Source organism: Nostoc sp., assembly GCF_036917135.1.
In the GTDB taxonomy this organism is placed as follows: Bacteria; Cyanobacteriota; Cyanobacteriia; order Cyanobacteriales; family Nostocaceae; genus Nostoc.
Genome location: NZ_JBALEA010000023.1, coordinates 57,672 through 115,342 on the forward strand (window position 1 = coordinate 57,672; position 57,671 = coordinate 115,342).

Consider the following 57,671-nt stretch of genomic DNA (forward strand, 5'->3'; position numbering starts at 1 on the left):
GTTGATGCGATCATCCATGTAGTACGTTGTTTTGAGAATGATGATATTATCCACGTTGCTGGTTCTGTTGACCCAGCGCGAGATATTGAAATCATTAATATAGAACTGGGTTTATCAGATTTATCACAAATTGAGCGGCGAATTGACCGCACTCGCAAACAAGCTCGTACCAGCAAAGATGCACAGTTTGAAGTCTCAGTTCTGGAAAAATTAGCTGCGGCTTTAAATGAAGGTAAATCGGTGCGTCAGGTAAGCTTGAATGAAGAAGAAGCGGAGATTATTAAGGGACTGGAACTGCTCACTTATAAGCCGATTATCTACGCCGCCAATGTATCTGAGGATGAGTTGGCAACTGGTAATCATTTTGTGGAAACAGTACGGCAAATTGCATCGACAGAAAATGCCCAAGTTGTGATAGTTTCGGCTCAAGTTGAAGCTGAGTTAGTAGAGTTACCAGAGTCAGATAAAGCTGATTTTCTCGAATCTTTAGGTGTGGAAGAAGGCGGTTTGAAATCGTTAATTCGGGCAACTTACTTTCTTTTAGGCTTGCGGACATATTTCACCTGTGGCCCTAAAGAAACCCGCGCTTGGACAATTAATGCTGGAATGTCTGCACCTCAAGCTGCTGGTGTCATTCACAGTGATTTTGAGCGGGGATTTATTCGCGCTGAAACTGTCGCTTATAAAGATTTGGTAACAACTGGCTCGATGAATGCTGCGAAAGAAAAAGGGTTGGTTCGCAGTGAAGGGAAAGAGTATGTTGTGCAGGAAGGGGATGTAATGTTGTTCCGATTTAATGTGTAGGGGTAATTAATGGGTTGCTGTTATCGATAAGATAATGGTCAACCTACACCAAGTTGCGTAGGCTTTGCCCAACCTAGGCATCGCCAGAAATAATTTGACAAAATTCTTGATGTGTGTTAATTGCTAGGCGATCGCAAATAAACCAGCAATTCTCAAAATTATCATGTCTCCTCTTGCTCTAGCCAAGTTGTGAGGTTTGCCATTGATGAAAAGTCCAGTAGTGCTTGGGCTAATGCTTCCAAGCGTTCCAAACTGATTGACTTGCTGTGCTACCTCTCGCAATAACTGTGGACATACCGTTCAGCTACTTCCACCCAAAATGTATACATAAGAACCCAAATTCTCGTCATCTGTACCAACAACCACACCACCTTCCGCACCGGGAACAAGTTCTATACCTTCAATTTTGTGGTAATTAGAGCGATAGAGGGGAACAAGTTGAGGGTTTTGTCGCCATACAATTTTGTTACCATGCAATCCCAAGTAACCAGCGACATACACAGCTGACTGAAATGGTCCATCATCCCCGGCATCACTTGCTGAGGTGATGTACACAATTCCTACGGGATCTAGTTTTAAATCAGAAATATGGCGAACATTGCCAGATGGAAACGGTACTTTCAGATTGGTAGAACCTGTGAGAGAAATTTGATATTTAGCTAAGTCAAATACTCCCCAAAAAATAGTTGCTGGTTTTTCTGCTTCACCTCGATGTGCCCAAATAGCAACTAATTCGCCATCTATATTTTGTAATCCAAATGCTTCAAAATTATTTCCTGGAATAATTCCTGGTAGATTGAATTCCTTCAAAACCAATATGGTTTTGTTGGCAGGATTTAACCTGATGTAATAAGCTTTTCCAGAACTGCTTAAAGCGATAAAAGATAATTTTGTTTTCTCTGGGACTGATGTTATACTTTCTAAGTCAATGGGCAATTCTATGTTATTTGGCCAGTTTAAGGGGAAATATTCAGGTTGGTTTTGACCCTTAATGCTGATGATTGCTAAACGACCTTGGTTTGGTTTTTTGTTGTCATGAACAATCAGAAAATCGAGGGTATTTTTTTGCTCCTCTATGAGAGCCATACCACTGATACCGAAAGGGATACCACCCCGAACCGGACGCCAATCTTGCGCCCAAACTTGCTGGGATATGAGTAATAATGCACCCAAGACTATTACATTTATGATTAACCTGAGAAACCGAGGCATAGTATAAGGGATTGGGCATGGGGCATGGGGGATTGGGCATGGGTATGGGGTTAGGAAAACTCTTCACAGTCTCCAGTACCTAGTTTCCCAGTATCGGTAAGAGAAGTGTCTTAGACGATGCTCAATAATATCAAATCTAGGCAATTTGCACCCACGTCAATCAAGCAGCTTTTTGCCCTCAAAGTCATCAGTATATTTAGGTAATTATTTGACTGACGATAGTACTTTCTGTAAGGAAAGCAATAATTCGTTGACAGTATAGGGCTTCGACAAAAACGTACTTACACCTGTGGCTGCTATTACACTAAGTTTATTGTCAGACATCAGTCCACTGCTGGCGATAATTCTGACTTCGGGGTTGATTTTTTGTAGGGTACGGATGGCAGTTAAACCATCCAGCAAGGGCAGCATAATATCCATGAGGACGGCACTAATTTTGTCTCTATTTTGAGCGTATACCGCGATCGCCTCAATACCATCACTGGCAACTAAGATTTTGTAGTTGTGAGCTTCCAGTGATGTTCTCGTAATCTCAAGAATTGCAACTTCATCATCCACAACCAAAATCAATTCTCCATGTCCTCTCTGTGGTGGCAAATCTTCTGGGCTGAGTGGTTCCATTCCCTCCACAGCTGGTAAGTAAACCTGAAAACTAGTGCCATTTCCCACTTCGCTATACACATTTACAAAACCTCCGTGACTTTTAATGATTCCAAGTACAGTGGAAAGTCCCAAACCAGTGCCTTGTCCGACATCTTTTGTGGTGAAGAATGGCTCAAAAATTCGATCTAATATTTCCCCAGGAATGCCAATTCCGGTATCGGAGACATTAATCACTGTGTAAGGTCCCTCCTTGGCTTCCAGGTTCATGCGGGCATAATTTTCGTCAATCAACACATTCTCGGCAGAGATACTCAAAGTACCGCCATTGGCCATAGCATCGCGGGCGTTAACGCAGAGGTTCATCAATACTTGATGCAGTTGGGTACTATCTCCAGAAACCATCCACAAATCCTGTAGTATATCAGTGCTGATTTCGATGGATTTGGGAAATGTCTCTTTCAGAATCTTGGCAATTTCGACAATTATATGTCTGAGTTGTAATGTGATGTGCTTACCTTCTACACCCCGTGCAAAGGACAGCACTTGTTTGACTAAATCAGCACCGCGTCTAGCGTTGATTTCCAAAATTTCTAGTAGATGGCGAGTTCGCTCATCGGCATCGGGAAATTTGAGTGGTAGCAGTTGCGCTCCTGCCAAAATCGGTGTCAGAATATTGTTGAGATCGTGAGCAATGCCACTAGCTAAGGTGCCAATACTTTCCAGGCGTTGAGCGCGAAACAATTGGGCTTCTAGATGTTTTTTCTCGGTAATATCTGTATCAACAGTCAGAATTGATTTGGGTTTCCCTTGTTCATCGCACACTAGACTCCAGCGACTCGCAACGAGGATTTCTTTGCCACTTTTAGTAAGTTTAGTTAATTCGCCCTGCCACTTCCCTTGACTAATAACTTGCAATAGAGCCGCTTCGATTTCTGGTGAAGGTTCGTCAAACAAAAGCTCACTAGCATTTTTGCCCCAAGCCTCTGTAGCTTGCCAACCGTAAAGTGTTTCTGCGCCTTTGTTCCAAAAGAGAATTTGATTGTTTAAATCTCGGACGCAAATGGCATCTGTAGTAACATCTAGTAATGCTGCTTGTTCGCGGATTTTTTCTTCAGCTAGCTTGCGATCGCGCAATGCCCGTTGACGTTCAATAGCATAACGCATAGAGCGCACCAGCAAGTCACCAGTTACTTGCCCCTTGACTAAATAATCTTGCGCTCCTTCTTGCATCGCCCTAGTTGCCAGGGTTTCATCATTTATACCCGTCAGCACAATGATTGGGGTTGCTTTTGCCTGATTGTGAGCCATGACAAAGCTTTGCAATCCCTGGCTATCTGGCAGCGAAAGGTCTAACAAAATCACATCAAAAATTTCGTTTTTTAGGTAGTTTAGTGCTTTATCAAGCCGCTCAACGGGCATCAACTCAACTACAACTGTGGTAACTTCCTTAAATAACTCTTGTAACAATAAGACATCACCAGGGTTGTCTTCTACCAACAAAACTTTAATATTTTCACCTGCCATTTCCACTACTCCGGCGGCAGTTTTACGATCGCAAACCAAAAATTTTCTATTGATTGGACAATTTTAACGAATTGATCAAAATCTACTGGCTTAGTTATGTAACAGTTCGCATAGAGGTTATAGGCTTTGAGGATGTCCTCTTCAGCTTGAGAAGTCGTCAAAACTACTACAGGAATTCGTTTGAGGTTTTCATCTCCTTTAATTTCTGCTAATACCTCCCGTCCATCTTTTTTAGGGAGGTTCAAATCGAGTAGTATAATATCTGGATGACGTACTTTAGCATATTTTTCCTTTTTTCGCAAGAATGCCATTGCTTCTACACCATCTTCTACCACGTTCAAGTGAATCGAGATTTTGCTATCTTCTAGGGCGATGCGTGTGAGTTGGGCATCACCAGGATTATCCTCTACCAACAAAACCTCAATAGGCATAATCGCTGTTATGGTGCTAGCCATTGCTTACCTGTTCTCTCTGGAATTGTGAAGTAGAAAGTCGAGCCTTGACCCGGTTTCGACTCAACCCAGATCCGGCCACCGTGGCGTTCTATAATTTTCTTACAAATTGCCAGACCAATTCCAGTACCTGGATACTTGTCTCTACTGTGCAAGCGCTGAAAAATTATAAAAATGCGTTCAGCATATTGGGATTCCAAACCAATTCCATTATCACGTACCCAGAACAAATATTCGTTTTGATTGGGGACTGGGGATTGGGGATTGGGGACTGGGGACTGGGGACTGGGAAGTGAGGGGGATGAGGTAGTATTTTCTTCCTCTGCTCCCCTACTCCCTACTCCCCACTCCCTACTCAACCCAATGTGAATTCGTGGCTGTTGATGACGGCAAAATTTGATCGCGTTGGCGATCAAATTTTGAAATACTTGTGTCAATTGGGTAGCATCAGCCATCACTTCCGGTAGAGTATCATAAGTGACAACTGCTCTATGGTCTGCGATCGCAACCTGAAGATTAATCAGCACCTGCTCTAATACAGCACTACAATCGACTGGCACAAAAGGCTGTCCACGACTGCTGAGGCGCGAGTAGTTCAACAAATCGTTGATGAGGATCTGCATCCGCCGTGCCCCATCTACTGCATAGGTGATAAACTGATCGGCATTGGCATCGAGTTTATTTTTGTATCTCCGCTCTAACAGTTGTAAATAACTAGTTACCATCCGCAACGGTTCTTGCAAGTCATGGGAAGCGACGTAGGCAAACTGTTCTAATTCCGCGTTGGAACGTGCAAGTTCATGACTTTGCTGGGTTTCTTTTTCTAATAGTTGCGCTTGAGATAAAGCAATGCCAATTTGGTTAGCTAATTGCTGTAACAAATCCGTCTCAAACTCATTCCATTCTCGAGGTGCGGCACACTGATGAGCCAGCAACAAACCCCAAATGCCATCCCTGACCAGAATCGGCACTACGAGGTTAGCCCTAACAGCAAACTGCTGAAGAAATTTTCGATGGCATGGTTGAATATGAGCAGCTTCAATGTCTTCAATGGCACTTACTCTTCCCTGGCGATATCTTTCTATATATTCTTCTTTAAAACAGGGGTCAAAAATATTTTCTCCTAAAATTATCGGCCAACCAGGTAGCACCGCCTCTTGTACCACTGTTCCTGAACCGTCAGTTTCCAGTCGAAAAATTAACACCCGGTCAGCTTGTAGTAGTTTTTGTACCTCTGTCACCGTGGTTTTAAGAATTTCGTCTATTTGTAAAGATTCTCGAATTTTCAGAGTGATTTCTGCAAATAATTGCGATCGCAGATGTTGCCTTTTTAATTCTTCATCCGCCAGCTTGCGATCTGTGATATCTGTATAAGAACCCACCATCCGCACTATATCACCCAATGCGTCCCAAAGTGCCTGTCCCCGATCTAGAATCCATTTATAGCTGCCGTCTTGACACTGGACTCGATATTCACAGACGTAAAACGGTGTTTTCTTGGCAAAGTGGTCTTGGAAAGCTTGAAGTACCAAATCTTGCTCATCGGGATGGATTCGTTTTGTCCATTCATCCCAACAGTTGGAAACTTCGTGGTCTTTATAGCCGAGCATTTCCTGCCATTGCGTTGAGAAGAACACTTCATTAGTCTTGAGGTTCCAATCCCAAATACCATCATTATTACCATGTAATGCTAATTGCCAACGTTCTTCACTTTCTCGTAATGCAACTGATGTTTTCCGTCGTTCAGTAATGTCTTGGAAATAAACACACAAGCCATCTTTTGCTGGATAAGCGTGGACTTGAAGCCAGCAGTTTAGTAACGGATAAAACTCCTCAAATTCGACACTCACCTGTTCTAAGATTGCTCTGTGATACTCACAATAGAATGTTGTGCCGATAATTTCTGGAAACACCTCCCAGATGTTTTTACCCAAAAGCCCATTCTGGGTTGTTTGCAACAGCCGTTCTGCTTGACTATTAATATAAGTAAATTGCCACTCTTTATCCAAGGCAAAAAAACCATCACTGATGCTTTCGAGTAAATTAGCAATGTGGATTCTGGCGGCTTCAGATTGAGCGTGGGCTACTTGCTCTTGCGCCATCAGTTTCTCGGTAATTTGAGAAATCTTAGTTACATGAAGTCTGAGTTCTAATTGGTCGATTACCAGGCGACTGAGAGCCACAAGCGCCTCCACTTGTTTTTCGCTCAATTCCCGTGGAACTTGGTCAATTACACACAGAGTTCCCAGCACATCTCCCTTTGGGGTAATTAATGGTACACCTGCATAAAACCGTATATGTGGATAGCCAGTAACTACTGGATTATTTGCCAACTTTTCATCAGCTAGGGTATCATGAATCACCACAACCTTAAGCTGTTCTTGGCAAAGATAAGATAACCCAACATTCCGGGGCATTTCTGATACATCTAAACCTACCTTTGCCTTAAACCATTGACGATTTTCATCAATGAAATTTACCAAGGATATAGGGGTGTCACAAATAAATGCCGCTAACTGAGCAAGATTGTTGTATGCTTCTTCGGGTTCCGTGTCAAGAATTTGATACTGGCGGAGGGCTTCTAACCTCATCGCTTCTGTATCAATATGTCCAGCTTTCATGAGCTTTTTTTAATAAATCTCAGTGTCATATCCAGTCAGCAGTCTAGCTACTTGATGAATAGTTTAAGGCCGTCTGAGACTTTTACTCTAACCTAATCTTTCAGATCCCTTCCCGATGAGGGAAGCTACGATATAAATACATCTCTAAACCTATTGTACAAAACCAAAATCGTTGGAGATCCCCCTAAATCCCCCTTAAAAAGGGGGACTTTGATCCTAGTTCCCCCCTTTTTTAAGGGGGGTTAGGGGGGATCTTCGACGATATCGAATTAGGTGAGCAGACTTGTGTGTACACCCTAGCCTTTTTAAGGAGGATTTAGGAGGGATCTAGAAGTGCCTAAAATTACAGCTAATGACTTTTAAAACATCCTCTTATACGAATTCGTCAACAAGATCACAAATATAGGGAAGAAATATAGCATTGCTATTTCTCTCCCCTATCTTTAAATGTATTCAACTGTTCTATCAGTTGCTAAAAATTTTGTAATTACTTATGAGGCAAAAATTCAATCTATTCTAAACCACCTAAGCCATTAGCACCAGCACCAGTGCGAATAAGAGCTGCTTGTGCTCCAATATCGCCACCAGCAACTGCAGCATCTAAGGCTTTTGCAGCCGATTGGATGAATGCATTGCCGGTACCAGCTGCTTCAACAACCGCAGCTGGGGTAAGAGTTAAACTGGTTATAGTTTCATTGTCTGTCGCTGATGTACCCGTACCGTATGCAGGGGTAACAACTAAACCCGGAGTAGTTCCATCTGCACCGTAGTAGTCGTTATTAGGCAAAGTTAATTCACCACTAACACTGATAGAAGCACCAGAAGCTCTAACCAGAGTAACAGCACCACGGGCTGCTGCTTGCTGCCCTGCACTTGCTGGTGCAGCCAGGATATTACCAACACCAACTAAACCTAACAAGCAGATGCTTCCTTTAACGATCGCAGAAATTTTCATGATTCACAATCCTCGTGTTGTTCATCTTTGCGTTTTCAATATAACCATTGCCCTTAAGAAAAATCTCAGTAATAATACTTGATTTTAGATAAATTCTTAGGGTCATCAATTAAAAAAACTAATAGACTAAATTGTTAGTGAAGAACTGAAAAAAAGCAGAAGAATCCTGATAAAGTATAGTCCCAGTAAGACTTGCATCTACTTCATGCCTGTATGGAAAATGTGCTAATACTTACCAAATTACTGATTTTGAAAAACCCGATCCCAAAAGCATTAGAGGTAAGGCTTTAGACTGCATCTAACCCCATAATTGTCTGTAAACTCCGCTTAATAATTAGTCACACATTTTTAGAAATGCCCATATCATATCTTTGCTAAATCTTAAGTGCATCTTCATGGGTAATATGCTGTGGGCAAGGATTTTAATCCCTAGACTTATTGCGGTTATTATATGGATGCAATATTTTTTCAGAGGGTACAACTGTACGCCACCAACATATTCCATACAGTTGAAAACGGCTATAAAATTTAGTTATAGGTTTGGTAGAGTAATTGTCTGAAACCTAACCCCCAACCCCTTCCCTACAAGGGAAGGGGAGCAAGAATCAAAGCCTTTCTCCTTTTAGGCTACGGTGTACACACAAGTCTTGTAACATTACTCCACAGGCTTATGATCCCCCCAACCCCCCTTAAAAAGGGGGGCAAGAACCTCTCAAAGTCCCCCTTTTTAAGGGGGATTTAGGGGGATCTCCAACGATTTTGATTTAGAACAGAGATGTGTGTACACCGTAGCCCCTTTTAGGAGAGAGGAATGGAAGTAAGGTCAAATACCTGTGCTTTAGCAGTGGCGAGGGCAGCCAAAAATCGCTTCAGCGTTATGCTCAAGCACCATTTAATTTACTATATTTAATGTCCCCCAGTTCAATGGGCTACATCCGCCTGCCCTTAGGTCATTATGGCAAAATCTAAGAAAAGCTCTACCCCTATCAATCTTAGCGATCCACAATATTATCTTAACCGAGAGTTAAGCTGGTTAGAATTTAATGGCAGGGTGTTACATGAAGCCTGTGACGATCGCACGCCCCTTCTAGAACGCCTCAAGTTTTTGGGAATCTTCAACTCTAATTTAGATGAGTTTTTCATGGTGCGCGTTGCTGGTTTAAAGCAACAAGTAGAGGCGAAAGTCAGCCTGTTAACTCCCGATGGTCGGACACCACAACAACAGCTAGACGATATTCGGTCTAACCTCACTCCCCTCGTCAAGAAAGAACACCAACATTTTGAACAAGTACTTCGTCCCTTACTAGTAAATCACGGCATCCATATTCTAGATTACATAGACTTAAATCAAAAACAACGCACTCATCTCAACAGTTATTTTGAGGAACAAGTCTTTCCAGTTTTGACACCCCTAGCTGTTGATCCTAGTCATCCCTTTCCTTTTATTTCTAATCTCAGTCTGAATCTGGCTGTTGTGGTCAAAAACCCAGACACCGAAGAAGAATTATTTGCCAGAGTTAAAGTCCCCAATCTTCTACCACGATTTTTACCGATACCGCCGGAGTTGGGAGATCAAAACACCGAAAAACCTGCTAACTGGACGGGAGTACCTTTAGAACAGGTAATCGCTCATAATTTGGAATCTCTATTTCCAGGGATGAATATTCAAGAATATCATCCATTCCGCATTACCCGTGATGCCGATTTGATATTAGAAGAAGATGAAGCAGATGATTTGCTGTTAGCGATCGAACAGGAATTAAGAAAACGGCGGCTAGGTGGAAGTCCAGTCAGGCTAGAAATTCAGTCTCAGACTCCTGAAATAGTGCGATCGCGCTTATTGCAAGATTTAGAATTAACAGAAAGCGATCTCTACGAAGTAGACGGTCTTTTGGGACTGCGGGATTTGATGTATTTTATGGCATTGCCATTACCAGAACTCAAAGATCCACCACGCCAATCTGTTGTACCATTACGCCTGCAAAGGCTGAAGGAACCGAATTTAAATCCAGATGTTGCAGACACGGACGAAGGAAAAGACTTTTTTGCTGTAATTCGGGAAAAGGATTTACTAGTACACCATCCCTATCAATCCTTTTCGGCTACAGTAGTGCGCTTTATTACCCATGCTGCTTATGACCCCAATGTGTTAGCCATCAAAATGACGCTTTACCGGACTTCTGGTGACTCGCCCATTGTCAACGCCTTAATAGCCGCCGCCGAAAATGATAAGCAGGTATCTGTACTGGTGGAATTAAAGGCACGATTTGATGAAGAGAATAATATTTACTGGGCAAAACGACTAGAAAGAGTTGGAGTTCATGTTGTCTATGGTTTAGTGGGGCTGAAAACCCATAGCAAAACCGTCATGGTGGTACGCCGGGAAAAAGACCGGATACGCCGCTACGTGCATATTGGCACTGGTAATTATAACCCTAAGACGGCACGATTGTATACAGATTTGGGATTATTTAGTTGCCGTGAAGAATTGGGTGCTGACATCACAGATTTATTTAATTTCTTGACAGGATACTCCCTGCAAAAGTCTTATCGAGAGTTGCTGGTTGCACCAGTGAATATGCGCGATCGCTTTTTGGCACTCATTCGCCGCGAAATCGAAAATGTTCAAAATGGATTTTCTGGACGCATTGTTGCCAAAATGAATGCCCTAGTCGATCCAGAAATTATCGCCACATTATACGAAGCTTCTCGCGCCGGAGTGCAAATCGACTTAATTATCAGGGGAGTTTGCTGTTTGCGCCCAGGACTCAAAGACATTAGTGAAAACATTCATATAATCAGCATTGTTGGTCGCTTTTTAGAACACTCTCGGATTTTTTATTTTCATAACAATACTCAGGAAGAAATCTATATCGGCAGTGCCGACTGGATGCGTCGCAACCTAGATCGCCGCGTGGAAGTAATTACCCCAGTGAAAGACCCAGATATTGCCAAGGATTTGCAAGAAATTCTCGGAATTATGCTCGCAGATAATCGCCAAGCCTGGGAATTACAAGCCGATGGTAGTTACATTCAACGCCGTCCTTATGATGATTCTCCAGAAGCTAATTCACAAAAAATTCTCATGAATATGATATTACGTTCAAGTGGTGTAGCCTCAAACCTGATTGAGTAAAAAACAATCAAAGCTGTAGAGGCAATTCATGAATTGCCTCTACAGCGCAGCCTCACATAAAATTGCTATCAGACCTTGACAACTAGCTCAACTTAGTTTTATTTAGGAAACTTGAATTTTTTGAGCAGTTATCTAAGTTGTTTGTCACGGATTCACACAAGATATTCAACCATCTGACTTTTCACGTTATGTGGAAAAGCCACGAAACACCTAACCCCCTAACCCCCTTTCCGACGCGGGAAGGGGGAAAATTCAAAATCTCTCTCCTCTGAGGAGAGAGAAATAGAAGCGAGGTTTTCCAGATCCCGTGAAACGTCATGGGTTCACACAACATATTCAACCATAGGATAGAGTCAGTGCTGGCACTTGCTCCCATAAACTAGAGAAGTTATTCTGAATAATTTCGTCTTTCCCCTCAATGTTAATGTTATCCTGTGAGCTTTCTACCTTGCGTGTTCTAGTAGTTGATGACCACGAACTGACTCGTTTAACCTTACAATTGATTTTTTCTGGACAGCAAAATATTCAAGTAGTAGGTTTAGCGAGTAATGGTGAAGAAGCTATAGAAATGGTTAGACGTTACCATCCTGATGTCATTATTCTAGATTTACAAATGCCAGTCATGGATGGCTGGAGTGCGTCTAGTCGCATTAAAGCTATATCTCCCAACACCCAGATTCTTGCTTACTCCTCAGTGGAAGATGTAAATTTTCACGGTACAAAAGCAATGTCTAGCTTTGATGACGTTTGCAAGAAAGATGTACCGACAAGCGAACTTATTGCCTTAGTTAGGCAGTTAGGTCAACGTGCAGGAGATGGTTCAGTTGCCGGATAAATAATACAGCTATTTTGCTTCCCCAACTCAGGCTTAGTTCGATTCGGGGGATTTGAGGAGATGATATTAGTGACATACTCCACACACTCCTATCGACGGTGAGTGTGGGCTTCTCAACGACTCCTCTATGAAGACATTAATTGAGCTTTGAGGGCGTGTGTCCCACGCGCCTTTATATTAAGAGATGCGTTTAAATCACGGCACAAACTTGTAGAGCATACAGGGCAATTGTGCATTCTTTGAGATAGCGGCTTCTTAGCTTTGTACCCGCAATTAGAGCATTCCTGGCTTCGACCTGAATACAGGATAGGATGATATGTATCCATTGTGTAACCAAAATAAAAAACAAACAATTAAGGTTAAGAATGTCAGAACGCAGGTTTAATAAGCTTCAAAATTATGCCACTTATGCAGACAAAACCATGACTCAGGTGATTGATGAACTTATTGACTCGTTACCAAACACAGAAAAAGGCGACTCCTCATCGACCCCTTGCCCTGTCAAACCGTAGGTTTGAATTAGTTAGGGGTCAATTCGTCGTCGCCCAAAAATTCATCCCACACTCCGTCTAGTGAGTGTGGGGCTTCTTTTCGTTCAAGCTAAAGAGCGTCGGTATAGCCTGAAGTTGAGGGTTAAACCGACGCAATTTTTGCTAATGCCTACTCTACCGGAATGGTGCGTCTAAATTCATCAATTAATTCATCCAGTTCTTCCAACGCCTGATTTACGTCAACTCTCAAAGTTCCCAGGTTTGGTTGCTCCAGTAAGCTTAACAGGTAATCGCGTTTACTTTGAACTGCGAAAATTCGTTCTTTTATAGTCTGTATATCCATTATTTTTTCCCGTCTTTAACTACCTTTAAATTTAAAGTTAACTCAAAATCCAACATTCTGGGGCACTATATAGCCGATGATAATAAAACTGAGATATTCAGATATTATACTAATTTAAGCTCATGCTACGCCAAATCTCTTTGGGAACACTCGGTTTAACTATCGGCGGCATATTAACCATCATTGGCTTCGTCGCCTATGCTGATAATAATGCCACACTCAATCTTGTCGGATTTTTTTACGGTATTCCTCTATTGTTGGGAGGGCTGGCGCTGAAAGCTAATGAACTTAAGCCAGTACCATTTGAAACTACGTCACCATCAGCATTGATACTGCGCCAGCAGCAAGCAACTGATACTCAAAATAAAATTCGCAAAGACATCACTCGATATTGCTACGGTCAAGATGCTCATCTAGATACAACACTTTCTTTTCTGGGTTTGAGTCCCACAGATGAGGAAAGGCCAATAGTCACAGGGTTGCGAGAAACAGAAGTTAATGGGGGCTATGCCCTAATTTTAGAATTTGATTCACCGCTAATACCAATTGATGTGTGGCAAAAAAAACAAGAAAAAATGACCAACTATTTTGGGCCAGGATTGGAGATTCAAATAACGCAGCCATCTGAAAATACAATTGAGCTAGCGCTAATTAATATTCCAAAAGAGTCAATAGTCAATGAGTCATCTTTGAAAAATTAATCTCTAGACGTAGCACTGCTACGTCTATCTACAAGGGTTCTGAATAACGCATATTTAATTTTTGAAGATGTCTAATAATCAATAATGCCGTGGGAGTTTCGATAGCGCTCCGGTGTGCTTCGTACTTACTTTTCACGGTATCTGGAAAACCTCGCTTCTATTTCTCTCTTCCTTTAAGGAGAGAGACTTTGAATTTTCCTCCAGCGCTAGTAGGGAAGGGGGTTAGGGACTGACAAATAAAAAAATATCCCAAATTTTTTGTGGGATGGGTGTCCCCACCCGTCCCAGATTTAGAGCGCTCATGTTGCCCACCCCACAAAATGGATAATTTATTTCTTGTGAGTCCCTTAGGGGGTTAGGTCAATCGTTAGCTTTTCCCCATAACGTGAAAAGTAAGGTGCTTCGTAGACGAATGACCAAAAAGTTACTTTTCTAAACGAACTGCATACCACTGTAAATATTTACCAGTACCAATATCTAATTCGCAACTGGTGTCGAGTAAATATTGTGCTTGAGCCTCTACGGTATCAAACTTTTGCAAATCAGGTGGCAAATCTTGAATTATGAGTTGTTGGAGATTTGCTTTGAGCTTTTCTAATAACTCTGATATTGTCAAAAATTGTTCTGGTTGATTTGTTTCTAGAACAACAAAGTTATCCTGCTGATACATTAATGAGTCTGGCATATTCAAGATTTAGTGAATCTAAATAGGGTTTGATTTTTCTGTAATAAATTATTAATTGACTAGGGGAAATTCACGAATTGCCCCTAGTCGTTTAGTTAATTGAGATGGTGGCTGGATTTACGGCAAGTTGTAATAGATATATTCAACCGAAGTGAATCAGAATTTTTACTGAATTTCCTAACATGGAGTGACTGGAGAATAAAGCTTTGCAATCAGCTTAATCTCAATCTTATGTAATTATACTAAACCTCGGCAAGGGTTGCCGGATAGACTAAATAAATTTAAGTCAGGTGATATTAGTGTTTTGGATTAGCTATCCTCTGAGCGGACTTTGGCAACTGCTTTGCCCTGTCTCGCTAGGTTTCTAAACTAACTACAAAACTCAATAATTTAGGCATACATTTGCAATTCTCAAAAAAATTGCAATTTAACTTTGAGATTGGGGAAATATAAAAGTAATATTTCCTCCGATAACCATAACCGAAGGAAAAAGTAACGATCGCCTTCGTGTTCCAATTATACATTGTCTATGCAACTTAGTTATCTGCCGCTTGCTTGGCTCAAGAACATTGAGCAGTCTGTTGTCAAAAAACAGTTGATTGTGAAGCCAGACTCATCTTTGCCACAAATCCGGGCATTGATCAGAAGAGCGATCGCTCCCATGCGACCAAGTTGTAGAGCCTTTTTCAGGATAGTCCCGCAAGTGGAACGCAATTCATGTCAGGCATAAGCCAATTTCCTCTTTCAACTAAGGAACCGCCACTGATTCTGGTGGCTGATGATGACAAGACCATCCGAGTATTGTTGCGTAAAGCTATGGAACAAGAAGGTTATCGAGTGGTCGAGGTCAATGATGGTAAGCAATGTTTAGATGCTTACCAGACTATCAAACCGGATATAGTTTTGCTAGATGCTGTAATGCCTGTAATGGATGGCTTTACCTGCTGTAAGCATTTGCTCCAGATTGCCAGGAATAATTTAATATCAGCCGTTGCCACCTTTGATAGTGACTCGACGCTGAAGAATACTATCATCTCCAAGATATGGGAGCGCACTCCCATATTGATGATCACCTGCTTGGACGATGAGCAATCCGTAAACCATGCTTTTGAGGTGGGGGCGACTGATTTTGTTACTAAGCCAATTCACTGGCCTGTATTGCGTCAACGGTTGCGCCGACTGCTACAGCAAGCGCAAGTATACAAACAATTAGAGGCGGCAAACCAAGCTTTGCATCACCTTGCCAATGTAGATGGGTTAACTGAATTGGCTAATCGTCGCCGTTTTGACGATTATCTCAATACTCAGTGGATTCATCTCGCACAACAGGAATCTCCTTTGTCAATGATTTTGTGTGATATCGACTTTTTTAAATTTTATAACGATAGATATGGCCATCCTGCTGGAGATGTCTGTTTACAAAAGATGGGTGCTGTCTTAAGCCTTAAGGTACAAAAACATCAGGATTTAGTAGCGCGTTATGGTGGCGAAGAATTTGCTGTGATTATGCCAGACACCCCTGCATCTGGCGCGGTTTACATTGCCGAAGCGATACAAGCAGGAGTCAAAGATTTGCAAATTGTTCATGACAGGTCTGAGGTGAGTCAGTATGTCACCCTTAGTATGGGCGTGGCAACTGTTGTCCCCACTTGGGAATCCTCACCTTCCGATTTAATTGTGCTGGCAGATAAAGCACTGTACCAAGCAAAGGATAGGGGGCGCGATCGCTTTGTCTCTAGTTCTTAGTCATTTGTCATTGGTCATTTGTCAATGACCAAGCTCTAATGCCCCATATCCATTACTTAAGAAGGATAAACTGGGAGTGTGAAGTGAAACCATGCTCCGTTATTGGGGGCAGAGTCCACCCAAATTTGACCATAATGTGCTAAGACAATACGTTGGCATAAACAAAGACCAATGCCGTAACCTTCTGTGCCTTCATCTCGTTGCAGGCGAAAGTGGTTTTCAAAGATGCGATCGCGATTCTCTACAGGAATACCAGGCCCAGTATCGCCAATACTAAACTGGACTTTTTGGGTAGTGCGATGCAATCCAGAAATGCTAATCTTGCCTCCTTCTGGGGTGTATTTGATGGCATTATCCAACAGATTTACTAGCACTTGACGGATACGTTCTGGGTCAGCGTATACATAAGGTAAGTCATTGGGAATATCCGTTTCTATCTCTTGGGATTTGGCGGTGTAGCGATCGCACAATTCTTCCAGTATTTCTAAGCACAATTTACCTAGCTGTACTTTTTGTGGTAAAATTGGAAACTCTGTATCTTTGCCACAACCTACCTGTAAAAGGTCGGCAATCATCCGATCAATGATCTTAGTTTGATTGCGGGCTTGCTTTAATAGATGCGCCGTCATGGATGGTTTGAGGCGCTGAAATTGGCCTGTCTCTAAATTGTAATTAGATTGAAGAGTTTCTATGGCGATCGCGGTAGCAGTTAGCGGATTGCGGAGATCGTGTGCCAGCATCGCAATTACCCGATCTTTAAACTGTAACTGCTCTTGGAGGTGCTCTTTTTCCTGTTTCAAGCGAAAAACTTCGTCTGAGAGTCGGATCAGTTCAGCAGAAACAGCAACTGAACGGATAGTAGATTTGGGTGATGTCGCCCTAGCATTGTCGTCTATCCGTTCGTGTAAGTCTTCCTGTAATTTTAAGTAAGCATCTACAGAGGCTTGCCAGCGAGGCCACCAGTTTTTCAATTGCGCTATGATATTACTCCCAGCTAAAACCTGTCGTGGTTCCGGGTGTATTTTGATTAAAGCTGGCGTTGCTACCAATTTAAAGTGTTCTGCTAAGTAAGGCTGTTGTCCAACATCAATAGTCTGAAGTTCAAAACTATACTCAGCCTGCAATTCTTTTAAGTAAGCACGTATTCGCTGTACTTGTTGGCGAGACTTAGGGCGTCCATCGACAAACAGTAACAGCTGGAGTGGAGCCTCAGAATAAATAGGCTGATCCTGGGAAACTTGCATGTAATCGTGTTTCAGCACTGGTAACAACCCGGTGACGCTTTATAGAAAGAAATGGACTGACGGTTGTAGATGGTCGTTGTTTTTTCTTCAATTTAATATGTATTTTAGATTTTCGTACTCTTATCCGATCTGCGTTTTTGACATCTGATATATCTTTTTCAGCCTTTTGCAGCCTTTTGGCTAACTTCATCTCCAAGAAACACCCAAGCCCCTTGAATATAAGTCTTAATTTGCCCTTAATCAAAAATTTTCTCCAGAGGCAGCAGGTGAAAGGTTTATTTAATACTATGTCAATTTGAGTACTCGCTTTGAACAAGCGATGCTTAGGTTGGGCAAAGCCTACGCCCAAGCAAACGCAAATGCTAATTGTATCTAATCTATCAGGAAGCTGGTAACTGTTCAGACCAAGTTTGTAGAGGTTTTTTTCAACCGCCCGTGGATTCGATGAAGTGTCTTTTTGACTATGTACTGCTTCGATGAATTGTGAAGCGCAACGTGTGCCCAGCTTTCCTAAAATAACAGTTGCCTTATCCCAGATGAACAGGGGATGGGTTGCCTGAGGGAAAGCTTTGGATAACAATAGAGGCGATGCCTAGTTTGGTAAACTACGCACTTTTAGAGGAAGTACTCACTGCTTTCGAGGCTGTACAAGTAGCACTTTCCCCAGAAAATCAATTTAGAGATACTAGAGAAACTGCTGCGACACTTGACTGCTTTGCATCTAACCTCAGTCGCCAAGAATAATGAACTTACGCTAAGTTCCTGGAATTGTTTAACAGTGGCATTTTCCAGCTATTGCCTTACTCAGCTTACCATCCTTAGATGAATAATTTCCAAAATCGATTGTAAGCCAGTGTTAGCAAACTTTATCCATTCCCCTCTTTGGGTGAGGCTAAGGGGGCTTTAGTCCTAGTTTATCACTTCAGTTGGTTGGCGTAGGCTTTGCCCAACCTAGGCATCGCATTACAACTACTGCATCTGGAAGTAGATTAAATGTGCCTTATCCAGAACCCTTGTAGAGACGTAGCAGTGCTAAGTCTCTACATTCTTTTTTGGAGATTTTTAATCACAAAACTCTTATATAGTAGATATTTCCGGTTTATGTATGTTTTTTTCCGAAAATGTTAGTTTTCCAGAATTTTAGGGAACTCTATAAATAAGCATGGGAATTATCAAAACCTAATGGCTGTAAAACGAAGACAATACGGTAGCTTCTGCTACCGTTTACTCAAATTTTGAGATATCATTTTCACCAATAGAGACATTTACGAAGAAGATGCCGTGAGTCGGTAGTCTCTTTTGGCGCTTAACTCAGCACTCCCAATGCCCAATACAACTCTTGGAGAGGTTGCGCCAACGGCTTCTCTACGAGAAGCTACGCGTAGCTTGCTTCCCCGGAGGGGTACGCTCAGTACAAGTGCCCAATGCCCCATTCCCCATTCCCATTTAATGAACAGTCTGCGCTAGGGTAGGAATTGAAACATCAATTTGTGATTTCCTGTGCTTTCCTGTAAACCTCCAGCTGTATTTCTAATTTGGGCTGTTCTCCTCACTTCGTTAACAGCCTGTGCTAACAGTCAAGTCGCCAAAAACCTTGAGCAATCTTTGGCGGCAGATCCGAAGTTGCAAAGCAATCCAGTTGTCTTTGGAGAATCTCAGGTTAACCAGCAGCAAGCACAGCAAAACCAATCAACTGTTCAGTTACCAGGCGATTTTCCTAAAGATATCCCCCTATATGCCAATGCCAAGCTACAGGAAGTTACACCTGCTAGCGGTTCAGAAAACAGAATCTCAACTCGTTGGTTGAGTTCTGATCCCAGCAACTTTATTACTAGCTTTTATCGCAGCCAGTTTCAAGCAAATAACTGGCAGATTTTGCAACAGCCAACAGATGATGGGGGAGGCGCTTTTGAAGCACGTCGTAACGATTTGCTGTTGAAGGTTTCCATTCAGCCAAAATCAGTTACTAAGGCCACACCCAATCAACCCCAAACATCCACAGAATTACTGATTGATTACATACCCAATAGTACTGCAACAGCACAACCTACCCCAACTACAAGTTCTAACGAAACTACTAACGCTGTTCCTCAACCAGGAAATCCACAGTTCATTGGCCCAGCACCACCCGCAAATTTGGCAGCACAGCCACCAAGCACGGCTAATAACCAAACAATCCCTACAGTCACACCTGAATCGCAGGTATTCAACGATCTGAACAAGGTGCCGCAAGAATGGCGGCAACACATCCAAGACTTGGCTGCATTAGGTGTTTTATCTATAGAACCAAAGACAACTAAGAGTGATTCAACTACCACAACTAACCAGTTTGAACCGAGTAAAGTCATTACACATCGGGAATACGCTCGTTGGCTAATTGCTGTTAACAATGCTATCTATGGCAATAATCCAGCTAAACAAATTCGTTTGGCATCAGAAAGTACTCAACCAGCTTTTAGCGATGTGTCCGCAAAAGACCCTGATTTTTCAGCAATTCAGGGATTAGCCGAAGCTGGGTTAATTCCTAGTCCTTTGTCTGGAGATTCTACAGTAGTTTTGTTTCGTCCTGATGCACCCCTAACGCGGGAACAGTTACTACTGTGGAAATTACCCCTCGATACTCGCCAAGCTTTACCCTCTGCTAACTTAGATGCGGTTAAACAAACCTGGGGTTTCCAAGATGCAGCGCGAATTGATCCTAAGGCTTTAAGAGCAGTCTTGGCTGATTACCAAAATGGCGAACAATCGAATATTCGGCGGGTGTTTGGCTATACGACTCTGTTTCAACCCAAAAAACCAGTAACTCGTGCTGAGGCTGCTACGACTTTGTGGTACTTTGGCACTCAGGGTGAGGGTGTATCGGCTGCTGAGGCTTTGAAATTAAAGCGAGGTTAAAAGCCAGTTAGTTTATCCATCCATATCATAAAAATGAGCAATTATCACCTTTTATGAGGTAATTTTTGCCATTTCTTTGTACGATCCCGATTTTTTTTGAAGAGAATGTAAATCTAAGTATTTTCAGCGTTTTTATCTGGGTTTGATGAATTTTTGAGGAATACTTAAGTAAAATAACGTAAATTAACGTGAGTTCGACAAGTCTTATTTGACCTCTCCCCGACACGGAAAGGGGATCAAAAAGCTGAATTTTTCGTTGCTCCTCCCTCGCCTTGTAAGAGAGGGAGGTTGGGAGGGAGAGGTTCATCGAATTGACGTTAAATTAACTCAATAGACGTACTGAGTTTTGAAGTAAGTCAAAAGAAAAGTTGTTAGACTACCGCCCTTTGATTACTCTTAAACAAACTAAAAAATACCACAGGTAAAACGAAGATGAAAAAACAAGCTGTAGCGGTAGGATTTGTTCTGTTATCTTTCATGTTGCCGCTCAAAGCGAATGCTGCGAGTTTTTCCAAATTTTATGTATTTGGCGACAGTCTTTCTGATACTGGCAATGTTTTCACTGCTACTAATGGTTTAGTCGCTCCGACAACAGCCATTCCCCAAGATCCACCCTACTTTCAAGGGCGTTTTTCTAATGATCAGGTGTGGGTAGACTACCTGGGAAATCAGCTAGGATTAAATCCTACCCCATACTTAATTTCAAATCCTACTATTCCCAATCAAGGTATTAATTTTGCTGTGGGCGGCGCTAATTCTGGTCAGGGTAATGCTATTGTTCCTAGTGCGCCGTTACCGGGAGTACTAGAGCAAGTCGGCTTGTTGACACAACCGATTCTACAAGCCAATCAGAAGCTCGATCCAAATGCACTTTATGCTGTATCGGGAGGTGCAAATGATTATCTGTTTGGTCAAGCTATCAATCCGGCTCAAACAGTCCAGAATTTATCAAATGCAGTAGCATTACTTGCTTCATCTGGCGCAAAAAATATTTTAGTCTTTAACTTGCCTGATTTGGGCAAGATTCCATTTGCATCCGCTACAGGTCTATCTAGCAACTTGACTGCTTTGACAAATGACCATAACAAGAGATTAGCAGACGAATTAGGCAAATTTAGCAATAACCCTGACCTGAATCTGATCTCTGTTGATGTGTTCTCTTTATTTAATCAAGTAGAAGCAAATCCAGGGAAGTTTGGGTTTCAAGATGTGGTTAACCCTTGCGTAGTCGGGACTTTCCAGACAATCGTCAGTGTATGCGCTCAACCAAACGATTATTTGTTCTTTGACTCTGTACATCCAACAACAGGCGTTCAGAAGTTAGTAGCAGACGCTGCGCTGGCGGCGATTGAGGCTAAGTCTGTCCCGGAACCTGCGACAAACTTGGGAATTTTAGCCCTTGGTGCTTTTGGTGCGGTAGGAGTGCTGAAGCGTCAACAAAAAAGGTCAGCACTTGTGTTAGCAGGTCGGGTTCTTGATGCACAATTGTCTCATACAACAGTTGAAAAGTGAACGAACTGTATTGATGTGGGATTACGATCGCTTATTTCAAATTATTGAAGAATTAATCATGCACCATTCTCCGAGTGGTGTAGAAGCTGAGATTAACCAGTTTTTGATGCAACGATTTGCGGCGCTGGGTGTAGAAGTTTGGTGCGATCGCGCCGATAATATTATTGCGAAGATTCCAGGGAAAAGTCCAGACAGAGCGATGTCTAACGACAAGCCGCTTCCCGTCTACGCCATCACCGCACACAAAGACGAAATTGGCGCAATTGTCAAGAGTCTCGGTGATGAAGGTCGTGTCAAAGTCAGTAAACTCGGCGGTTCTTTTCCGTGGGTTTATGGTGAAGGCGTGGTAGATTTACTGGGAGATAACGAAACTATCAACGGTATTCTCAGCTTTGGTTCCCGCCACGTTTCTCACGAATCGCCCCAAAAAGTGCAGCAGGAAGATACCACTGTGAAGTGGGAAAATGCCTGGATTGAAACGAAGCTGACATCTGCTGAATTAGAAGCAGCTGGCATTCGACCGGGAACGAGAATGGTAATCGGCAAGCATCGCAAGCGTCCAATTCGGTTAAAGGATCATATTGCCGGTTACACCTTGGATAACAAAGCCTCTGTTGCCATTTTGCTAGCTTTGGCTGAAAACCTGAAACAGCCAGTTGTTGACGTTTATTTAGTAGCGTCAGCTAAAGAAGAAGTGGGAGCAATTGGGGCGCTATTTTTCACTCAAAATCAGCGTTTGGATGCCTTGATTGCTTTAGAAATTTGTCCCTTATCTGAGGAATATCCTGTTAAAGATGGGGAAAGTCCTGTACTTTTATCTCAAGATGCTTATGGGATATATGATGAAGGGCTAAATGGACAACTGCGCCATAGTGCCAAGCAACTCGATATGCCGATACAATTGACAACTCTAAGCGGGTTTGGTAGTGATGCTTCAATTGCGATGAAATTTGGTCATGTTGGGCGTGCTGCTTGTTTGGCATTTCCTACCCAAAATACACATGGGTATGAAATTGCTCATTTAGGAGCGATCGCTAACTGTATCGATTTGTTAAAAGCTTTCTGCGAAACTGAGTTTGAGTGATATACAGAGGCTTTGATTTGAAGGTAGCGATCGCATTAACCCAAAATAGATAACATCACCAAATTTATAGTGTGTCATATTCTGCATCATCAGGGTTATCCCAGATTTTGAGCAGAACTGGTTCAGAAAGTTTTGCTGCTGCAAAGGTAAGGCTATGGTCTGTATTTTGCTGACCCAAAGAATCAATAAAATCTTCAACTAGCAAGACTTGTTCGGGAGGTAGCGTTTGAATTTTTTTAAGTAGCCTTTGCTGTGAACTGCTATCAGCCTGCATTATTTAGATTCTCCTAACCTTGCCTATATTGCTTGCTTGATGCATTCATTATAGTTTTTGGTTGTTTCTAGGATCAAGGCGATCGCTAACTGTCTCGATTTTTTAAAAACTTTCTGCGAAACTATTAGAGGTATAATTGCTGAAATTTCGTGTATTTATTTAAATGCTTACCGTTACACCAGAAGAAATTACTCAGTTTCGCAGCCAGTTGGCAAATAGTCCAGGGGCTTTAGCAGCATTGGATACCATAGAAGAGTGTGAAGGCTATTTAGACGATGCAATTCCACTGCTGGTTATGCGGGAAACTGCACAGGAAGCAGATAGAGGATTAAATGATTGGTTGGAAAAATCCCGCCAATTTGTCTGTCAGGAAGAAGTTAGACAAGCCTTGGAATCTGGTTTACTTGCTCCAGCTATAGAAGCTGTAGCTATTGGTATTGCCATTCCTCCTGGTATAGCAACTGCACTCAGTATTTGCGTGTTTAAACTGGGTACGAAAAAGTTTTGTAAAGTCCCCGAATCTGGTGCTTAAAGTCCAGAAGCTGTAAATCCAGCCCAGTAGTAGGGATTTGCAAAAGGTAGGGGTTGACGTTCCTTGATTCGTTTTAAAGATTCTTGAAATCTGATGCGTTGTCCTACTCTTAGTTGAGCGAGGACTTTTTCAATTTGGGGTTTGTATTCCTCCAAAAATTTGTCTAATCCCTCAATAGTCAGATTTCGCAGCCAGTTTTGAGCTTGCTTAAGGGCTATGGCAATATCTCCTGCTTCCAATCGACCAAGTTTGAATAAGTTTTCGTAGAATTTAATCATCAAAAAGCTGGTGGACAAGTCATCTACTTTCCATAGAGAACTAACGACACTAGGGCTACCTGCTAATAAAAAACCGCTAGGTAATCCAATATATTCATCGCTGGTATTTTGAAAATCAATTAATCCAGTTTCGCAGGCGGAAAGGGTGACGAGGCGACATTTTTCTAATTTGAGAGCGAAGATTTTATCTAGGGTAAGGCATTTTTCTAACTCGACGGTTTCCCCTATTCGCAAATTCAGGTAACGTTCGGAGTCGGGTTTTGTTGGTGTGTCTGCGACGGGTGCATTTGCTAAAATTAGGGCTGATTTACTGGCGTTTGTTAAGTTAAATTCGCCATGACAGCTAAAGTGGGCGCAGTGGTAATTATTTAAATTAGATTGATTAATTGCTGTGAGTGTTGCGTCTGTTTTTTTCACGACGTTGGCAGTATTAAAGTAGCTTTGAATAACTTGTACTTCTAAATCTGTATAGTTTAAATCACCTGTGGGGTTTTGAATCGCAAACAGGGATTGAAAATCAGGACGTTTGCGCTGTTGCACCTGTTGCAGTAATTGACAACTGGGTGCATAACTCACACCACCAGGAAATAAATCTAGAAGACAAGACGAATTTTCAGAATTTTGATTTACTGTAATTGCATGAAGAGGGAATAAATGCAAGAACAAATGGGGAATTAGGATGAGTTGATCGCAGTGCTTTGGTATCTGGGTTAATATTTCATCAATGTGCAGAATGGAGGCTAATTTACTGAGTTGTTCCCCTAAGCTATTGTGCCATTGGTCTTTTTGCAAGTAATAGTTGTACAAATATTCGTTTCTGCAATCATACAAAGCTTCTCTATCTTCTGGTTGGGATTGCCAAACAGTTACCTCTCCCTTTTTTGTGACAATAAACGCCAGAATTTTATCGTTGAGAATATACCACTCAATAACGGCTGTATGCTCATCCAAAGAACCTTGGAAGGAGTCGAATTTGAACCCATAACCAACGGGTAAGTAGCGGTTTTGCAATTCATTACGCTGGTTTCGCAACTGTTGTAGATGTTGTGCTAAAACTTGGGGATTTTCAGCTTTGCCATTTTGGATTTGATATTGTCCTACGGCTATTTCATCTCTATATTTTTCTAGTTGAGTAACTACTTCTGGAGGAAAGATGGTTTTAGAGTCACGTTCGAGGATTTGTTCAACTAAACTGCGGGTTTTACTACGTTCAACATATTCAATCGCTTCGGTGATATTAGCTAATTCCAGGCAAACTTCCACCATGCGGCTATAAAGTTTGTTAAAGTGTTCCGCTTGTTTACGCTTGCTTTCTTCTCCAGATACTATTTCTTCCCGTAAAGATTCTACAGTAACAATAGCAGACTCAAAATCATTGTATGCTAAGTCAAATTTGTTTGTATCTTGATGAGCAATTCCCCGCATCCACAAAGTCTCTGCCCAATCTTGAGGCAAAGCTTCTCTAGTTCTGACAGTTAAAGCAGCAGTATAAGCCGCGATCGCCTGTTCGATGTTCTCTGCCCTGTCTCCTTTAATTCTCTCCCTGTAGACATTTGCGAGATTATTTTGCGTGGTTGCCCAATCTAGAGGCAAAGCTTCCCTGGTTCTGACAGTTAAAGCCGCAGTAAAAGCAGCGATCGCCTGATCGATATTCTCTGCCTTGTCTCCTTTAATTCTAGAATAGTAGGTAATTGCGAGATTATTTTGCGTACCTGCCCAATCTAGAGGCAAAGCTTCCCTGGTTCTGACAGTTAAAGCCGCAGTAGAAGCCGCGATCGCCTGTTCTATATTCTCTGCCTTGTCTCCTTTGATTCTATCGCTGTAGGCAAGTCCGAGATTATTTTGCGTACCTGCCCAATCTAGAGGCAAAGCTTCCCTGGTGAAGACAGTTAATGCCGCAGTAAAAGCCGCGATCGCCTGTTCGATGTTCTCTGCCTTGTCTCCTTTGATTCTCTCGCTGTAGGCACTTGCGAGATTATGTTGCGTCATTGCCCAATCTAGAGGCAAAGCTTCCCTGGTTCTGACAGTTAAAGTCGCAGTATAAGATGCAATGGCATTTTCGATATTCTCAGCCTTGTCTCCTTTGATTCTAGAATAGTAGGCAAGTCCGAGATTATTTTGCGTACCTGCCCAATCTAGAGGCAAAGCTTCCCTGGTTCTGACAGTTAAAGCCGCAGTAGAAGCCGCGATCGCCTGTTCTATATTCTCAGCCTTGTCTCCTTTGATTCTATCGGTGTAGGCAAGTCCGAGATTATTTTGCGTCGTTGCCCATTCAAAACGCAAAGCTTCCCTGGTGAAGACAGTTAAAGCCGCAGTAAAAGCAGCGATCGCCTGATCGATATTCTCTGCCTTGTCTCCTTTGATTCTAGAATAGTAGGCAAGTCCGAGATTATTTTGCGTCATTGCCCAATCTTGAGGCAAAGCCTCCCTGGTGTAGACAGTTAAAGCCGCAGTAAAAGCAGCGATCGCCTGTTCGATATTCTCTGCCTTGTCTCCTTTGATTCTATAGCTGTAGGCAGTTGCGAGATTATTTTGCGTTGCTGCCCAATCAACAGGCAAAGCTTCCCTGCTTCTGACAGTTAAAGCAGCAGTAAAAGCAGCGATCGCCTGATCGATGTTATCTGCCCTGTCTCCTTTAATTCTATCGCTGTAGGCACGTCCGAGATTATTTTGCGTCATTGCCCAATTAATAGGCAAAGCTTCTCTAGTGTAGACAGTTAAAGCAGCAGTAAAAGCTGCGATCGCCTGATCGATGTTATCTGCCCTGTCTCCTTTGATTCTAGAATAGTAGGCATTTGCGAGATTATTTTGCGTTCCTGCCCATTCAAAAGGTAAAGCTTCTATGGTGTAGACAGTTAAAGCAGCAGTAAAAGCAGCGATCGCCTGATCGATATTCTCTGCCTTGTCTCCTTTGATTCTCTCCCTGTAGGCATTTGCGAGATTATTTTGCGTCATTGCCCAATCTTGAGGGAAAGCTTCCCTGGTGAAAACTGTTAAAGCAGCAGTAAAAGCAGCGATCGCCTGATTGATATTCTCTGCCTTGTCTCCTTTGATTCTATCGCTGTAGGCATTTGCGAGATTATTTTGCGTACCTGCCCAATCTTGAGGCAAAGCTTCCCTGGTTCTGACAGTTAACGCGACTTCATAGCCAGCGATCGCAATTTCCATATTGCTGGCTTTATTACCCAAGGGGAATTGCTGAATTAGATTGCTAAAGTTGACAATAACCCCTGCTCGGTATTTCGCCACATCGGCTTCCGCTTCCCCCAGTATATTTGTCCCCCAACGGCGCAATATTTCCGCTAACATTCCGTCAAGCTTGTCTGTATTCTTTGCCAGGAAGGGGTAAACTACCTGCGCGTCACCTTCACTTTCTGCGGTTGTTTGTAGTACCTCCATCAAGAATTGGAAATATGTTTGTATCTCCTCGTCATTGAGAGATTGCAAATCTACTTTAGTATCTAGATTTAATACTTCCCTTAGTTGCATTGCCAAACCTTGCAACCAATTCGCTGTATTCTCATCTCCATTTTGTGAAAACATCTGTGCTACTTCTTCTACCGTCTGCACAAAGCCAGCATCAAGTAATTCTTGGTTTGCTGCTAAAATCTCTGGTTCTTCTCCATCTGTGCAATTTAGCAGGCTTTTGATTAGCTGGTAATAAGCTTGTAGGCGCTGTTCGTTCATGGGTAGGTGTAGTTAGAAGCATCTTGATGAAGCTTCAACAGTATTATCCTCAATTTCTGAAAAATGAGGGTGTAAAAAGTTTTAGCTTTTTCTTAAAAAGGCTACGGTGTACACGCAAATATTGGCGCAGTGTATCCATCCCGCCTCGGAATGAATTCCGAGTCTAATAGCATAAGTCCTCTCAAGAGGACTAGATGATAAATTCCCACAATCTTCAGTCCGTTTCAACGGACTTTCACTATTAGCCTGGGAATTCATTCCCAGGAGGGATATATATAGGTTCAGCGTGAATTTTCGACTTGTGTATACACCATAGCCTTATAAAGGGTTGCTAGGCTGCGAGATCCCCGACTTCTTCAAGAAGTCGGGGATCTCGCAGCCTAGCAAAATTAATGTGGTGGAGTACTAGTTTCCCCTGTGCAATCTTATTTTTGCATTCGCAATTGCTATTTCAGCGATCGCAATTGTTATTTGGGCGATTAAGGATGTGGCGTAGCCAGTTTCCGTCTGCGTGAGAAGCGTGAGAATTTCAGGTGACAGGAGGATGCGATCGCTTGATTTTCCAAAAATTCTTTTGTTTTTCAATTGATACGCTATTGTCATCGCCATTGATTTAACCAACGTATTTGTCCAATCCAGTCTTCTGCTTGAGTTTCTGATAGCAAGCGATCTAATGCTTGAATGAGATCAGACAAATTCCAACTATTTTGTGCCGCCAGAATAATGCCTTTGTGCTGCGGATACTGAATAACCAAGGACAAGAAATCTTTGATGTTGAAGGTAAAAATACACCGTCCGTTATCTGTGGCTTTCAACAGTTGCATTTCATCGCTAGCATCTTCTGGCATCCATTCATTGGGAGTGCGAGTCACATCATGACCACGAGCAACTAGAGCCGTATGCAATGCTTTAATGGAGGTGTCTGCATCTAAATGCAGCAGGAGTTTAGACACCAGCAGTTTCAATCGCTTGTTCTGTAGCGATCGCTTCATCAATCTCGGTACGATGGGCAGTGTAAAAACCCAGTGCTTCATTGATTTGAGTTTCGGTTATGCTATACTCTTGGGCAATTTGCTGACAAGACCATCCCCACTGATGAGCTGCGATCGCTAGAGTTTGCACTCGAATTCCTGTACCACTAACAACGGGAATTTTTTGGCCACTGCTTCCAATCCGATAGCTAATCAAGGGAAAGGAGGAGTCGTTGAGTTGATGGCGAAGGGAGGCAACTTTTTCTGCTACTGCCCACAAAATAAATTGATCGAGGGAAATTCCTTGGCTAGTTGCCCATTGCTCTATCTCTTGCTGTAGTTGAACAGGTAAATTGACCAAGTAGGAAGGCATTTGCTGAAGCTCAATGAATTGACTTTTTCATTAGTTGCTTTATTCTAAGCGATCGCCCCGTAGCAGTTTCAATTTATCGTTTGTGATTTTGGCGATGCCTGGGTTGGGCTACGCCAACGCATTTATCGATTTGGCGAACGCATTTATTGATCTTGTTCCCAAGATAAAGGATTATTAAATATATATGTACGAATTTTTTGCAATACTTCCTCATTACGTATAATATGCTCGTAATAGTTACGTTGCCAAACAGCTATACTTTTTGAGTCTCTCAATTGATTAATACGACGAGCAGAAGATGTTTTGAAACTACGTATTATTTCTGATAATGGTTTCCCTCCTGATGCGGTTAATTGAATTATTCCATGTATATGGTTAGGCATAATTACAAATTCATCTAACTGAACATTACTAAATTTATTAGCCAGAATATTCCAGTTATATTGAACTACTTGTCCATACCGACTTAATTCGATATCCGTAGGGGCAGGTTCGTTGATCTCATCGTTGATATTGGATAATCTTTGTGAACCTGCCCCTCCCAATGTTCCTAATAAACATTCACGTTGCCAAATACAAATGGTTATAAAATACATCCCTGCCTGTGTATAATCATAATCCTTTAACCGAATTGATCTACGATGATGTTTATCTGGATTATATTTCATAATTTATATTATTGATTCATCGTTATAAATTGTGGCTGTAGGGGCGGGTTTACCGGAATCATCGTTGATAATTGAACATATCTGTGAACCCGCTTCTACCCGAATTATCGTTGGTAATTAATATCATAATCGTTATAAATTATTGGTTGTACGGGCGGGTTTACCCGAATCATCGTTGGTAATTGAACATATCTGTGAACCCGCCCCTACCCGAATTATCGTTATAAATCATGGCTGTACGGGCGGGTTTACCCGAATCATCGTTGGTAATTGAACATATCTGTGAACCCGCCCCTACCCGAATTATCGTCGCTACTTGCTTGTCAAACTCTGCCAATTGCAAAGGTTGTTCAGGCGATCATCACCAGCGAATTACTAGGTTTGATGACAATAATTTGTCACAACGACATCAATGTGTTACTGACGACAGATAATTAGTCACTGTACACTTGATTTATGTCAAACTCTAATATTGAACAATACTTTCATCAAAGCCGATGATGGGATTTGAACCCACGGCCTGCTGATTACGAATCAGCTGCTCTACCACTGAGCCACATCGGCGTACACAATCTAAGAGTATAACATGATTTAATCATGGTAAATCAAAATCCCAAAAATCGCCTTAACTCTGAACAATATGTCAGCCTCAAAGCAGAAATAGCTGCTCCTTATCGTGGCTTACGACAATTTTTCTACATCGCTTTTGGTGCTTCTGGCTCACTTGGTGCATTTGTCTTTTTCTTCCAAGTACTTGCCGGACGCAATATTGAGAGTGCAATGCCAAGTTTAGCTCTCCAAGTAGGAATAGTTGCCTTAATGGTGTTCCTCTGGCGGTGGGAACGGCGTCGGCAACAACGCCCCCAATCGGGTAAAAATCCTAATTCCTGAAGGCAGTTTAAAAAACCCAAAATTTAAATAAAAAACTCACATTAATTGGAAGCGTCAGACTGATAAGAAAGTTAGTCTGGCGCTTCTAATTTGCTAACTAGACATTTACTGAGCTGTTACCAAATAGGATGAAGGAATTGGTTGGGCACGTCCAGCATTGACGAGTGCCTGGTAAACAAAGGCAGCAACTTCGGCTCTAGTCGCTTCACGGCTAGGATTGAGTTGCTTGACTGTGGGATAGTTGATTACTAATTGCCGTGCAGTTGCCGCCGCAACAGGAGCGATCGCATAATTAGGAATCTGGGCAGCATCGCTGTAAAAGGAAAGGATATTCTGATTATTCGCAGTTAAGCCCAAACCATTAGCTAAAGCTACTAACGCCTGCACTCTTTGAATTTGCTGCTGTGGCTTAAAAGTTCCATCGGGATAACCAGAAACAAATTGACCTTGATAAGCAGATTGAATTGCAGCGTAAGCCCAGAAATTGGTTGCTACATCCTTAAACTTAATGGCTGCGCGTTTGGCTGGTGGTGTTAGGGCTTTAGTGACAATAGTGGCGAATTGAGCGCGGGTTACAGGTTCATTGGGTTTAAAGCTGCCATCAGGAAAGCCAGCAATAATATTTTGGGATGCTAAAGCTTCGATGTAGCTTTTTGCCCAGAAATTTGTCGGTACATCTTTAAAGGCGGTAGTCCCTCCAGAGGGTACGTTAACATTTGCGGCAACAAAATCTACTGAGCCAAAAATCTTTTTCTGATCGATATCGTTACCAACAGCAATTATTTTACCGGTTTTAGTGGCGTTGTTCACATCATAACGAGTGTTATTCCGGATCAGATTGCCACCAGGACTTTCGTTAGTACCAAGATCGGGTAAAGCACTAACAGTTGCTACTAAGCCATCTCGCTTATTGTTCTGAATGACATTTTTACGCAATACCGGCTTCGCTGACTCTGAGATAAAAAGACCGTCTTGGTTTTCGACGATTTGGTTTTCTACAACTAGGGGTGTGGAAGTGCCACCGATCGCCAGACCAAAACCAGTATCCTGAAATAAGTTACTCCGAATTTCTCCTTGGGCAGCTTTAGCAATTGAAATGCCATTGCCTTTGTTTTGCACAAAGATGTTACTTTCAATTTTGGGATTGCCTGTACCCGTGACAAAAACACCCTCTCTGACACTGTTAGTAAAAGTACTGTTTTTGATAATGGGATTAGTTGACTCGACCCACACACCCGTACCCCGGCTATTTGGGTTGGTAACGGTGACACCAGCGATCGTCGTATCTTGGTCGGCAAGGATGGTAATATCTTGTCTGGCAAAGGTGCGACTAGTGTAGAAACCTCCACCTGTAATTAATATCGCCTGACCTTTACTAGCTTCATCACCCCGCAGTGTTACCCCTGGTTTCAGCAAAAGCGGGAAGGTTTCGCCACTTTGTTGGTTATAGCTACCAGGTGCTAATTGAATAACTGCACCTGGTTGGGCTTGACTGAGAGCAAAACTGATGCTTTTGTAGGGCGCAGCTGAGGTTGTACCACTACCAGCCCTATCTGTACCAGTTGCTGGATTAACGTAAATGGCTGCGGCTGTTGCGGGAGCTTGCGCTGTGAGAGTTGGGGCGATATTTCCTGGGTGAGTAGCATCAGCATTAACCTTACCCTGTAGTAGCATTGAACCACTAGAAACAACAAGCATTGCCGTTAGTCCGGCTCCCACGCGCAAAGTATATCTGAGATGACTGCTAGAAAGAAGGCGAAAATTTTTCGCTAGAGAAATGTGAAAACCCCGATATTTCATTTTTTGAGTCTGTGATGTGCTGAATTACGGTATGTCGAACAAGGTTAAAGATAGCAGCCTTGTAGCTGCTGTAAAACCCATGCAAAACTATACTGGATGATTAGCACTGATTCAGCTAAATTCCTTAGATAGATCACAGAACTTATACATTTTAGGGGCTACCTTGCCGCAGAAAATCAGTATTATTCACAGGACTTACGCAAACAATAGCCAAAAAGAATGATTTTCAGTAGGGGCAATTCATGAATTGCCCCTACTGCGTAGAGCGGAATCCCGGAATTAAGGGACTGTATTTTTACTTGTATCTTGCACCAGGCTACTAGAAGTTGCGGCTACATAGACAAAACCTGCCTCCGCAGGTTGAAAAGCCTTGATTTTGCGTTAGTCCGCGTAGTCCGCCTACCCTTCTCTTCGAGAGGCTGCATCAACGGGTTCTCCAAAGGAGTACGTTTGTATAGCCCCGATTTCTAATCGCTAGGTCTGGTCTAGGTGCAAGATGTGAGTTTAGATAGAGTAAGCTGAAAACCATCTAAATTGAATAATCAAATTAAATGAAGAAGAATTCAGAAGTCAGAATTCAGGAGCCAGAATGCAATCAATGGGGGATTCAGACCCGCCACTGATTGTTCGCGCTTGCGTCTCGTAGAGAAGACCACCAAATTTTCAATTTGGTAGGGGTGCAAAAACGCCGTTTATTCATCCACCAGTCGCACAAAATTCATTCTTAATTCTGGCTCCTGACTCCTGAATTCTGTTTGATAAAACTATTGTGGGGTGGGCAACATGAGCGCCCTAATTATACAAATTAAATGCGGAACGGCTTAGTAATATTATTTTGGATAAAATTAGTCAAATTATTTATACACCGTCTCGGCGACAGGTTTTGTCAGCCGCATTGGTACTTTCTGGTAGTCTTGACTAGCAGGTGTCGCTGATTGAAATTATTAAAAATAATCCCACAAATAAAGTGGAAGTTGATGGCGTAGTTTACCGCCGTAGGCATCGCTTAGAGGGTATATACCATCAACTCCATCCCTTGCAAACATTGTGTTTAGTAAGCTAAAGTTTCTAAAGTTTCCCTTAAATACCGTTGTACTTGCTGTTCCAAGCGAATTCCCTGTAATTGAGTATCGCGTTCTAGTTGCCAGCGCTGAAAACCGGAACTAGTGGAAATCGCGCATTTGAGACTATACCAAATTTCAGTATGAGCAGAAAATTGGCGATCGCTAGAAGCTGGAATTTGAGCCATAGTTCCTCATTCCTTTATTTTTACTTCAATGGTAACTGGGCATTGGGCATTGGGAATTGGGCATTGGTTATTAGTTTCTCTCCCTCATCTCCCCCTGCCCCTGCCTTTCTCTCTAGCCCTTTAAAGTGAAATAATATACTTTACGGGCTGCTACGAATCTGTATTTATCCTAAACAAGGATTGCAACAATCGGGGCACGATTTGATTAACCCTCACCCCTAAAATTGTAAAATCTTGCTTAATCTTTTCTAAAGATAATGGCTCTATGCCAGCGAATTCTGTCTCATTAATCACCAAAACTCGCATTACACTCACAGGTATTTGTAAAAATAGATTGCTGCCCAAAAAGGCTAATCCCGCAAGGACTAGTGCAAGGCTGCGCCATTGTGGGAGAAATTTGGCTGAATTTGCTACTAATGGGGCAATTTGGTAAAGATTCCACAGTACCCAAACTGACAATACTGCTGCCACTAATGCCAGGATACGATTTAACTTTGTATTAATTAAACAGAGAATTTTTCGCTGCCGTTCAGTCAGATTTTCTGGCTTTAGGGCTATTCCTAAAAGAGCAAATATATAAAAAGGGCGGCGCAACTGCATCCACAGCAGGGGTAGAACACCAATGGCGGCAACTAAAAATAGCTCCATCCATACTGGTAAAAACGGCTCGCCTACAGACAGGAACAATAAGCAGAGTACTAAAAAAACAGGCAACGTCGCCAATCCAGCGACGTGAATCCACAAAATAGGTTCAGAGCGAAATGAATGCATATTATAAAAAGTTGTGAGTTAAGAATTAGGAGTTAGGAATTAGCAGCCTTTAACTCCTAACTCCTAATTTATCACTCCTAACGTCTAACCATTTTACCCTCAACACTATCTCGTTAAGGTGAGTGTGCGGCGCTTCGTAACCATTTGATAGGATTCGATGATGTCACCTTCAACCCAATCATTGAATTTATCCATGCCGACACCGCATTCATAACCGGCGTTGACCTCACGGGCATCTTCTTTCATCCGTTTTAGGGAGTCAAGGACACCTTCAAAGACCACCTTACCGTTACGTCGCACCCTGACTTTGCAGTTGCGAACTAGCTTGCCAGATTGAACGTAGCAACCGGCAACCGCACCACGACCGACTGGGAAGACGGCCCGGACTTCGGTTTGACCCAAGGGTTCTTCCACCAACTCTGGTTCCAAAAGACCTTCCAAGGCATCTTGGATATCTTCTAGGAGTTTGTAGATGACGTTATATTCCCGAACATCTACACCTGCTTCATCGGCGGCTTGTCTAGCACCACTGGCAAAGGTGGTGTTGAAGCCGATAATTACAGCGTTACTGGCAGCTGCTAAGTCGATATCTGTCTCGGTAATTTCCCCAGCAGTCGCCAACAGCATCCGAATTTGGACTTCGTTTTGCGGGATTTGCTTGAGCGCTCCCACAATGGCTTCTACGGAACCTTGGACATCTCCCTTCAAGATCAAGTTGAGTTCTTTCAACTCGCCTTCTTGGGCTTGAGCGGACAGGGTTGTAAGGGTAACACGACCTTGTAACAGGCGGGATAGGCGTTGTCTGTCGGCGCGATCGCTAGCGAGTGCCCTGGCTTCTTTTTCGTTGTAGAAGACCTCGAACTCATCACCTGCTGCTGGTACATCACTTAAACCTAGTACCTCCACAGCAAAGGAAGGAGAAGCAATTTCTACTCTCTTGCTTCTGTCATCCACCATCGCCCGGACTTTACCAAAGGCCGAACCAGCTACTAAGATATCTCCCACATGGAGTGTGCCATTCTGAATTAGCAGGGTAGCAACTGCTCCCTTGGCTTTATCCAGATGCGCTTCAATGACAGTTCCTTTGGCGGAACGATCTGGGTTAGCAGATAGTTCGCCAACTTCTGCTACTAGCAGAATCATCTCTAAGAGCGTATCCAGATTTTCACCTCTGATAGCGCTCACGGGAACCATGATTGTCTCACCACCCCAATCTTCTGCGGTCAAACCATACTGGGTAAGTTCTTGTTTCACCCGTTCTGGTTGTGCCCCTTCTTTGTCAATTTTGTTGATGGCAACAACAATTGGCACTCCGGCAGCTTGGGCGTGACTAATGGCTTCAATGGTTTGGGGACGGACACCATCATCAGCAGCCACTACTAATACGGCAATGTCTGTTACCCGCGCTCCTCGTGCCCGCATCGCTGTAAAGGCTTCGTGACCAGGTGTATCCAGGAAGACTATCTGCTGCGGTTTGCCCTCATGTACCACATCCACATGGTATGCGCCGATGTGTTGAGTGATACCGCCAGCTTCGCCAGCAGCCACTTTGGTTTTGCGGATTGAGTCGAGCAGGGTTGTTTTACCGTGGTCTACGTGACCCATAATTGTCACGACTGGCGGACGGCGATGGAGATATTCTTGGTCTTCTGCGCCGACCATTTCCGTAATTTTCCGAGCTTCTGCTTCTCGCTCGACAGTTTCGACTTCTATTTCTAGTTCTTTTCCTACCAGGGTAATTGTGGGAATATCCAGATTTTGGGTGATACTCACCGCCATGCCTTTAAGGAACAGGATTTTGACAATCTCTGTATCGGCAACAGCTAAAACGTCAGACAGTTCTTGCACTGTCAACGGTCCTGTGATCGTCACTTTTTCGGGGCGATCGCGCTTTGTATCGGCTTCTTGGCGACGGTTCTGGTGATGGTCGCGGCCTGAACCAGACTTGGAACCAGACCTGGAACCAGATTTCCTGGCTCTTGCAGTTGGGGCGCTAGCAAGGGTTGCACCTGGCATCTGTACAGGTCGAGTCGCTTTCGGTTTGGGAGGACGAGCGATGGAAAGGCTGACTTGGACGGTGGCTGGTGAGTCGATATCGTCATCATCCAGCAAATCTTCTTCAAACTCATCATCAAGTATGGGTTTGATCCGCTTGCCTTTGACACCAGCTTTCGCCTTCTCTTTAACTTCGTCAATGATTTCCTCTTCTACCCACTTTTTGCCGCCTTTGGTTGGTCGAGGCGGACTTGGGCGTTTTAAATCGAGGAGATCCGGTGTAACTGGTTCATCACCCAATCCTTGAGATTTGCCGGCTATTCCTGACATCTGTCTCGGTGGAGTAGCGATCGGCATGGCGGCAGCTACACCTTCACCTGGACGTGCTGGCCTGGGTCGTTGCCCTTCTCCCAATTGTGATGGTGCAGATGGTCTAGTGCCCCTCTGCTCTGGTCTGGTGGGTGAAGGGGTAGGACGACTTGTTCTTTGTGGTGCAGCTGGTGAGGGTTGGTCAGTTGGCAGTTTAGCAACTTTTGGCTTAATCTGATCGCGATCGCCTTCAACGGGTCGTAGCCGTTGGTCGCGTTTGAGAACCGGCTTAAATGCCGGAGATCCCGGCTCATCTGCTACCGGGGCTTCTTCTGCCGCCGGTCTGGATGGAGGAGCAACTAGTTGCGGTTTGATCGGTTTTTCCGCTTTCGGTCTGGGTGGAACTGTTTTTTCCGGTTTTGGGGATGCTATTTTTTCCGGTGCCTGATTTACATTCGGCGTTTGTTCCAAGTTGGCGATCGGAGGTTGCTCTTGAGTCTCAGATTGAGTCCGGGGCACAGGTCTAGTTGGTGCTGCCGGCTTCATGGGCGAGACTGGTGTAGCGAAAGGCCGTGGAGGAGAGGGAGGATTAGCTTCAGACAAGGCAGCTTGGGTATTGTTAGCAAGTGACGCCTCTGGGGCGTTGGAAGTAGTATTTCTCAATATTTTGGGTTTGCGTATTTCCAAAATTTGCTGTTTGTGGGGTGCAGCTGGTCGGTTACGTCCGCCGTTGGGTGGTGAATTTGGTTTATGGCTGGTTGTACCTAGTTCCTTTTTGGCAGATACATTCGTAGCTGCAAGCTTTTCTGCTGCCGCCCGGATGTTTTCTGCCTCGGATTCTGAAATCGTGCTGCTATGGCTTTTGACCGAGATGCTGAGCTGCTCGCAAATTGCTAATAGCTCTTTGTTATCCAAATTCAATTCCTTTGATAATTCATAGATTCTAACTTTGCCGTTGTTCATCCACTCTTCCCCTTTAATTTACAGTTTTAGCGGATGGTTGCCTGGTTTGCGACATCTCCATCCTTGGATTACTGTTTTTAGGTTGCCGTTCAGTTTTTGCCGGTGCCTCCAATCAGGAAAGAGAGATGTTTCGGTTTAATAATGGCATCCCCACCAGGAATGATGGTTGAGGTATACCCATAAAAATTTCTTAAATAAAGGATTTTTATAGGAACCGTTGACGCCGAACTGCGCCTGAGCGCTACCAGGTTGCCATTTTGTAGTTTTTTGTTTTGTTGATTCTGAGTCTTCCACAACACAATCGATTACATCTTGTTCTGGGAATCTGGCCTCGCCGCTCTTGTTATTAGAGAGCCGAATGCCTCTTACACCCATTTTATATTTTGGCAGTGACAGACTTCTACCCTGACCTGCGGGATAGTGTAGGCTTCTGTACCACTTCCGGTATCCCGGACATTAACCAGAGGCGGAGGGTCTCCGGCTCTGTTGAGCATTTGTTTTAATTCCACGGGATGCCCCACCGCAGAAGTTGATCAATAGAAAAGTGTTGAACACTTTTGTACCGTCAAAATTTTACTTGCCCACAGAAAACTACTCTAAATTTTATTTTGGGTATTACTGGGGGCTAGACGTTGCGACAAGCTTTGGTACAGTGTTTCTGGCACTGATGCATGTAGCGATCGCCCTAGTCGATTTTTTTTTTGAGCTGCTTGTAGGCAACTCGTTTCGGGACAAATATAGGCAGAACGCCCCATGCCCTGATCTAATTGTACCTTTCCCGATGGAAAGACGCGGACAATCCGCCAAAACTCATCTTTTGAGCCTACTTTACGGCAACTAATACAGCGCCGATAATTTGGTTTCATCGGTTCTCTGTGATCTCAGTCCCGGATTTGGGATGTAAAAACAAGTTTACTATGACTATTTTTTACTTATACCAAGTGGCTTTTGACAAAATAACCCTTGAGACTGAGACTAGAATCTACAGTATCAAAACTTTACAAAATTAATCAATTATTCATCATCGTGATTGTCAAAAGTATCTTCTTCTAATTCGTCCTGATTTTCATCCTCGAATTCTTCTTCATATTCCAGATCGTCTTCCTCTGATTCCTCTGATTGATATTTTGTTCTGACGGCTGCAAATTTGGCATCTTCTCCGGCAAAGTCATACTTAGCTTTGTCTTTGATGTCTATTTTCCAACCAGTCAGGCGGGCTGCCAAACGGACGTTTTGCCCTTCTTTGCCTATGGCCAAACTCAATTGATCTTCAGCCACTAATACGTGAGTTTGGCGCGATTCTGGGTCCATTAGGCGCACTTCATCCACCCGTGCTGGACTTAAGGCATTAGCGATGTATGTTGCTGGGTCTGGCGACCAGCGAATTACATCTATTTTTTCACCGCGTAATTCGTTGACTACCACTTGAATTCGCGATCCCCTGGCTCCAATACAAGCGCCAACTGGGTCTACATCGCGATCGAGAGTATCTACTGCTATTTTAGTGCGAGGTCCGACATAACGGGAGGGGGGGTTTGCCTCCCTAGCTACGGCAACAATCCGTACCACTTCATCTTCGATTTCTGGGACTTCGTTGGCGAAAAGATAAACCACTAAACCAGCATCAGCACGAGACACAAGCAACTGTGGGCCTCGTTGCTGACCTTGGGAGACTTTTTTGAGATAGACCTTGAAGGTGGCATTTGCTCGATAATTATCGTTGGGCAGTTGTTCCCGCTTTGGTAATTCGGCTTCTACTTCTGGCTGACCAAAATTACTGGTGACTGCCAGAACCACTGATTGCCGTTCAAACCGCAGGACTCTTGCTTGCAAAACAGTTCCTTCTAAATCTTGGAACTCTTCTTGCACCATCTGGCGCTGTTGATCCCGTAATTTTTGCGCCAATACCTGCTTAGTTTGCATCGCCGCCATCCGACCAAATTCGCCTTGGTCGGGGGTAACATCCAGCACAACAGAGTCCCCTAACTGCGCTTCGGGAGCTACTTGTTGAACTTCCTCTAGGGAAATTTGGTGGTCTGTATTATTGACTTCTTCAACAATAGTTTTGGTGGAAAGGACGCGAAACCCTTCTCCTTCAATATCGAGTTCTACTTCAAAATTCTCAAAATAATCTTCGTCAAACTGTCTGCGCTCTAAATTTTGGGCGCGGCGATAACGTTCGTAGCCTTTGAGTAGTGCTTCTCTAATCGCTGATTGAACTGCAAGCCGGGGTAAATTGCGATCGCGACTTATACTTTCAATTAATTCTTTTAATCCAGGTAAAGTAACCATTGACATAAGCAATCTCCTTTAAAAATTAGAGAGTGGGGAGTGGGGAGTGGGGAGTGGGGACTTGTACTGAGCGACTTGTGCCGAGCGAAGCCGAGGTAAGCCGAAGTGGGGATTGGGCATGGGGCATTGGGTGCAAAGGGGAAAGACTTGCAGCAACTTCCCCTCTGCTCCTCTGCTCCTCTGCTCCCTCTGCTCTTTTGCTCCTCCAATCCCTAGTCCCTAGTCCCTAGCCTCTAGCCTTTAATCACTCGTTTATCGGCGCTCGTCTAGCTGCACCTTAGTAATTAGGGAACGGGGAATTTCGACTACACGGCCTTTTTGGTTTAAGTAAAGTGCTGTCTCATCCCGGCGAATCAACTGACCAATCCACTCTTGTTGTCCGTCGTAGGGGGGCGTTGTGGAGATGATGACAGGAAATCCTTTAAAGGAAATAAATTCCCTGTCTGTTACCAGTTGCCGCGAAATACCAGGACTAGACACTTCCAAGACGTATTTATCTGGAACTATTTCCGCAGCATCTAAGGAAGCTTCTAAAGCACGGCTCATCCTCTCACAGTCATTCAAACCGGTGTCTTGCTCAGGATTGCGAATGTCTACCCGCAATACTGGTGGACTTTGGTTGGTGTGAAAAACCACGCCAACCACTTCTAATCCCAGTTCTTCTGCCACTGGTGTCGCCAAATCAATAATTTGTGGAATTAAAGGATGAGCCATGAGAGAATTCAATAAAAAAAGTGGGCATCGACCCACTTCCTGCGATAGGTATATCTTCCAAGAAGTCTTGTGACGAACCAATGATGATTCGCCTAATTTGAGTTTAGCGCATTTCTTTTGTAGTCGTGCGTTGGGGATTAGGTATTGGGGATTGGGGACTTGTACTGAGCGACTTGTGCCGAGCGAAGCCGAGGTAAGCCGAAGTATTGGGGACTGGGGATTAGGAAGTAAGTACAATTAATTCGTAGCTCTCTACCCTGCTGTAAGGCGTTCGCGTAGCGTCTCGCAGAGAAGCGCCTATGAGTTTAAATCTCAACCCTCAATTCGCCAAAATTTTACCCAAAGCTCTACCAAGGACTAGGAACTGAATTATCCTCAATCCCCAGTCCCCAATCCTCCTACCCTTCCCTGATTTGAGGCAGAGTAGTGCCTTTATCCACTACTGTTGGAACTGATACTTGTGTTCTTAACTTCCTGGTTTGCTCGATAATTTGATCTATGTCTTCTTCAGACAAACGCTGGACGTAGTTGAGTTTGATTTCCTCTAAGAAGTCAAAAAGTAAACTCTGAATTTCTGAAAGTACGTGTTTTTCCTTGATCTCAGATCCCAAGGCTTGGCTGAAGCTTTCTACTAGTTGAGTGGTGAGTTTTGCTCCCACAGGATCTTCAACAGCGCCAACTAAAGTTTTGTAAAGATTAGTTGTGATTTGAGTCGCCAATTGTTCGCTTAACTGGGTTTGGGCTTGTCCCACGCCAGGGAGATTCTTTATGTTGCGATAGACGGGGACTTGATGGAGGAAAGTTTCGATGTTGTGGCGCAAAATGGCAACGATCGCAGGTTGGATATCAGGTAGTACTCCGTAGACAATTGTTTTTACCAAAAGACCTGCGATCGCTTCCACTTCATTCACATTATTAATATCTATGTAGGGACGTAAATTTTCTTGTTGCGAGAGCCAACTCGTTAACTCACCCCGTTGAATTGAACCCTGAACCTGATTAATCACCCTCACTACTACAATTTCTGTGAGTTCTTCGGCAAAATTGGCAACAATTCCCTGATTAATTTGCTTTCGCACTGAATGGAGATCCAATAACTGCGCTTGATCGAGACGGATTACTACAGGTAAGATTCTCAAGCACCGCCAAAAAGGGAGTAGTAAAAATAGGTCGTACCAACGCCACAATAATGCTTCAAACCAGCTTAAAGCAGGACGTTGCCGTTTGAGCAAGAAGGTACGCCCCAGCAATTCTACGCCAAATAAAATCACAAAGGGGAAGTCAATTTCCCAGAAATTATCAACAAATTCGCCATTTTCACCGATCTGGCGGTAGTAGTTAGAGGCAATCAAAGGGGCAATGCTTTTGTTAAAAAAATTAATTTCTTCAACCCAGCCTTTTTGTGATAGGTACAGCTGACTCCAAAAAGTGCCAAAGGACTGTTTTGCAGATTCGTTACCGATGTGCGATCGCATCCGCTTTTTAATTTTTTCCAGAGTCCCACTCTTATTCACTCCCGCAAACGGGTTAGTGTCAATCATTTCATTGCTCAGACGCCTTATTTCCTCTAGTCTGCTATTTACCTGAGGCGACTGTAACCCTGTTTGGCTAACTTGTTCTTCTAATGCCTTGACTATTTCTAAATAATTTTTCGTCTCTCGATGCCGTTCAATACCTTTTATTGGGTCATAAATCTCAATAATTTGGGGAAGTTTTCGCAAATAAAAATCTCGCCCAGGTACGTAACTTAAATCAAACACAACTAAACCTAAATTTACGGTGGCAGCAATTGCCATAAACCTTTCAAACCAAAGATTCCGTTGTTTAGAAGATTTTATGTTTTTCATTCTTTGTCATATATTATACGTTTTAGCAAGTTTGGAATATAAGCTCTTTCACTTATTAATTTTCGGCTATTTGCAGTTGAGTAGACCCTAGCTAAAAGGACTGTTAGAGACCACAAATACATACACGACGCTTTATCCACCTTCATGAGTGCCAATCCCCATTCAAATCTTCCCAGTCCCTAGTACAACCAGTCCCCAATCGCTAGTTCAAAGGGTGTATTCGATTCAAATGATAACCGATGTATCTCTGCTCATACAAGATACTTCTTTTGATAGATGACATAAGGTAGTTATTGTGAATTTGGCTAATTTTGATAAAAAAATCACAAATTATTCAAAATTCATTAAATAATCATGAAAAAAGTTATTAAACAAACTTAAAATGCAGCTGTTAACCTTTATAATCCTGCTGATTTAGCCCAAAGGAGTTTTAAGTATGTGGTGTGGGTTTGGAAAATCAAGTGCAACTTTTGCTGTTACTTGCCTGATGACTGCTAGTTTGGTAATTGGAGACACTGGGTTCGCAGCCTCTCAACGTAGCTATACGCCCCAGCAATTCCGTGAAGTATTGCGGGGATTAGGCTATAACGTCAAGGTAACAAATAGTGCTTTGACGGACGAGGAAACTAAAAAGGCAATTCGAGAATTTCAGACGGGTTATAAGCTAAAACCAGTTGATGGGATAGCAGGGGCAAAAACCCAAGATTTTGCTGCTAATATCGTTAAAATTCTGCACAGAAATTTGAATGCAGTGGTGAAGCCAAATCCTCCCCTCCCGCGCGATCATTTTTATGGTTCACGGACGGAAGAAGTGGTGAAGGAATATCAGAAGAAATATCAGTTGCAAGAAACTGGAATTGCTAATTTAGCACTCCGCCAAAAGCTGAATGAAGAAGCAAAGACAGTCTTAAGTCAGCCAACAGCAAAACCGACAGCTACACCGACAGCTAAACCGACAACTAAACCAACGGCTAAACCAACGGCTAAACCAACGGCTAAACCAACGGCTACACCGACAGCTAAACCAACGGCTACACCGACAGCTACACCCACAGCTACCCCAACAGCGACACCCACAACTACACCCTAGTTGCCACAAACAACTCCTACCACAGAGCCACTTAAGTCATCTGATTTGGTTCTTCTAAGGGTCTACCTTTGGGTGTAGGTAGAATTGGACGGTGGTCATTGTAAGGCATAGGAATGTACTGCACGCTGGGTTGCCCTGCTTGCGGCTGCGGGTACAGATCCATGAGATCATAAATAGAATGGGGCAGTCCGACGGTTACGGGCAGCCCCATTTCTGTTGCTTCTTCAATAGTGAAGCGCCCAGTTATTAAGCCTTAGATAATTGATGCGGTATTTTCTGGCAAAACTTTTTGTTTATCAACGAGTCCGAAGATAGCATTAGCATCCATAATACAAATTTAGGGCAAGTTTGGGGCGATCGCAGTTCTATCTCTAGGTTTAAAAGTCACTAGCCCTTTCAAGGTGAGTAAGAATTTTGCTCAAAAAATTCCTCTTTAATCTCTTAACTCTGTGTTCTCTGCGCGGCAGCGCGGTCTTGTCTCTGTGGTTAAAAAATTACTTTTAAACCGCAGAGGCACGGAGAGCGCAGAGAGAAAAACAGAGATTTTACGAGTCACCTTGAAAGGGCTAGTCGTATACTCTTATAAAACTTAATATTATTAATAATTGAGAAGTTTATTACACTTTTTGTGTAGAAAAAAGAGAGTTAAGTAGTAAAGCTCTTGCAAATTTAAATTTGCAAGAGCTTTAACCAACTCGTTCTATTGAACAGGAGTAAATATGGAACTGGAACCCAACAACACTTTTAACACTGCCACTTTCACAGGTGTAGGCCAAGGATTTAATTTCTATGCCTCTTATGGAAACTATATTGGTCCTGGAGACGACGACTACTTCTACTTATATGCCCCTAAAGCGGGAGATACAATTTCCATTAACACCTCTGGTAGAGGCTCCTACGCTGATGATGTGGACACGACCATAACACTCTTTAATGCGTACTACACACAAGTAGGCTTTGATGACGATAGTGGTATCAACCGTAACAGCTCATTGACCTACATTGCTCCAGCAGCCGGTTACTACTACTTTGATGTAGCGGGATATAATGGTAATACAGGGAATTACGATATTACCGTCAATTTGACACCCAATTTGACGACTTAAACTAGACGTGTTAACACTTAGAGGATGTCTGAATAAAAGCCTCCATTGCTACTTTCTTAAGGGCGAGAAACTGGTATGCATCAACCAGAAATCGTTTTTACAGACCCTCACTTCGACTACTTGAGTACTTTAGCTGGATATATTTTTGACTTTTCAGACATCCTCTAAGAGGGAATGCTACGCGCTCATAGCCTCAAGATTTGCTACCTGGGGGAGCGCTAATAAAAAATCAAATTTTCGCGTAGCGTTCCGTTCGCGCAGCCTATCGTAGAGAAGCAAAGGCGGTTAAAGCCTTGTGTAGACAAGCCAGTGCGTTGGGGAGCCAGCGCGGTCTTGGGGGTTTCCCCCCATGAGCGACTGGCGGCGGCTCCGCCGACTTGAAGCACCTGGCGCGGTTTGTAGCCGCCCTTTTAACTATTGGCAAAGGTTCGTCCCTGATATCGATTATTTCTACTAGTCATCTACCTATGTTTTTAGCAATCCGTTTGTAATACTCTTCAGATGAGGTACATCCTCAACGAAAATCGGCGGGAATCCCATCATTGTCGCAAATTTGGGGCGATCGCAGTTCTATTTTCTATCTGTAGATTTAAAAGTATCGAACTATAGTCAGCAAAAAAATTATTATACAACTTAATACTTAATATTATTAATAATTGAGAAGTTTATTACACGTCTTGCGTAAAAAAAAAGACAGCTAATGTAGTGTGTCCACATATAAAAATTGAAATTTGCAAAAGCTTTAACCAACTGGTTATATTGAATATGTTGTAAGCAAATATATAAATTAATATTATTAACTGTAAATTTGACTTAAACTACGAAGTGTTAACACTTAGAAAATGTCTAAAAAAAACCTCTATTGCTACTTTCTCAAGGGCGACCAGCCTTTCTGAATCAACGAGAAATTGTCTTTACAAAGCCTCATTTGAACTACTTGAGTGCGTTGGTGGGGTGCATTTTTTTTTAGCTTTTGAGACATCCTCTAAGCTCGACTTTATCCAAAATTAAAAAGTCGGTTTTTTGATCCAGCAAAAAGCCAGGGTTTTTGGCAAATAGTTTTTCCACGTCACAGATTCTCGGTGAAATTTAAAAAGTAAAGCTACGGTTCCACAAAGGTTTCAGCGTCAGTTTGAGCGTTGCAAAAAAACGGATAAATTCGGGATTGTTTCATTCTTCAAATACCGATCAATATTTTCAGCTATATTCCAGGAAAATATTTAATATGAAGCGATTGACATTGTGTGGTTCGTTGTTAGCTATTGTCGGATCAACTATCAGTTTTACAATTCCAGCAACAGCAATCGAGGCAATCTTTAGGACAACGACACAATACCTTAACTTGCCCTTTAACAACGATGAACAACTCATAATACATCGGGTTACCGTTCCTGCTGGTTCTAAGGTGATAACTTACTCAGTAAGTGTAACCAACTACTACGTCGGGGAATTTGTCCGATGCGGTCTTAGAGCAAACGGTAGTTTTGTTGAACAGCACACAGCTGTTGTTGGCGGTGGTCAAAGTGCAACTAACGCAGCTACAATTAGCGGCGTTACATATAGGACTTCCACTGTGCCATACACCCTTGATCTTGTATGTTCTCACGATGGCGGTGGTACTAGTATACCCACCATTGATGCTTACGCTGAACTAGCGGTTTTTTAGGTCTAAAAGTGGCGAAGATACTGTTGGCGAATTACTTAGAATCGGCTGTAATCCTTAGAGGTTGTTTAAAAAGTCCTCTTCTTGGTAGCAAAACGTTTAAGATCCCCCCTAACCCCCCTTTTTAAGGGGGGAACCAGATTCAAAGTCCCCCTTTTTAAGGGGGATTTAGGGGGATCTAAAAGTGCGAAGATACAGCCAGCCACTTTTCAAACAACTTCTTAATTTGTATGACCCACCACAACCTAAGAATGGAAGTTTTACGAATTACTCCCTTCGCCAAATCTTGATAGTGTCGTCATCACCACCGCTAACTAAGATTTGGCCATCGGGACTGAAGGCGACACATCTAACATAGTTGGAATGCCCTACAAGTGTGCTGATTTCTCTGCCACTGTGTACTTGCCACAGTTTGATAGTGTTGTCCCAACTACCACTAGCGAGAAATTGTCCATCCTGGCTAAAGGCGACTGACGAAACTGAATCAGAATGACCAATGAGAGTACCAATTTCTCTGCCTGTATTTACGTGCCATAGTTTAATTATGTTGTCACCACTGCCACTGGCGAGAATTTCCCCATCATTGCTGAAGGCGATACAGTTGACGAAGAAGGAATGACCTGTAAGTGTGCAAATGTTTCTACCTGTGTATAATTGCCACAGTTTGATAGTGTAATCATTACTCCCACTAGCCAGCATCTGCCTATCCTGGCTATTGGTTGCAGGGGTTTTCGGAGAGTAGGCCACTGACGAAACTGGGTCGGAATGACCTGTGAGAGTTTGGATTTCTAAGCCTGTGTGTACCTGCCACAGTTTGATTGTGCAGTCAGCACTGCCACTAGCCAGAAACTTGCCATCTGGACTAAAGGCAACGGAATTCACCCAATTAGTATGACCAATGAGAGTACGAATTTCTTTGCCTGTGTTGACATCCCACAATTTGATGGTGTTATCCCAACTACCGCTAGCTAAGATTCCCCGGTTCAGGTCTGTAACTCCCCCAGATTTACCAGACTCCCCTTGATAAGAAAGGTTTGGAGAGATTGGGCTAAAGGCGACGGAATGAACCATACTAGAATGACTAGAAGACCAACGACCCAGTTGACGTACTAGCTTGCCAGTACCGACTTGCCAAAGTCTGATAGTCCTGTCATTACTGCCACTAGCAATAAATTGCCCGTCTGGACTAATGGCGATCGCATGAACCATACTAGAATGACCTTTGAGGGTCTGTACACACTGCCAGTTCTGCTGATCTAATACAACAGGTGGAGTCAGGTTCACTCTAGGCGTTATCACTAAGGTAGATAAGATTTCTGTTACATCTTCCCCAGTATCAGAACCCAATAAATCCAACCACTCCTGCACAGACTGAGGACGATAAGTTGACTCCAAATCCATGCCGCACATAATAGCCTGATTCACCCTATTGCTGATGTTAGGATTAAAATATTGTGGTGGTTCTAAATTAATATTGTGACGTCTATCATCTGCATTCGTAGGTATAACTGCGGTAAGTAAATTATATAAGGTAGCGGCTAAGGCGTAGATATCAATGTATTCTCCTCGTGGCGCTTCTGATTCATACTGCTCAGGTGGGGCAAAACCAGGAGTGCGATACACAGTATGCCTTTGAATCATGTTAGGAATAAATTCTCTAGCGATGCCAAAGTCTATCAGCACTGCTTCTGATTTATCAATGCGGATCATGATGTTGCGTGGTTTGAGATCCCGATGCAGCAGTCCTTTAGAATGGATTAAGGTCAAAGCGTCGCCAATTTGCCGGATGTACAGTAGCGCTTCTGCTTCTGATAGCACCCCTATTCGCCTCAAGCGCTGTCCTAAGTCTTCCCCTTCGATATAATCCATCACCATGCAGGGCAAATTTCCCTCATCAAAGATGGTTTCTATCTGTACTATATGAGGATGGTGGCACACAGCCAGTCGAACTGCTTCATCACGAAAGTCTTGCCTTAACTTGTTTCGGTGGAGTATCCAGGCGGGGTGATTCAGGATTTCTTCTTTGAGGGTTTTAATCACTCGCTGTTGATTCCGTTGATTTCTGGCAAGATAAGTAATGCCAATTCCGCCTTCACCTAGTTGTCTTTCGATAATGTAGCGTTCGCCGAATAAAGACTTTCCTGCATTCCACACCATTAGTAATATCTGACAATTGCTGGTATTTATTTTGGCACGCTATTCAGTTCAGCCCACAGGAATTTTTGGGAATTCCATTTGAATTGTTGTTGTAGCTTTTTAGAACTTAGTTACTTAGAGAAGATTTCCATTAACCTCAATAATTACTAATAGTATAAAGTTGGATATACCCTAATATTTAAAGTATGCCTTTTCACCAAAATATGATCCTTTGATTGCTCATGTTAGAGTAAACGATGACTTTAGCCATATTTGTTCATAATAATTTGACTTGTAGATCATCTAAAATTATGCTAAAAAATCTGAATCTGAAACAAAAATTTACAATTCTGCTGCTGGTAATTCTGACATTCGGTTTGAGCTTGACTGGATTTGCTCTTTCTTCTCTGCTCAGAGAGAATGCTAAACAAGATATTAGCTCAACTGGCCTTATGCTGATCCAAACAATGAGTTCTGTTCGTAAATACACCAGTACTCAGGTGAATCCAGAGCTAGCTGATAAATTGGCTACTGAATTTTTGCCGCAAACGGTACCTGGATACTCAGCACGGGAAGTATTTGAGATTTTACGGAAAACAACAGACTACCGTGATTTCTTCTATAAAGAAGCAACTCTCAATCCCACAAATCTTCGGGATAAAGCTGACGGTTTTGAAACAGAAATTGTCGAAAGGTTCAAAAATAAATCAGACCTTAAAGAAGTGAGTGGATTTCGCTCGATTCCTGGTGGGGATATCTTTTATATTGCTCGTCCTTTAGTAGTTTCGGAAGAAAGCTGCCTGAAGTGTCATAGCACACCTGAAGCTGCGCCTCAAACTATGATTACTCTTTATGGTGCAGCTAATGGATTTGGGTGGAAGCTGAATGATATTGTTGGCGCTCAGATTATATCAGTACCGGCCAATGATGTCATCAGCAAAGCCAATCAGTCTTCCTTACTAATTATCCTAATTGTATCAACTATATTTATAGCGACTATTCTGTTAGTTAACTTGTTCTTGAATCGACAAGTTGTTATACCTCTCAAACGTATGACTCGCATAGCTGAAGAAGTTAGTACGGGACACATGGAAGTTGAATTTGAGCAGATGTCTAATGATGAAATTGGTAACTTAGCTAAAGCCTTTAGACGGATGCAATTAAGTTTAGAAATGGCAATGAAAAGAATCAAACGCACTCAGGGAGGTACAGGGGATTAAAAATTAACAATTGTCTGCGCCTAAATTCGTGGTGTCTAAAATATCTATGAGAATAAGCTTTTTTTGAATTCAAAAGCTGCTTGAAAGTTAGGAATTTCCCTAGCTATGAGTTCAATAAATTGGTCGGGTGAAATATAAGAATTTTGAGCCAATATTTCTTCTATAATCAGATTTGCCATTGGACCGATGTGGTAGGCTAACTCTTGCTGACAACGCTTGATAAATGCCGATTGCAGTGAAGGTTGTTGTTCCATTCGCCCAGTTTGTGGACTAGTCGGTGAACTAAAAATAGTTTCTTCCGGTTGGTTGTATGATTCGGATATTGGCGGCATCGCCTGAAATTCCGGTTTAAATACCGTCAAAGGCAAATCATCAAGTATGATTGCAGGAGACATTACCGCTTCTGGTTCTCCAATACGCTCTAAATCTGTGATAACTTCCCTAGCTGTTTGGTATCGCTTGTTAGGTCTATCTGCCAACATACAATCAAGGACTTGAGCGAGTCTATCAGTAATATATGTATAATCACGCCAATTCCATTCTAGTGAGTACTGATCCATTAATAAAGATGGATCTCTGCCGGTGAGTAGTACAATAGCTGTTACTCCCAAAGCATAAAGGTCACTACAGGGCGAACATAAACCCAAGCTAATCTGTTCGCGGGGAGCATATCCCACTTTACCGACAAGGGACATTTTGCCAACAAACGTTACTTGGTGGTTAGAACTTCTCCCCTCGTTCATGTCCGCAACTTGCTTACCGACACCAAAATCAATCAGCACTGGCAGATCGTTGCCATCGGGTAACATGATGTTATCAGGGGAAATATCTCGATGGATAATGTTGTGTTGGTGGACATATTCTAAAACAGGTAAAAGATTCTTTAGCCACTGTATAACTTCGTCTTCAGAGAAATTTCTTCCTTGACGTTGAAGTTCTCCTAGCAGTCTCGAATATGTTTTACCGTCAACATACTCTTGTACTAGAAATAACCGACCATCTCCTTCAAAGCAAGCCAAAAATTTGGGAATTTGAGGATGTTGCAATTGATGAAGAATTTTTGCTTCTCTTTTAAATAAGTTACGATATTGTTCTAGTCCACTCTCTCCTGTGCCAATGGGTGCAAATTCTTTGAGAACACAAGCTTCATTAAACCGACGAGTGTCAAAGGCCAAGTAAGTTCGTCCCAATCCTCCCTGTCCTAGAAGTTTTTGAATAATATAGCGGTTGTCGATTAGAGTTCCAGCAGTTATTTCTGGCCTTGTGATATGTGACTGTGACATCATCATCGCACTCCTAGCGATTTTCTTGGTGATAAATTATCTAGTTTGCTGAAAGTCAGAACTCTAGCAGATAAAGGCTGATAACATCCTTTAAATTGAGGTTAGCACCACTGTCAAGACCAGGAAATACACTTTTCTACAATCTTTTGATGGTCTTGTGTGACCAAATAGACAATTTTTACTTGGGTAGATTTGATCATACCACTCATACTTACGTATTCTAGCAGCCGCAACATAACCAGTGTCTGCGGTAATATCTGCGAATATTGCCTTTTGGATTTGCTGCTGAACCTTATCTTATCCTTAGTAACCCAATTGACACTGAATTTAGTAACAGTAGGATATAGCGTGACATCATGGTTTTTCAAAACAACTGAAGTTGCTATAGATTTCCTCAAGGAAACATTATATATATTTCAAGTGCTGAATATGCGTTAGCGCAGCTCGTCGTAGACATCGCTCTCAAAAATTAATCTTTATGAGATATGACGCTGTTATTTGATAGCTACTTTGCCATCGACTATCAAAAGCAGAAAATTATGTCGGGTATAAAATAAGACTTTTAAAGCTACAAGAATTCATCTAGTTCATCAGGATTAACGCCTAACTGACGCAAACGTTCTGCTAATTTTTCGGCTTTTCGTTTGGCTTGAGCAGTTTCTTGTTTAGCTTGAGCAGTTTCTTGTTCAGCAATAACAGCTCGTTGAGTTGCAGCAGTGGCTTCCTCTGTGGGTGCGGGAATTAATTCTCCTGCTAAAGTGAACCACCTTAACCACAACCTTTCAATATCTCGAAATGAACCTTGCCATAAGCCTAACCTTAAATCTATCTCTGGCATTAGTAGGCATCCATCAGTCAAATTCATCGGTTCATAATGGCCGCCTACTAACTGAAAAGCCCGAATTTCATTGGTGTAGCGACTAAAAACAACATAGTAGGGAATCCGCAAAATTCGTTCATAAACTTCCCATTTGCTAGGAGGTTTATTTGCTGCATTTTCTCTTTTTGTGCCTAAATCTTCTTCTTCTGTACCTGGAGATAATAACTCAACAACCACGAAGGGATTTGCTGGCTCTTGCCAATTTACATAACTTAACCGTAAGTCCTGCCCTTTGTATAATTTTCCTACGCCTACTACACCAAACCAATCTGGGCGCTTGTACCACAAAGGATGCTGGAGATCATAGTAGAGATTGAGGTCAGCAGCACTGTAAACTAGTTCTGGATTCCAGTTAATGGGCTGAAAAGTTAAGTATAAAAGTAAGGGTTGTAAAAAGTGAAAATCGTCTGGCAAACCTGGTTCCTCTGGGTTATAACTTGGTAAATCATACATCGTTGGTAGAGTTTCCCAAGGAGGAAGAGGCGGATCAGATTGAGGGATATACTGAGAAAAGGAAGTCATATCTTTTACTCTTTAAGAGAAAACCATATTTGCTGGATGCGTTGACGCACTTTTTACCAATAATTTGGTTGTAAAACTCCTAATTTCCGGTCTAATAGACGCTTCTCTAATGTGTTTAAGTTTTTTCTTGGAGGTAGATATAAGCTATGTTGTATCCCAAAATTTGCGGGTGCGATCGCGTCATGTCATATTGTATTTTGGAAGCATGACAACTTCATAATTAGATATTAAGATACAAGATATTGACCATTGTGGCATAGTCGCAGGTATATGTAATGAGCAAATCAACCGTCTACTAGGGACTCATCCTCTGTTTTCATGGAGGTGTTTTGGGAAATGTTAAAAGAATATGAAGATTTCTAAATTTTTAATTAGCTTGGTAGGAGCGATCGCACTCCTCACCAGCGTCGGTTATTATTATGTATTCATCTTAGGTGCGCCACAACTAGACCCACCCCAAGAAGAGGCAAATACTGGGCTAAAGTTTCAATTAGCAACCTTCAATTCCCAAGCAATGGGTGCAGTGCGTAACTACGGTGTGATTTTGCCCCCTGGTTATAACAAAAATCTGCAAAAGCGCTACCCTGTGATCTTCTTACTACACGGAGGTCATGATGATGCTCGTGCTTACGCTGATAAATATGCACTCTTAGACATACTCCATGAACTTTATAAAAGTGGAAAATTACCGCCATCGATTGTGATTACACCTGATGGTAATGATAATCGCGGTTCCAGTCCTTTGTATGATCCTGATTATTATGATGGTCCCAACGGCAAAATCGGGACTTTGATTGGCTCAGAATTAGTGCAAGTTGTCAAGTCCCGCTACCGCACTTTAGATCAACCCCAGTTTTGGGCGCTGGGAGGTCTGTCTTCTGGGGGATGGGGGGCTTTTAATATCGGGTTACGCTATCTAAACAACTTCCATATTTTGTTTAGCCATAGCGGTTACTTTACCGATAACAGCAGTTTACAAAATAGTCCCCAACAAATTGTGCAACAGCTACCACTTCAAGACAGGAAGCAATTGCGTGTTTACCTGGATGCGGGTCTGAACGATGCTGACCTGCTGGCTTCTACCAAAGCTTTTAACGAAACTTTAAATAAGTTAGACATTGCTCACGTATTTTATGCATTTCCTGGAGGTCATGGTTTATCTGGTGCAGACGTAGGCTGGAACTACTTCCACAAGCATCTTAAAGATTCACTCTCTTATGTAGGTGAACAGTTTAAAAAAGCTAAGAGTTAGGAGTTAAAATTTGAAAATTTAGGTTATATTGCTCCCATTGTGGTATGGCATTAAAATTAAGGTGTTATGGAGAAAATTCAAAACATTAAAAATCTGTATAATTAACAAAGTCGATAAAACTGGTCTGTTTATTATTTTAGTCCCTAAAAAGAGTCGTCAAGCGAAAACTCCTAACTCCTAATTAATACTTCTAGATTAATGACCAATAATTTAAAAAATCAGATTGCACTTTGGAGTGCAGCTTCTCTTACAGCTTTAGTCGGAGTAGTAAATTTGGTGTCAGCAGTGACACCTAACCTGTATGGACGAAATCACTGGTTGAAGGAATTTCTACCATTTGAAACTCGTGCCAGTGGTCATGTATTTGCAGCACTAACTGGGTTTGTTTTACTCACACTTGCTACTAATTTATTACGGCGAAAAAGAATAGCCTGGTTACTGACCATTGGTTTACTAGTAATTTCCATTTTCAGCCACTTGCTAAAGGGACTGGACTATGAAGAAAGTCTACTCTCTGGAGTTTTGCTGGTGCAATTAATCTTGATGCGCCATTTTTTCACAGCGCAATCAGACCGTCCTTCCATTGCACGTGGAGTTCGAGCGCTGATCGGCGCTTTATTATTTACTCTGGCATACGGAACTATTGGATTTTACTTGTTAGACGGCAAATTTTCTGAAAACTTTAACTGGCGTGATGCTGTCCTTCAGACTTTAGCGATGTTTTTCACTGCGGATAATTGGGGACTGCAACCAAAGAGCCGATTTGGAGACTTTTTTGCTAATTCTATCTATATTATTGCAGCAGGTACTATTACTTATGCAATGGTAATGCTGTTGCAACCTGTGTTTTGGCGGAATCTAGCAACATCAAATGAGCGGCAAAAGGCTAAAGAAATTGTTGAGCAATATGGATGTTCTTCTTTAGCAGCGTTCACACTTTTAAATGATAAAAGTTATTATTTCAGTCCTTCGGGTAATAGTGTAATTGCTTATGTTCCCAAAGGACGGGGTGCGATCGCCTTAGGAGATCCCATCGGACCCATTGAAGACCGCAAAGAGACAATTGTTGCTTTCTGGCAGTTTTGCCAGCGCAATGACTGGTATCCTGGGTTTTACCAAACTATGCCCGATGATGTTGAGCTTTACAAGTCATTGGGGTTTAAGGTACTCAAGATTGGAGAAGAAGCGATCGTTGACTTGAAAAGTTTTACGTTACAAGGTAAAGCGGGTAAAAACTTTAGACCATCAATCAGTCGTTTAACTAAGCTAGGATACCAAATCGACTTTTACCAACCACCCATATCCAATGATTTATTGCACCAACTCAAATCTGTAAGTGATGAATGGCTGAAGATGGTACAAGGTTCAGAAAAACACTTTTCTTTGGGTTGGTTTGACGAAGCTTACCTGGGAGAGTGCGAGATTGCTGTGGTGCATAATCCTGAAGGTAATATCAGCGCCTTTGCCAACATTCTCCGGGAGTACCAACTCAACGAAGCCACTATTGACATGATGCGACATCGCGCGTCCCTAGAAAATGGCACAATGGACTTTCTATTTATTTCCCTGCTTCAACATTTTAAAGAGGGTGGCTACGACAGCTTTAATTTCGGTCTTTCTGCCCTTGCGGGAGTTGGAGATAACCCAGAATCGCGCCGCTTAGAGAAAGTATTGCACTATCTTTACGGGCATTTGAATCGCTTCTACAACTTCAAGGGACTGCACGCCTATAGAGAGAAGTTCCGCCCCCGTTGGGAACCACGTTATTTGGTTTACCCCAGTTTAGCTACCTTACCAGATGTAGTTGTAGCATTGATTCGCGCAGATTCAGGCGATCGCCTCTTCGATTATTTCAAACCTGGAGCTTAAAATGGGGACTGAAAAAATTCGGAATGATTTTAACCGAATTGCTTTGCAGGGCGATGTCTAGGACGATCTGACGCCTACACAACTTGGCATTTTTATGATACAATTGTACTATAAACGCCTGAATATCCGGTAAGTATGCAACGCGAAGTACAGCTTTGCCTAAGTTCGTAGCGGATGATGAACTAAAACAAACTCTGCGTCCCTGTGCGTTTAAACTCAAACCCTCAATTCTCCACGAATTTACGAAACTTTGAGTTTCGTAATCAAATTATTGTGTGTTTGCCCTTCAATTTTGCACGGTTGTAGCAGCTTATTTTGTGAGAGTAATAAACCTCAGTAACTGTGGCTTTAAAAGATTCTTGACCTTTATACGAAAGGTAGCAATATGACAAATAATCAAATTTCTCTGGTAGAATTGCTCCAAATTTTTGCACAATATCGCAACAATATTATTGTCAACATCAAGCATCTGCAAGAACATTACCAAAGAACAGCTATCAAGCGCGTTAAAGGTGTCAGAGGCGAAAATGGAGAACTGCTCCAACCTTGGTTGAGAACAGAATACATGGATAATGCTGAGTATGTTGGTATGGGTGAGTTTCACTTCAACCGCAATACTGCTACTATCAATATGCTTGTCAAACGTAAAGCGAAACTTGCCAAAATTGAAGACAAAACTCCCACTCTTGAAGTAGCAGGGTTGCTAGTAAATGACCTCAATACTTTTAATAATTACACGATTGTCAGTGACGGCAAAATCAACGTCAAGTCCTTACAAGTCAAAATTAGCAGTAAAAAAGCCTTTGACTTGCTCAAAGAAAAAGGCATACTAGATGCAGAAGAATTTGACTTCCATGCTGAACATACCATTGAGTTAGATAACTTAGGGCTTGTACCTTCTGATGGACACTACAGCAGTATTGATGGCTTATTTTCTCAACTAGCAGAAATTAAAGTGCTTTCTAGTATTATTTCTGCTCACTTAAAACAGGAGTCAGATAGGTTTGTAGCAGCACAGGTAGATGAATTGAAAAACCATTATCTGTCTAAGAACATTTACATTAACTTCCCCACAACCAACGAATATAGCGATATCAATGAAGCTCTGATTAATGGTACTCTGGAATCAAGAGTTAGCTATAAAGTTGATATCGGTAGTAAAGATATTCTCAATCTCGGTAACTTGTATTCTGCTAACAGATTTCTTGGTAGAATGTATCGTCTTTATGACAAAGAGACTAGGGAAGTTATCAAGAAGCCTACTTTTGAAATGGCATTCCAGGAAAATCTCGCTTTTAGACACAAACTACTGTCATCACGTACCAATATTACAAAAGTTGATGAGTTGATGAAACCAATTTTTGATGATTTTTTAGGACTTGAGGATAACGGAATAGTGACAGCTATTCTATCAAAAGTTGGTGCTGATACTTTAGCGCAGATTTTGCAGGATAAAGGTACTGTCACCAAGGAGGAAATGGTTACAGCTTTGACAGCAGCAAAAACAAAATTAGAGGCATATACAGACAAAATTTACCGAGATAAAATTTCTCCTTTGGTTTTTTATGTTGGTGTTACTAGTCTGTTACCGAATGAAATGGCGGTTAATTCTATTACGGCTGAAGAACTTGCTACTCAATATCCAAACTTACAGTTTTCTAAATGTGAGCAAGAAGGTAAGTTTTTTGTAGTGGGTGACAGCATTATTAGTGTGTATCCCCAGACAGAATATTACAGCAAAAAAGTGGCTGTTACTATGGAAAAGTAGATTGTGAATTAAACGCTTTGCTTTTGCCGCCGATAGTTTCGTAGGGTGCGTTAATCGCATAATGCCCCCTACGATTAATGGATTATGGGTTGCCTAAAATACAGCTATTTGGATGAATTGTAGAGGAAATTGAACTTGTGGGTGAAGATATTAAAACAATAACACTACAGATAATTTCTAAAGACACTAACAAGAAAATACTGTAGTAAATTATTTTTAAATATTTATTAATGATTTGAAAATAACGCTCTATAAAGGAAGAATAGCCAGCAATTCCCACAGAACCAAAGCTTCCAATAATCAATAATCTCATCAATAATTCAATGGAAGAAGTAAAGGGCGATCGCTCTTGATTCAAACAGGATATAAAATTACCTTTTTCAATTTCCAAATTCCCTAATACAGAGTTAAATATAGCAGTTATC

Annotated in this window: 52 protein-coding genes, 1 tRNA gene and 1 pseudogene (2 of these 54 cut by a window edge); 21 read left to right on the top strand and 33 right to left on the bottom strand. The window is 42.4% G+C overall.

The genetic code is table 11. From position 1 onward, the window contains the following. A protein-coding gene (gene ychF, locus V7K50_RS04930; protein WP_334957815.1) for a redox-regulated ATPase YchF crosses the window boundary here: on the top strand, window positions 1-804 show its 3' portion. 288 nt of this gene lie to the left of the window's left edge; only the last 804 of its 1,092 coding nucleotides appear in the window; the start codon falls outside the window, past its left edge; the stop codon is at window positions 802-804. 161 nt (window positions 805-965) lie between these two features. On the opposite strand, the gene V7K50_RS04935 is transcribed toward ychF, so the two are convergent. The 6 genes from V7K50_RS04935 to V7K50_RS04960 all read right to left on the bottom strand — a co-directional run bounded on the left by V7K50_RS04935 (window position 966) and on the right by V7K50_RS04960 (window position 8,171). Then, window positions 966-1,055: a DUF4351 domain-containing protein gene (locus tag V7K50_RS04935; RefSeq protein ID WP_334957817.1), complete on the bottom strand. Its 90-nt coding sequence runs from the start codon at window positions 1,053-1,055 to the stop codon at window positions 966-968. A gap of 49 nt (window positions 1,056-1,104) precedes the next feature. Further along, window positions 1,105-2,016 carry a hypothetical protein gene (locus V7K50_RS04940; RefSeq protein WP_334957819.1) on the bottom strand — a complete coding sequence of 304 codons (912 nt, stop codon included), beginning with the start codon at window positions 2,014-2,016 and terminating at the stop codon, window positions 1,105-1,107. A gap of 204 nt (window positions 2,017-2,220) precedes the next feature. Continuing rightward, window positions 2,221-4,143, bottom strand: a complete 1,923-nt coding sequence (locus V7K50_RS04945) for a hybrid sensor histidine kinase/response regulator (protein ID WP_334958365.1) — start codon at window positions 4,141-4,143, stop codon at window positions 2,221-2,223. Window positions 4,144-4,148: 5 nt separating this feature from the next. Further along, window positions 4,149-4,598 carry a response regulator gene (locus V7K50_RS04950; protein WP_334957821.1) on the bottom strand — a complete coding sequence of 150 codons (450 nt, stop codon included), beginning with the start codon at window positions 4,596-4,598 and terminating at the stop codon, window positions 4,149-4,151. Next, on the bottom strand, window positions 4,583-7,216 hold the full coding sequence (locus tag V7K50_RS04955) for a GAF domain-containing protein (protein ID WP_334957823.1): 2,634 nt from the start codon (window positions 7,214-7,216) through the stop codon (window positions 4,583-4,585). Before V7K50_RS04955 ends, V7K50_RS04950 begins: the two co-directional genes overlap by 16 nt. Window positions 7,217-7,727: 511 nt before the next feature. After that, entirely contained in the window at window positions 7,728-8,171 is a 444-nt protein-coding gene (locus V7K50_RS04960; protein WP_334957824.1) for a hypothetical protein, read from the bottom strand. Between the two features lie 955 nt (window positions 8,172-9,126). Here V7K50_RS04960 and ppk1 point away from each other — a divergent pair. Next, on the top strand, window positions 9,127-11,307 hold the full coding sequence (gene ppk1 / locus V7K50_RS04965) for a polyphosphate kinase 1 (RefSeq protein ID WP_334957826.1): 2,181 nt from the start codon (window positions 9,127-9,129) through the stop codon (window positions 11,305-11,307). A gap of 418 nt (window positions 11,308-11,725) precedes the next feature. Further along, on the top strand, window positions 11,726-12,142 hold the full coding sequence (locus tag V7K50_RS04970; protein ID WP_334957828.1) for a response regulator: 417 nt from the start codon (window positions 11,726-11,728) through the stop codon (window positions 12,140-12,142). Window positions 12,143-12,267: 125 nt separating this feature from the next. Here V7K50_RS04970 and V7K50_RS04975 read toward each other — a convergent pair whose 3' ends face one another. Next, on the bottom strand, window positions 12,268-12,468 hold the full coding sequence (locus tag V7K50_RS04975; protein ID WP_334957830.1) for a zinc ribbon domain-containing protein: 201 nt from the start codon (window positions 12,466-12,468) through the stop codon (window positions 12,268-12,270). A gap of 39 nt (window positions 12,469-12,507) precedes the next feature. On the opposite strand from V7K50_RS04975, the gene V7K50_RS04980 reads away from it, so the two are divergent. Continuing rightward, window positions 12,508-12,654, top strand: a complete 147-nt coding sequence (locus V7K50_RS04980; protein ID WP_334957832.1) for a hypothetical protein — start codon at window positions 12,508-12,510, stop codon at window positions 12,652-12,654. A 148-nt stretch (window positions 12,655-12,802) separates the two neighbouring features. Here V7K50_RS04980 and V7K50_RS04985 read toward each other — a convergent pair whose 3' ends face one another. Then, window positions 12,803-12,976 (bottom strand): hypothetical protein, encoded by a 174-nt coding sequence (locus V7K50_RS04985; protein ID WP_334957834.1) that lies wholly within the window; start codon window positions 12,974-12,976, stop codon window positions 12,803-12,805. A 122-nt stretch (window positions 12,977-13,098) separates the two neighbouring features. On the opposite strand from V7K50_RS04985, the gene V7K50_RS04990 reads away from it, so the two are divergent. Then, window positions 13,099-13,677, top strand: a complete 579-nt coding sequence (locus V7K50_RS04990; protein WP_334957835.1) for a DUF2854 domain-containing protein — start codon at window positions 13,099-13,101, stop codon at window positions 13,675-13,677. A gap of 424 nt (window positions 13,678-14,101) precedes the next feature. Here the strand turns inward: V7K50_RS04990 and V7K50_RS04995 are convergent, their stop codons facing one another. Next, window positions 14,102-14,362, bottom strand: a complete 261-nt coding sequence (locus V7K50_RS04995; protein ID WP_334803227.1) for a chlororespiratory reduction protein 7 — start codon at window positions 14,360-14,362, stop codon at window positions 14,102-14,104. 529 nt (window positions 14,363-14,891) lie between these two features. Here V7K50_RS04995 and V7K50_RS05000 point away from each other — a divergent pair. Continuing rightward, a complete protein-coding gene (locus V7K50_RS05000) occupies window positions 14,892-15,092 on the top strand; it encodes a hypothetical protein (RefSeq protein ID WP_334957837.1) in 201 nt (66 codons plus the stop codon). Continuing rightward, complete coding sequence (locus V7K50_RS05005) at window positions 15,080-16,108, top strand: PleD family two-component system response regulator (protein ID WP_334957839.1); 1,029 nt, start codon at window positions 15,080-15,082, stop codon at window positions 16,106-16,108. Before V7K50_RS05000 ends, V7K50_RS05005 begins: the two co-directional genes overlap by 13 nt. Before the next feature lie 56 nt (window positions 16,109-16,164). Here the strand turns inward: V7K50_RS05005 and V7K50_RS05010 are convergent, their stop codons facing one another. Together V7K50_RS05010 and V7K50_RS05015 are read right to left on the bottom strand one after the other, a co-directional pair. Next, window positions 16,165-17,370 carry a histidine kinase gene (locus V7K50_RS05010; protein WP_334957841.1) on the bottom strand — a complete coding sequence of 402 codons (1,206 nt, stop codon included), beginning with the start codon at window positions 17,368-17,370 and terminating at the stop codon, window positions 16,165-16,167. Further along, window positions 17,318-17,932 carry a hypothetical protein gene (locus V7K50_RS05015; protein ID WP_334957843.1) on the bottom strand — a complete coding sequence of 205 codons (615 nt, stop codon included), beginning with the start codon at window positions 17,930-17,932 and terminating at the stop codon, window positions 17,318-17,320. The genes V7K50_RS05010 and V7K50_RS05015 overlap by 53 nt, the downstream gene beginning before the upstream one ends. Window positions 17,933-17,940: 8 nt before the next feature. Here V7K50_RS05015 and V7K50_RS05020 point away from each other — a divergent pair, with 8 nt between their 5' ends. Continuing rightward, window positions 17,941-18,096 (top strand): hypothetical protein, encoded by a 156-nt coding sequence (locus V7K50_RS05020; RefSeq protein ID WP_334957845.1) that lies wholly within the window; start codon window positions 17,941-17,943, stop codon window positions 18,094-18,096. Between the two features lie 521 nt (window positions 18,097-18,617). Here the strand turns inward: V7K50_RS05020 and V7K50_RS05025 are convergent. Beyond that, entirely contained in the window at window positions 18,618-18,785 is a 168-nt protein-coding gene (locus V7K50_RS05025) for a hypothetical protein (protein ID WP_334957848.1), read from the bottom strand. A 67-nt stretch (window positions 18,786-18,852) separates the two neighbouring features. On the opposite strand from V7K50_RS05025, the gene V7K50_RS05030 reads away from it, so the two are divergent. The 3 genes from V7K50_RS05030 to V7K50_RS05040 all read left to right on the top strand — a co-directional run bounded on the left by V7K50_RS05030 (window position 18,853) and on the right by V7K50_RS05040 (window position 22,843). Next, window positions 18,853-20,247: an S-layer homology domain-containing protein gene (locus V7K50_RS05030; RefSeq protein ID WP_334957850.1), complete on the top strand. Its 1,395-nt coding sequence runs from the start codon at window positions 18,853-18,855 to the stop codon at window positions 20,245-20,247. Window positions 20,248-20,679: 432 nt separating this feature from the next. After that, entirely contained in the window at window positions 20,680-21,759 is a 1,080-nt protein-coding gene (locus V7K50_RS05035) for an SGNH/GDSL hydrolase family protein (protein ID WP_334957852.1), read from the top strand. Between the two features lie 13 nt (window positions 21,760-21,772). After that, complete coding sequence (locus V7K50_RS05040) at window positions 21,773-22,843, top strand: M42 family metallopeptidase (protein WP_334958367.1); 1,071 nt, start codon at window positions 21,773-21,775, stop codon at window positions 22,841-22,843. Window positions 22,844-22,907: 64 nt separating this feature from the next. Here V7K50_RS05040 and V7K50_RS05045 read toward each other — a convergent pair whose 3' ends face one another. Next, the gene (locus tag V7K50_RS05045) at window positions 22,908-23,117 is read right to left on the bottom strand and encodes a toxin-antitoxin system, antitoxin component, Xre family protein (RefSeq protein WP_334957854.1); all 210 of its coding nucleotides are present in this window, start codon (window positions 23,115-23,117) and stop codon (window positions 22,908-22,910) included. Between the two features lie 163 nt (window positions 23,118-23,280). Between V7K50_RS05045 and V7K50_RS05050 the strand changes: the two genes are divergently transcribed. After that, entirely contained in the window at window positions 23,281-23,649 is a 369-nt protein-coding gene (locus V7K50_RS05050) for a hypothetical protein (protein ID WP_334957855.1), read from the top strand. Here V7K50_RS05050 and V7K50_RS05055 read toward each other — a convergent pair. The 5 genes from V7K50_RS05055 to V7K50_RS05075 form a co-directional block, all read right to left on the bottom strand. Next, the gene (locus V7K50_RS05055; protein WP_334957857.1) at window positions 23,646-27,614 is read right to left on the bottom strand and encodes a CHAT domain-containing protein; all 3,969 of its coding nucleotides are present in this window, start codon (window positions 27,612-27,614) and stop codon (window positions 23,646-23,648) included. The genes V7K50_RS05050 and V7K50_RS05055 overlap by 4 nt on opposite strands. 405 nt (window positions 27,615-28,019) lie before the next feature. Next, window positions 28,020-28,223, bottom strand: a complete 204-nt coding sequence (locus tag V7K50_RS05060) for a hypothetical protein (protein ID WP_334957859.1) — start codon at window positions 28,221-28,223, stop codon at window positions 28,020-28,022. After that, entirely contained in the window at window positions 28,214-28,648 is a 435-nt protein-coding gene (locus tag V7K50_RS05065; protein WP_334957860.1) for a DUF5615 family PIN-like protein, read from the bottom strand. Before V7K50_RS05065 ends, V7K50_RS05060 begins: the two co-directional genes overlap by 10 nt. After that, window positions 28,560-28,958 carry a DUF433 domain-containing protein gene (locus V7K50_RS05070; RefSeq protein ID WP_334957862.1) on the bottom strand — a complete coding sequence of 133 codons (399 nt, stop codon included), beginning with the start codon at window positions 28,956-28,958 and terminating at the stop codon, window positions 28,560-28,562. Before V7K50_RS05070 ends, V7K50_RS05065 begins: the two co-directional genes overlap by 89 nt. A 143-nt stretch (window positions 28,959-29,101) precedes the next feature. Next, window positions 29,102-29,626 (bottom strand): transposase, encoded by a 525-nt coding sequence (locus V7K50_RS05075; RefSeq protein WP_334957864.1) that lies wholly within the window; start codon window positions 29,624-29,626, stop codon window positions 29,102-29,104. 282 nt (window positions 29,627-29,908) lie between these two features. Between V7K50_RS05075 and V7K50_RS05080 the strand changes: the two genes are divergently transcribed. Beyond that, window positions 29,909-30,064 (top strand): hypothetical protein, encoded by a 156-nt coding sequence (locus V7K50_RS05080; RefSeq protein WP_334957866.1) that lies wholly within the window; start codon window positions 29,909-29,911, stop codon window positions 30,062-30,064. Window positions 30,065-30,118: 54 nt separating this feature from the next. On the opposite strand, the gene V7K50_RS05085 is transcribed toward V7K50_RS05080, so the two are convergent. Then, window positions 30,119-30,190 (bottom strand) — tRNA-Thr (locus V7K50_RS05085). A gap of 33 nt (window positions 30,191-30,223) precedes the next feature. On the opposite strand from V7K50_RS05085, the gene V7K50_RS05090 reads away from it, so the two are divergent. Further along, window positions 30,224-30,517: a DUF3493 domain-containing protein gene (locus tag V7K50_RS05090; RefSeq protein WP_334957868.1), complete on the top strand. Its 294-nt coding sequence runs from the start codon at window positions 30,224-30,226 to the stop codon at window positions 30,515-30,517. Between the two features lie 105 nt (window positions 30,518-30,622). On the opposite strand, the gene V7K50_RS05095 is transcribed toward V7K50_RS05090, so the two are convergent. The 9 genes from V7K50_RS05095 to V7K50_RS05135 all read right to left on the bottom strand — a co-directional run bounded on the left by V7K50_RS05095 (window position 30,623) and on the right by V7K50_RS05135 (window position 42,457). Next, entirely contained in the window at window positions 30,623-32,317 is a 1,695-nt protein-coding gene (locus V7K50_RS05095) for a DUF1565 domain-containing protein (RefSeq protein WP_334957870.1), read from the bottom strand. Window positions 32,318-33,368: 1,051 nt separating this feature from the next. After that, complete coding sequence (locus V7K50_RS05100; protein WP_334957872.1) at window positions 33,369-33,566, bottom strand: hypothetical protein; 198 nt, start codon at window positions 33,564-33,566, stop codon at window positions 33,369-33,371. A 150-nt stretch (window positions 33,567-33,716) separates the two neighbouring features. After that, complete coding sequence (locus V7K50_RS05105) at window positions 33,717-34,337, bottom strand: low-complexity tail membrane protein (protein ID WP_334957874.1); 621 nt, start codon at window positions 34,335-34,337, stop codon at window positions 33,717-33,719. A gap of 105 nt (window positions 34,338-34,442) precedes the next feature. Next, window positions 34,443-37,604, bottom strand: a complete 3,162-nt coding sequence (gene infB, locus V7K50_RS05110) for a translation initiation factor IF-2 (RefSeq protein WP_334957876.1) — start codon at window positions 37,602-37,604, stop codon at window positions 34,443-34,445. 135 nt (window positions 37,605-37,739) lie between these two features. Then, window positions 37,740-37,979, bottom strand: a complete 240-nt coding sequence (locus V7K50_RS05115) for a hypothetical protein (protein ID WP_334957878.1) — start codon at window positions 37,977-37,979, stop codon at window positions 37,740-37,742. A gap of 221 nt (window positions 37,980-38,200) precedes the next feature. Continuing rightward, on the bottom strand, window positions 38,201-38,470 hold the full coding sequence (locus tag V7K50_RS05120) for a YlxR family protein (protein WP_292822895.1): 270 nt from the start codon (window positions 38,468-38,470) through the stop codon (window positions 38,201-38,203). Between the two features lie 148 nt (window positions 38,471-38,618). Then, a complete protein-coding gene (gene nusA / locus V7K50_RS05125; protein ID WP_334957880.1) occupies window positions 38,619-39,902 on the bottom strand; it encodes a transcription termination factor NusA in 1,284 nt (427 codons plus the stop codon). 246 nt (window positions 39,903-40,148) lie between these two features. Continuing rightward, window positions 40,149-40,610: a ribosome maturation factor RimP gene (rimP, locus tag V7K50_RS05130; protein ID WP_334957882.1), complete on the bottom strand. Its 462-nt coding sequence runs from the start codon at window positions 40,608-40,610 to the stop codon at window positions 40,149-40,151. 398 nt (window positions 40,611-41,008) lie between these two features. After that, entirely contained in the window at window positions 41,009-42,457 is a 1,449-nt protein-coding gene (locus V7K50_RS05135; protein WP_334957884.1) for a hypothetical protein, read from the bottom strand. Window positions 42,458-42,893: 436 nt separating this feature from the next. On the opposite strand from V7K50_RS05135, the gene V7K50_RS05140 reads away from it, so the two are divergent. Further along, window positions 42,894-43,547 carry a peptidoglycan-binding domain-containing protein gene (locus V7K50_RS05140; protein ID WP_334957886.1) on the top strand — a complete coding sequence of 218 codons (654 nt, stop codon included), beginning with the start codon at window positions 42,894-42,896 and terminating at the stop codon, window positions 43,545-43,547. Window positions 43,548-43,578: 31 nt separating this feature from the next. Here V7K50_RS05140 and V7K50_RS05145 read toward each other — a convergent pair. Continuing rightward, window positions 43,579-43,848, bottom strand: a pseudogene (locus V7K50_RS05145) (SDH family Clp fold serine proteinase); the annotation flags it as partial. Between the two features lie 418 nt (window positions 43,849-44,266). Here V7K50_RS05145 and V7K50_RS05150 point away from each other — a divergent pair. Together V7K50_RS05150 and V7K50_RS05155 are read left to right on the top strand one after the other, a co-directional pair. Further along, a complete protein-coding gene (locus V7K50_RS05150; RefSeq protein WP_334957888.1) occupies window positions 44,267-44,653 on the top strand; it encodes a hypothetical protein in 387 nt (128 codons plus the stop codon). A gap of 1,225 nt (window positions 44,654-45,878) precedes the next feature. Next, window positions 45,879-46,319, top strand: coding sequence for a hypothetical protein (locus V7K50_RS05155; protein ID WP_334957890.1), 441 nt, complete (start codon window positions 45,879-45,881; stop codon window positions 46,317-46,319). A 264-nt stretch (window positions 46,320-46,583) separates the two neighbouring features. Here V7K50_RS05155 and V7K50_RS05160 read toward each other — a convergent pair whose 3' ends face one another. After that, on the bottom strand, window positions 46,584-48,473 hold the full coding sequence (locus V7K50_RS05160; RefSeq protein ID WP_334957892.1) for a serine/threonine-protein kinase: 1,890 nt from the start codon (window positions 48,471-48,473) through the stop codon (window positions 46,584-46,586). 290 nt (window positions 48,474-48,763) lie between these two features. Here V7K50_RS05160 and V7K50_RS05165 point away from each other — a divergent pair, with 290 nt between their 5' ends. Then, a complete protein-coding gene (locus V7K50_RS05165) occupies window positions 48,764-49,672 on the top strand; it encodes a c-type heme family protein (RefSeq protein ID WP_334957894.1) in 909 nt (302 codons plus the stop codon). 44 nt (window positions 49,673-49,716) lie between these two features. Here the strand turns inward: V7K50_RS05165 and V7K50_RS05170 are convergent, their stop codons facing one another. Both V7K50_RS05170 and V7K50_RS05175 read right to left on the bottom strand, forming a co-directional pair. Beyond that, window positions 49,717-50,955, bottom strand: a complete 1,239-nt coding sequence (locus tag V7K50_RS05170) for a serine/threonine-protein kinase (RefSeq protein WP_334958369.1) — start codon at window positions 50,953-50,955, stop codon at window positions 49,717-49,719. A gap of 568 nt (window positions 50,956-51,523) precedes the next feature. Beyond that, on the bottom strand, window positions 51,524-52,357 hold the full coding sequence (locus tag V7K50_RS05175; protein ID WP_334957896.1) for a Uma2 family endonuclease: 834 nt from the start codon (window positions 52,355-52,357) through the stop codon (window positions 51,524-51,526). Between the two features lie 349 nt (window positions 52,358-52,706). On the opposite strand from V7K50_RS05175, the gene V7K50_RS05180 reads away from it, so the two are divergent. From V7K50_RS05180 to V7K50_RS05190, 3 genes are all read left to right on the top strand, one after another. Beyond that, the gene (locus V7K50_RS05180) at window positions 52,707-53,609 is read left to right on the top strand and encodes an alpha/beta hydrolase (protein ID WP_334957898.1); all 903 of its coding nucleotides are present in this window, start codon (window positions 52,707-52,709) and stop codon (window positions 53,607-53,609) included. Between the two features lie 198 nt (window positions 53,610-53,807). Continuing rightward, window positions 53,808-55,478, top strand: coding sequence for a phosphatidylglycerol lysyltransferase domain-containing protein (locus tag V7K50_RS05185; RefSeq protein ID WP_334957900.1), 1,671 nt, complete (start codon window positions 53,808-53,810; stop codon window positions 55,476-55,478). A gap of 385 nt (window positions 55,479-55,863) precedes the next feature. Further along, a complete protein-coding gene (locus tag V7K50_RS05190) occupies window positions 55,864-57,246 on the top strand; it encodes a hypothetical protein (RefSeq protein ID WP_334957902.1) in 1,383 nt (460 codons plus the stop codon). Between the two features lie 82 nt (window positions 57,247-57,328). Here V7K50_RS05190 and V7K50_RS05195 read toward each other — a convergent pair whose 3' ends face one another. After that, on the bottom strand, window positions 57,329-57,671 hold the 3' portion of the coding sequence (locus V7K50_RS05195; protein WP_334957904.1) for a hypothetical protein. Its footprint extends 2 nt past the window's final position; only the last 343 of its 345 coding nucleotides appear in the window; its start codon straddles the right edge of the window (only 1 of its three bases is visible, at window position 57,671); the stop codon is at window positions 57,329-57,331.

What these genes read in the sequence shown, in the direction of transcription:
- V7K50_RS04940 (WP_334957819.1), bottom strand. Translation starts at nt 2,016, where the DNA reads ATGCCTCGGTTTCTCAGGTTAATCATAAATGTAATAGTCTTGGGTGCA.
- V7K50_RS04945 (WP_334958365.1), bottom strand. Translation starts at nt 4,143, where the DNA reads ATGGCAGGTGAAAATATTAAAGTTTTGTTGGTAGAAGACAACCCTGGT.
- V7K50_RS04950 (WP_334957821.1), bottom strand. Translation starts at nt 4,598, where the DNA reads ATGGCTAGCACCATAACAGCGATTATGCCTATTGAGGTTTTGTTGGTA.
- V7K50_RS04955 (WP_334957823.1), bottom strand. Translation starts at nt 7,216, where the DNA reads ATGAAAGCTGGACATATTGATACAGAAGCGATGAGGTTAGAAGCCCTC.
- V7K50_RS04960 (WP_334957824.1), bottom strand. Translation starts at nt 8,171, where the DNA reads ATGAAAATTTCTGCGATCGTTAAAGGAAGCATCTGCTTGTTAGGTTTA.
- ppk1 (WP_334957826.1), top strand. Translation starts at nt 9,127, where the DNA reads ATGGCAAAATCTAAGAAAAGCTCTACCCCTATCAATCTTAGCGATCCA.
- V7K50_RS04970 (WP_334957828.1), top strand. Translation starts at nt 11,726, where the DNA reads ATGTTAATGTTATCCTGTGAGCTTTCTACCTTGCGTGTTCTAGTAGTT.
- V7K50_RS04975 (WP_334957830.1), bottom strand. Translation starts at nt 12,468, where the DNA reads ATGGATACATATCATCCTATCCTGTATTCAGGTCGAAGCCAGGAATGC.
- V7K50_RS04980 (WP_334957832.1), top strand. Translation starts at nt 12,508, where the DNA reads ATGTCAGAACGCAGGTTTAATAAGCTTCAAAATTATGCCACTTATGCA.
- V7K50_RS04985 (WP_334957834.1), bottom strand. Translation starts at nt 12,976, where the DNA reads ATGGATATACAGACTATAAAAGAACGAATTTTCGCAGTTCAAAGTAAA.
- V7K50_RS04990 (WP_334957835.1), top strand. Translation starts at nt 13,099, where the DNA reads ATGCTACGCCAAATCTCTTTGGGAACACTCGGTTTAACTATCGGCGGC.
- V7K50_RS04995 (WP_334803227.1), bottom strand. Translation starts at nt 14,362, where the DNA reads ATGCCAGACTCATTAATGTATCAGCAGGATAACTTTGTTGTTCTAGAA.
- V7K50_RS05000 (WP_334957837.1), top strand. Translation starts at nt 14,892, where the DNA reads ATGCAACTTAGTTATCTGCCGCTTGCTTGGCTCAAGAACATTGAGCAG.
- V7K50_RS05005 (WP_334957839.1), top strand. Translation starts at nt 15,080, where the DNA reads ATGTCAGGCATAAGCCAATTTCCTCTTTCAACTAAGGAACCGCCACTG.
- V7K50_RS05020 (WP_334957845.1), top strand. Translation starts at nt 17,941, where the DNA reads ATGCCTAGTTTGGTAAACTACGCACTTTTAGAGGAAGTACTCACTGCT.
- V7K50_RS05025 (WP_334957848.1), bottom strand. Translation starts at nt 18,785, where the DNA reads ATGGGGCATTGGGCACTTGTACTGAGCGTACCCCTCCGGGGAAGCAAG.
- V7K50_RS05035 (WP_334957852.1), top strand. Translation starts at nt 20,680, where the DNA reads ATGAAAAAACAAGCTGTAGCGGTAGGATTTGTTCTGTTATCTTTCATG.
- V7K50_RS05040 (WP_334958367.1), top strand. Translation starts at nt 21,773, where the DNA reads ATGTGGGATTACGATCGCTTATTTCAAATTATTGAAGAATTAATCATG.
- V7K50_RS05045 (WP_334957854.1), bottom strand. Translation starts at nt 23,117, where the DNA reads ATGCAGGCTGATAGCAGTTCACAGCAAAGGCTACTTAAAAAAATTCAA.
- V7K50_RS05050 (WP_334957855.1), top strand. Translation starts at nt 23,281, where the DNA reads ATGCTTACCGTTACACCAGAAGAAATTACTCAGTTTCGCAGCCAGTTG.
- V7K50_RS05055 (WP_334957857.1), bottom strand. Translation starts at nt 27,614, where the DNA reads ATGAACGAACAGCGCCTACAAGCTTATTACCAGCTAATCAAAAGCCTG.
- V7K50_RS05060 (WP_334957859.1), bottom strand. Translation starts at nt 28,223, where the DNA reads ATGGCGATGACAATAGCGTATCAATTGAAAAACAAAAGAATTTTTGGA.
- V7K50_RS05065 (WP_334957860.1), bottom strand. Translation starts at nt 28,648, where the DNA reads ATGAAGCACTGGGTTTTTACACTGCCCATCGTACCGAGATTGATGAAG.
- V7K50_RS05070 (WP_334957862.1), bottom strand. Translation starts at nt 28,958, where the DNA reads ATGCCTTCCTACTTGGTCAATTTACCTGTTCAACTACAGCAAGAGATA.
- V7K50_RS05075 (WP_334957864.1), bottom strand. Translation starts at nt 29,626, where the DNA reads ATGAAATATAATCCAGATAAACATCATCGTAGATCAATTCGGTTAAAG.
- V7K50_RS05090 (WP_334957868.1), top strand. Translation starts at nt 30,224, where the DNA reads ATGGTAAATCAAAATCCCAAAAATCGCCTTAACTCTGAACAATATGTC.
- V7K50_RS05095 (WP_334957870.1), bottom strand. Translation starts at nt 32,317, where the DNA reads ATGAAATATCGGGGTTTTCACATTTCTCTAGCGAAAAATTTTCGCCTT.
- V7K50_RS05100 (WP_334957872.1), bottom strand. Translation starts at nt 33,566, where the DNA reads ATGGCTCAAATTCCAGCTTCTAGCGATCGCCAATTTTCTGCTCATACT.
- V7K50_RS05105 (WP_334957874.1), bottom strand. Translation starts at nt 34,337, where the DNA reads ATGCATTCATTTCGCTCTGAACCTATTTTGTGGATTCACGTCGCTGGA.
- infB (WP_334957876.1), bottom strand. Translation starts at nt 37,604, where the DNA reads ATGAACAACGGCAAAGTTAGAATCTATGAATTATCAAAGGAATTGAAT.
- V7K50_RS05115 (WP_334957878.1), bottom strand. Translation starts at nt 37,979, where the DNA reads ATGGGTGTAAGAGGCATTCGGCTCTCTAATAACAAGAGCGGCGAGGCC.
- V7K50_RS05120 (WP_292822895.1), bottom strand. Translation starts at nt 38,470, where the DNA reads ATGAAACCAAATTATCGGCGCTGTATTAGTTGCCGTAAAGTAGGCTCA.
- nusA (WP_334957880.1), bottom strand. Translation starts at nt 39,902, where the DNA reads ATGTCAATGGTTACTTTACCTGGATTAAAAGAATTAATTGAAAGTATA.
- rimP (WP_334957882.1), bottom strand. Translation starts at nt 40,610, where the DNA reads ATGGCTCATCCTTTAATTCCACAAATTATTGATTTGGCGACACCAGTG.
- V7K50_RS05135 (WP_334957884.1), bottom strand. Translation starts at nt 42,457, where the DNA reads ATGAAAAACATAAAATCTTCTAAACAACGGAATCTTTGGTTTGAAAGG.
- V7K50_RS05140 (WP_334957886.1), top strand. Translation starts at nt 42,894, where the DNA reads ATGTGGTGTGGGTTTGGAAAATCAAGTGCAACTTTTGCTGTTACTTGC.
- V7K50_RS05150 (WP_334957888.1), top strand. Translation starts at nt 44,267, where the DNA reads ATGGAACTGGAACCCAACAACACTTTTAACACTGCCACTTTCACAGGT.
- V7K50_RS05155 (WP_334957890.1), top strand. Translation starts at nt 45,879, where the DNA reads ATGAAGCGATTGACATTGTGTGGTTCGTTGTTAGCTATTGTCGGATCA.
- V7K50_RS05160 (WP_334957892.1), bottom strand. Translation starts at nt 48,473, where the DNA reads ATGGTGTGGAATGCAGGAAAGTCTTTATTCGGCGAACGCTACATTATC.
- V7K50_RS05165 (WP_334957894.1), top strand. Translation starts at nt 48,764, where the DNA reads ATGCTAAAAAATCTGAATCTGAAACAAAAATTTACAATTCTGCTGCTG.
- V7K50_RS05170 (WP_334958369.1), bottom strand. Translation starts at nt 50,955, where the DNA reads ATGTCACAGTCACATATCACAAGGCCAGAAATAACTGCTGGAACTCTA.
- V7K50_RS05175 (WP_334957896.1), bottom strand. Translation starts at nt 52,357, where the DNA reads ATGACTTCCTTTTCTCAGTATATCCCTCAATCTGATCCGCCTCTTCCT.
- V7K50_RS05180 (WP_334957898.1), top strand. Translation starts at nt 52,707, where the DNA reads ATGAAGATTTCTAAATTTTTAATTAGCTTGGTAGGAGCGATCGCACTC.
- V7K50_RS05185 (WP_334957900.1), top strand. Translation starts at nt 53,808, where the DNA reads ATGACCAATAATTTAAAAAATCAGATTGCACTTTGGAGTGCAGCTTCT.
- V7K50_RS05190 (WP_334957902.1), top strand. Translation starts at nt 55,864, where the DNA reads ATGACAAATAATCAAATTTCTCTGGTAGAATTGCTCCAAATTTTTGCA.